Consider the following 42,370-nt stretch of genomic DNA (forward strand, 5'->3'; position numbering starts at 1 on the left):
CTCGAGGCGGCCGGACACCGCATCCTCAAGCTGAACACCGGCAACCCGGCGGCGTTCGGCTTCGAGTGCCCGCCCGAGATCCTGGAGGACATCCTCCGCAACGTCTCCACCGCCCACGGGTACGGGGACGCCAAGGGCCTGCTGGCCGCCCGCCGCGCCGTCGTCATGCACAACCAGACCCTCGGCATCGAGACCGACGTCGAGCACGTCTTCATCGGCAACGGCGTCTCCGAGCTGATCGTCATGGCGATGCAGGGGCTGCTCGACGACGGTGACGAGGTGCTCGTCCCGGCGCCGGACTACCCGCTGTGGACCGCCGCCGTGTCCCTGTCCGGCGGCACCGCCGTGCACTACCGCTGCGACGAGCAGTCCGACTGGATGCCGGACCTCGCCGACATCGAGCGCAAGGTCACCGACCGCACCAAGGCGATCGTCATCATCAACCCCAACAACCCCACGGGTGCCGTTTACGACGAGGCCGTGATCAAGGGGCTCACCGACATCGCCCGCCGGCACAACCTGCTGGTCTGCTCCGACGAGATCTACGACAAGATCCTCTACGACGGCGCCACGCACACCCCGACCGCCGCCGTCGCCCCCGACCTGCTGACCCTCACCTTCAACGGCATGTCGAAGGCGTACCGGGTGGCCGGCTACCGGGTCGGCTGGATGTCGATCTCCGGGCCGCGCGCCCACGCCGACTCCTACATCGAGGGCCTGACGATCCTGGCGAACATGCGGCTGTGCGCCAACATGCCAGGTCAGCACGGCGTGGTCGCGGCCCTCAGCGGACGGCAGACGATCAACGACCTGGTACTGCCGGGCGGGCGGCTGAAGGAGCAGGTCGACACCGCCTACGAGCTGCTGACGCAGATCCCGGGCGTGACGTGCGTACGGCCGAAGGGCGCGCTGTATCTCTTCCCGCGGCTCGACCCCAAGGTCTTCAAGATCAAGGACGACCGGCGGATGGTCCTGGACCTGCTGCGCCGCGAAAAGATCATGGTGGTGCAGGGCACCGGTTTCAACTGGCCCGAGCCGGACCACTTCCGCGTGGTGACCCTGCCGTCGGTGACCGACCTGCGGGACGCCGTGGGGCGTATCGGGCGCTTCCTGGACGGGTACGGCCAGCACTGACGCTCACCCTGAGTGTGCACGGCGTCCGCTTTTGTGAACGACTCAACTTTAGACAGAATCCAAGCTAGGATGGTTTCCCGAAGCACTCGGGAGGCCATCCATGTACGAACCGATCCGCACCAAGTCGGTCCACAGCTCGATGGCCGGCACACCCTCGGACTTCCCCCACCGCTCCCGCGAGGAGGAGCTGGAGTTCCAGCTCGCGGGGCATCTCGCGGCCCTGCTCGCCGTCACGGACGAGCTGCGGGCGCTGACGCCCTCGACCGAGCTGGACGCCGCCGGCGAGCGGCTCGCCGCGCAGGTGGCCCGGCTGCGGGGAAGCGGTGCGCCGGTGCGCGCCGTGCCCGCGGGTGCGGGCGCCGACGACGCCCGGGCCCTGCACGAGCGGGCGCACACCCTTGCCGGACGCGCGCTGGTCGTCGCCGCGTCGCGGGCCGACACGGCCGCGGCGATCCTGGCCGCCCAGCAGATGGACTTCCACGCCGCGGCACTGGAGCCGCGCGAGCTGGCGTCCCGCTGAGCCCCCTCGGGGCCCCCTGATCGGCCCCGGTCCGCGTGCACCCGCAGCGACGCGCGGACCGGGAGCCACAGCACTGCGTTCGCTCTCGCCGGATCGCCCGATCGCCGCGGGGGCCCGTTCCGTCTGGCGTGTGCGGGTCCGTCGTGGCCGGTCGTGCCGTTCCCCGCGCCCCTCACCCGGCGCTGCTGCCGACGACGTCGGCCGGGCGCCGGAAGTTCAGGTCCGGCACCTCGCCGTACGCGCCGGTGCCGTCTCGCGGCTGCGGGTCCGTCGTGGCCGGTCGCGCCGTTCCCCGCGCCCCTTCGGCGGCGTTTCCCTGACCGGCGTCGATCTGTCACCGATACAGCGAGGGCCTGCCGTCAGCGCCGTCGTCGGGGCGGACGGGGCGGTGACGGCAGGCCCGGGGCCGCGCACGCCGTTGTGCGCCGCCTCGCCGGTCTGCTCCGCGGCCGGCCGTGACGATGAGCTGGTCAGGGCGCAGTCGGTTCAACCGGCCGCGGGGTCTTCACAGGGGCTCAGCCCAGGCGCTCGACCAGAGCGCGGTACTGGTCCCACAGCTCCTTCGGGGTGTGGTCGCCGAAGGTGTTCAGGTGATCGGGGACCAGGGCGGCCTCCTCGCGCCAGACCTCCTTGTCCACGGTGAGCAGGAACTCCAGGTCCTTCTCGGCCAGTTCCAGACCGTCCGTGTCGAGGGCGTCCTTCGTAGGCAGGATGCCGATCGGCGTCTCGACGCCCTCGGCCTTGCCCTCCAGGCGCTCCACGATCCACTTCAGGACGCGGGAGTTCTCACCGAAGCCGGGCCAGACGAACTTGCCCTCGTCGTTCTTGCGGAACCAGTTGACGTAGTAGATCTTCGGCAGCTTGGCCTCGTCCTTGCCCTTGGCGACGTCGACCCAGTGGCCCATGTAGTCGCCCATGTTGTAGCCGCAGAACGGCAGCATGGCGAACGGGTCCCGGCGCAGCTCGCCGACCTTGCCCTCGGCGGCGGCGGTCTTCTCGGAGGCCACGTTGGCGCCGAGGAAGACGCCGTGGTTCCAGTCGAAGGACTCCGTCACCAGCGGTACGGCGGAGGCGCGGCGGCCGCCGAAGAGGATCGCGGAGATCGGCACGCCCTTGGGGTCCTCCCACTCGGGCGCGATGATCGGGCACTGCGAGGCCGGCACGGTGAAGCGGGCGTTGGGGTGGGCGGCGGGCTCGGCGGACTCGGGGGTCCAGTCGCGGCCCTTCCAGTCGGTGAGGTGGGCCGGGGCCTCCTCCGTCATGCCCTCCCACCACACGTCGCCGTCGTCGGTGAGCGCCACGTTGGTGAAGACGGCGTTGCCCCACAGGGTCTTCATCGCGTTGGCGTTGGTGTGCTCACCGGTGCCGGGCGCGACGCCGAAGAAGCCGGCCTCGGGGTTGATCGCGTACAGGCGGCCGTCCTCGCCGAAGCGCATCCAGGCGATGTCGTCGCCGATGGTCTCCACGGTCCAGCCGGAGACCGTGGGCTCCAGCATGGCGAGGTTGGTCTTGCCGCAGGCGCTCGGGAAGGCGGCGGCGACGTACTTCGACTCACCCTGCGGCGGGGTGAGCTTGAGGATCAGCATGTGCTCGGCGAGCCAGCCCTCGTCGCGGGCCATGACGGAGGCGATGCGCAGGGCGTAGCACTTCTTGCCGAGCAGGGCGTTGCCGCCGTAGCCGGAGCCGTAGGACCAGATCTCGCGGGACTCGGGGAAGTGCGAGATGTACTTGGTGGAGTTGCAGGGCCACGGAACGTCCTCCTGGCCCTCCTCCAGCGGGGCGCCGAGGGTGTGCACGGCCTTGACGAAGAAGCCCTCGGAGCCCAGCTCGTCCAGGACCGGCTGCCCCATGCGCGTCATCGTGCGCATGGAGACGGCGACGTAGGCGGAGTCGGTGATCTCGACGCCGATCGCGGACAGCGGGGAGCCGAGCGGGCCCATGCAGAAGGGGACGACGTACATCGTGCGGCCGCGCATGGAGCCGCGGAACAGGCCCTTCTCACCGCTGAAGATCTCCCGCATCTCGGCGGGGGCCTTCCAGTGGTTGGTGGGGCCGGCGTCCTCCTCCTTCTCCGAGCAGATGAAGGTGCGGTCCTCGACGCGCGCGACGTCGGTCGGGTCGGAGGCCGCGTAGTAGGAGTTCGGGCGCTTGATCGGGTCGAGTTTCTTGAAGGTGCCCTTCGCGACCAGTTCCTCGCAGAGCCGGTCGTACTCGGCCTCGGATCCGTCACACCAGACCACGTTGTCCGGCTGCGTCAGTTCGGCGATCTCGTTCACCCACGAGATCAGTTCCTGATGGTTGGTGGGAACGCTGGAAGCCGAGTTGTCGCGCGCCACGGTTGCTCCTAAGTGAGGGATTTTGTCCTTGTGGCCCCGTGGGGGCTGCGACCCGGACGCTTGTGTGCTGCTCATCCGGTGCCGACCGCACTCATTTGATCGTATCCGACACGAGTGCCCATATGTCCAGGGGGCCTCACAGGTGAGCGACGTGAGGAATGCCACGGTTATCCGGCGGCTTTACGTTCCCTTTGTGTGTGTCTTGGCTTAACCTGAAGGACTTTTTGCACGCCGCGACCCAGGACCCGCGCTGACGCCTGACTTACGGTCGGCTGGGTACCATGCGGGCCATGACTCCGTCCGCCTCCGACGCGCCCACGGACGCGCAGGCCGCCGGCCGCGGTCCCGCCCCGGACTCCTCCGTGCCCTCGATGGCACACCAGCTCGCGCACTCGCTCGCCCAGCCGATCAAGCCCAAGCTGCGCGGCTGGCTGCACCTCGGCATGTTCCCGGCCGCCCTGGTCTCCGGCCTGGTGCTCACCGCCCTGGCCCACTCCACCCGCGGCCGCATCGCCTGCGGGATCTACGCCCTGACGGCGTGCCTGCTGTTCGGCGTCAGCGCGCTCTACCACCGGGGCAACTGGAGCCCGCGCATGGACGGCGTCCTGCGCCGGCTGGACCACGCCAACATCTTCCTGATCATCGCGGGCACCTACACCCCGCTCACCATGCTTCTGCTGCCCGGCGCCAAGGGCCGGTGGCTGCTGTGGGGCATCTGGGCCGCGGCCGCCGCCGGCATAATCTTCCGCGTCTTCTGGGTCGGCGCGCCGCGCTGGCTCTACACCCCCTGCTACATCGCGATGGGCTGGGCCGCCGTCTTCTTCCTGCCCGACTTCATGCGCGCGGGCGGCGTCGCGGTGCTGGTCCTGGTCGTCGTCGGCGGCCTGCTCTACAGCGCCGGCGGCGTCATCTACGGCATCAAGCGGCCCAACCCCTCACCGCGCTGGTTCGGCTTCCACGAGGTGTTCCACTCCTTCACCCTGGCCGCGTTCATCACCCACTACGTGGGGATCTCGCTGGTGGCCTACCAGCACGTGTGACGTGCGGACGACGGCCCGCGGCGCGAGCATCGCTGCCGCCCGGCGGGCCGTGTCCGACAATGACGACCATGACGGCCGCACGCACTCCCACCCCCGCCGATCGCCCGCGACCGGGCCTGCGTGAGCGAAAGAAGACCAAGACCCGCCGCGCGATCCGCACCGCCGCCTACGGACTGATCCGCGAACAGGGCTACGAGGCCACGACGGTCGAGCAGATCGCCGAACGCGCCGAGGTCTCCCCGTCGACCGTCTCCCGCTACTTCCCGGCCAAGGAGGACATCGTCCTCACCGACGAGTACGACGCGATCCTGCTTCAGGAGTTGCGGGCCCGGCCGCTCGACGAGCCGCCGATGGAGTCCCTGCGGTCCGTGATCCACACGGCCGTCGGCGTGGGGCTGCGCGAGGAACCCGAGGTCACCCGGTTGCGGACGGCGCTGATGGCCGAGGTGCCGGCGGTGCGCGCGCGGATGATGGAGAACGCCTCCGCCACCGGCCGGCTGCTGTGCCGGGCCCTCGCCGAGCGCACCGGCCTCGCCCCGGACGCGCTGGAGGTGCGGGTCTTCGCGACGTCCCTGATGGGCGGCCTCATGGAGGCGTCCCTGCACTGGGCCGAGAACGGCTTCCGCACCGACCTCTCGGATCTCGTCGACCGCGCGTTCGATGTCCTGGAACACGGGCTGCCGGCCCGCCCGGCGTGACCTGCGGGGCCCGCGGCCCTAGGGCCTCTCGTTTGGATCATGCCGGGCTCGCGGGGTCTGGCCTGATCCAAACGAAAGACCCTAGCCGGCCGGACCGCGGAAGCTCGTCGCCCGCCCGGCCGGAACCGACCCGCCGAACCCATGGGCCCGCCCCCGCAAATCCGCGGGAGCCGCCCGGCCCCTCCGTGCCATCCTGACCTGGTGAACACAGCCGAGATCCACGTCGAGTTCGCCCCCGAGCTGCATCTGTTCGTCCCGCAGGTAAGGCGCCGGGGAGCCGCGGCGGCCCGCGTCGACGGCGTCTCGTCGCTCGGCCATGTGGTGGAATCCCTCGGCGTGCCGCTCACCGAGGTCGGCACGCTGGCCGTGGACGGCCGCGAGGTGCCGGTGTCGTACGTCCCCGCGCCCGGCGACCGGGTGACGGTCCGCGCCGTCGAGCGTCCCCAACAGGTCCCCGGTGCCCCGCTGCGTTTCCTGCTCGACGTGCACCTCGGCACCCTCGCCCGCCGGCTGCGCCTGCTCGGCGTGGACACGGCGTACGAGTCCACCGACATCGGCGACCCGGCGCTCTCCGCGCGCTCCGCCGCCGAGCAGCGGGTGATGCTCAGCCGCGACCGGGGGCTGCTGCGCCGTCGCGAGCTGTGGATGGGCGCGTTCGTCTACAGCACCCGGCCCGAGGACCAGCTCCGCGACGTACTCGACCGCTTCCGCCCCGAACTCAAGCCCTGGACCCGGTGCACGGCCTGCAACGGCCTGCTGCGCCGGGCGACCAAGGAGGAGGTCGCCGACCAGCTGGAGCAGGGCACCCATCGCACCTACGACGTGTTCGCGCAGTGCCGTCAGTGCCGGCGCGCCTACTGGAAGGGCGCACACCACGAGCAGCTGGAGGCCATCGTGGAGCGCGCCCTGGAAGAGTTCAGCCGCGGCTGAGGTCCGCCGCGCGGGAGCGGCGCCGGGGCAGGTACACCAGCGTCTCGGTGCCCACGAACCGCAGGACGAACGTCGTGACCAGCGCGAGCGCGGTCGCGGTCAGCGGGCCCATGCCGAGGTGCCGCACGAACAGCGCGATGAGCGGGATGCGCAGCACCAGGTCGGCGTTGGCGAGCAGCGCGAACCGGCCGAGCCGGTCCCACCAGCGGCGGTGGGCGCGCCGCTCACGGAACAGCAGGTGCTCGATGAGCAGGAAGTTCCAGGCCACGCCGAACTGGTTGGCGATGATCTCCGCAGGGACGTAGTGCACACCGAGCGCGGTGAGCGCCCACAGCCCGGCCAGGTTGGGCACGAAGCCGCTCGCCCCGATCAGCCCGAAGCCGATCATGCGGGCCAGCGGCGCGTCGGTGCGCAGTCCGGCGAGGTGGCGCAGGAAGCGCAGGCCCTCGCGGGCCGTCGACTTGGACTCCCCCGCGAAGCGCTCCTCGAAGACGAACGGCACCTCGGCGACCCGCGCGGGGCGGCTGCGCACGGCGAGTTCGAGGAGGATCTTGTAGCCGAGCGGCTTGAGGACGTCCGCGGTGACGGCGCTGCGGCGGATGGCGAAGAAGCCGCTCATGGGGTCGCTGATGCCGCGCAGCCGCCGCGGGAAGAGGCCCTTCGCGAGCCAGGTCGCGCCGCGCGAGACAGCCACCCGGTATCCGCCGGCGAGCCCGGCACGGCTGCCGCCGGCGGTGTAGCGGGAGGCGACGACGAGATCGGCGCCGGTGCGCTCGCCGGTGGCGACCAGCTCGGGCACCAGGTGCGGCGGGTGCTGGCAGTCGCCGTCCATGACGACGATCCAGTCCGCGCCGGCCGCCTTGATCCCCTCCACGACCGCGCCGCCGAGCCCGCCGACCGCCTCGTCGCGGTGCAGCACGGTCACCGGGAAGGGGCAGTCGCGGGCCGCGTCGGCGATCACCTGCGGGGTGTCGTCGGTGGAGTCGTCCACGAAGACGACCTCACAGGGCAGCCGCGCGGGCACGGACTCGGCGACGCGGTGCAGCAACTGCCGGATGTTCGCCGACTCGTTGAAGGTCGGTACGACGATGGTGACCGCGCCGGGCTCGGGCAGCTCGGCCGTGTCCACATCAGGGGCGGGCACGGTGTACTCGTGGGTCATCGGACGCCTCCCGGTCGTCGTGAGGAGGAGCGAGCCGTGGCCGCGCGTACGGCAGCTCGCCCTTGGGCAGGGCGATCTCCCGAGTCCCTGAACCCCCGGTACGCGACGGTGGTCACTTCCGTCGCGCACAGCCGCCGAGGCTAACGGCGGACCCTGACGTACGAGGGCCCCTCCGGTGCGTCACAGGTGAACGTGCGCCGACGACCCGGCGACGTACCCGCAGGCGCGTGCGTCGCCGGGCGCCGTGATGCAGATCCCGGGCGCGTGAGGGGATCCGGCGCCGTGACCGGGTTCCGGCCGTCGCTGCTCAGCCGTGCAGCGCCGCGCGCAGCCGGTCCGGGTCGGTGGTCGGGGCGTCGCAGGTGAAGTTGCGACAGACGTAAGCCGTCGGGGTGCCGTCCCTGAGCGGGCGGTCGGCCAGGAGCGGGAACTCGTCGCTGTCCGGGGTGCCGTAGGCGACGACGGCGCCGGGTGCCGTGCCGAGCAGGGCCGTGCGGTGCAGGGTGCGGGCGGCCGCGTCGTCGGCCGAGGCGCCGACCACCGCCACCTCGCGGGGGCCGTCGAGGCGGGCCTCGGCGACGGCGAGACCCCAGCCGATGAAGCGGGGCACGCGCGGGCCGAGCGCCTTCACCACGCCGAGGGCCTTCTCGGCGGCGGCGCGGTGCGCCTCGGAGCCGGTGTGGGCGGCGTAGCTCAGCAGGGCGCCGGTGGAGGCGGTCCAGCCGGAGGGCGTCGCGTTGTCCGTCGGGTCCTGCGGCCGGCGGATCAGCTGCTCGGCGTCGTCCGCGGTGTCGTACAGGGAGCCGGTTTCCGGGTCGACGAAGCGGGCCAGCACATGGTCGAGGAGGATGCCGGCGAAGTCGAGCCAGACACCCTCCCCGGTGACGGACGCGAGCGCGAGGAAGCCCTCGGCGACGTCGGCGTAGTCCTCCAGTACGCCGGTGTGGGCGCCGGCGCGTCCGTCCTTGCTGGTGCGGGCGAGCCGGGCGTGGTCGTCCAGGTGCAGCCGGACCAGGAGGTCGGCGGCGCCGAGCGCGGCGTCGACGAGGTCGGGGCGGTCGAAGTAGGCGCCGGTCTCGGCGAGCGCGGCGATCGCGAGGCCGTTCCAGGCGGCGACGATTTTGTCGTCCCGGCCGGGGGCGGGCCGCCGGGCGCGGGCGTCGAACAGCCGCTGCCTGATGCCGTCGATCCGCCCGGCGTCGAACACACCCTCGCTCTGCGGAAGCTGGAGGACCGAGGAGCCTTCCTCGAAGGTGCCCTCCTCTGTGACGCCGAAGTACTGGGCGGCGAGTTCGGCGTCGTCCTCGCCGAGCACCTCGCGCAACTGCTGCGGCGTCCATACGTAGTACGCGCCCTCGACGTGCCTGCCGGCCCCGTCGTCGCTGTCGGCGTCGAGCGCGGAGGCGAACCCGCCCTCGGCGGTGCGCAGTTCGCGGACCATGAAGTCGGCGGTCTCCAGGGCGACCCGGCGCGCGAGTTCGGACCCCGTGGCGCGCCACAGATGCGCGTACACCCGGCACAGCAGGGCGTTGTCGTAGAGCATCTTCTCGAAGTGGGGCACCGTCCAGTCCCGGTCGACGGAGTACCGCGCGAAGCCGCCGCCGAGCTGGTCGTAGATCCCGCCGCGGCCCATCCGCTCGCAGGTGTCCTGCGCCATCTGCAGGGCGCCCTCGGAGCCGGTACGCGCGTGGTGGCGCAGCAGGAACTCGATCACCATGGACGGCGGGAACTTCGGCGCCCCGCCGAACCCGCCGCGCTGCGGGTCGTACTCCCGGGTGAGCCCGAGCAGCGCCTGCGCCAGCTCCTGCTCGCCGGGCGCGTCGACGGCGTCGTAGGAGATCTCCCTCGCGGACAGATCCCGCACGATCTTCCCGGCGACCTCGGCGACCTCGTCGTGCCGTTCGGTCCAGGCCTGGTGCACGCCCTCCAGCACCTGCCGGAAGGACGGCATGCCGTGCCGGGGCGCGGGCGGGAAGTAGGTGCCGAAGTAGAACGGCTCGGCGTCGGGGGTGAGGAACACGGTCATCGGCCAGCCGCCCTGCCCGGTGGCCGCCTGCACGGCCTCCATGTAGACGGCGTCCACGTCGGGGCGTTCCTCGCGGTCGACCTTGACGTTGACGAAGTGGGCGTTCAGGTAGTCGGCGGTCGCCTTGTCCTCGAACGACTCGTGCGCCATGACGTGACACCAGTGGCAGCTGCTGTACCCGACGCTCAACAGCACCGGGACGCCCCGTTTGCGCGCCTCGTCGAAGGCCTCGGTGGACCAGGGCCACCAATCGACCGGGTTGTCGGCGTGCTGGAGGAGATACGGGGAGGTCTCATGCGCCAGTCGGTTCACCCCTCCACTCTCCCACGGGGTCCGCCACGGCGTAGAAACGCAAGGCCACCGGGCGGGCCCCGCCCGGGGCCTCGTCGCGCTCATGGCCGTACCGCTCCAGGAGGGCGTGGTACTCCCGCATGAAGGCGAGCAGTTCGTCCCTGGTCATCCAGGTGCCGTGGCGCTGCACCTGGGCCCAGCCCTCGGGGCCGCGGTACTCCTGGTGGGCCCGGCGGTACAGCCGGGTGTCCACGTCGATCTTGAGCTCGGCCAGGTGCACGGCGGCCGCGTACTCCTCGGGGGGCATGGCGGCCGGGTCGGGGGTGGTGTGGCTGAAGGGCAGGGCGCGCCACCAGCGCTCCCGGCCGCCGGACTTCTCCGGGATCTCCTCGATGAGCCGCTGCTCGGCGAGTTTGCGCAGGTGGTAGCTGGTGGTGCCGGAGCTCTCCCCCAGCTCCCGGGCCAGGACGGTGGAGTTCGCCTCGCCGTGCCTCCCGAGGTAGTCGAGGATCCGGCGGCGCAGCGGGTTGCCGAGGGACTTGTACAGGGCGGTGCGTTCGGCGCTGGTCAGCTGGGGCGTGCCGTCGGTCATGCCGTCACGGTAACCCTGACGCACCCTGATAGATCCCTGACATCTGCCGAATTTTCTTTGCAGAATTTTCTCTGCGGTCTAGGGTGTAAGGCATGCGGTGGCGCGCGGCGTGGCATCCGAGACAGATGCGCGGGCCGGTGCCGGCACCGCGGTGCAGGCGGACGAAGGGGTGGGAGACGTGCGGAAGAAGTGGACGCTGATCGCGCTCGGCACAGCCGCGGTGGTGCTCGTGCCGTGGATGGTGGTGCTCGCCCTGACCCTGCCCGCCCGCGCCGAGGTCCGGAACTGGTCGCTGGCCTGGATCGGCCTCGACGTGCTGATGGCGGCCGGCTGCGCCGCCACCGCGCTGCTCGGCCTGCGCGGCGACGCACGCATGCGGCTGACCGCCTCGGCGACCGCGTCCGTGGCCGTGCTGGACGCCTGGTTCGACATAACGACCGCACAACCCGGCAGCGCCCTCGCCCAGGCCCTGGCCTGCGCGGTGGCCGAGGCGGGACTGGCCTACGCCTGCACGGTTCTGGCGGTGACGGACCGTCACCCCTCTCGCATCGGAGCGCGTCCCGAAGGACACTCATAGACAAGGGAGTTGCCGTCGGAGGGGGACGAGGCATGCGAGACGCGCACCGTGCGGAGGCCGAGCGGTTGCTGGCCCGGGCCGTGGAGGAGGAGGTACGGCGGTCCGGTGGGCGCACGGATGGCCAGGTGCTGCTCGGGCGGGCGCGCGCCGCGCTGGACGCCATGGCGCAGACGGCGGGCGAGGAGTACGCGGCCTACACCCGCGCCCTCGATGAAGCGGATGCCGGGCGGCTCGGCTTCAGACAGCGCTACGCCCAGCAGGGCGGCACAACCCCCCTGCTGGTGGCGGTCGTTGCCGCCGTCGCCGCCGGGGTCGCCGACCTGGCCCTGGGCACCGACACCGGCACCGCCCTCGGCGCCGGAGTGACCGCCGGTGTCGCCGGCGCCGCGGCGACCGTGGTCAAGGCGGCCGGCGCGCACCTGCCCGCCGCGCACCACCGCGCCGGCGCCGTGGGCCAGCCCGGCGGCCCCGAGCAGCTGCGGCTGCAGTGGCTGACGGCGCTGGAGGTGCGCGGCATCCGCCCGTTCCTGGACCAGCAACGGGTACTGGCCGCCTCCACCGGCCCGGTCGGCAAGCCCGCGGGACCGCAACTGCGCGGCGCGGACAAGAGCGCGGCAGCCCGCGGGCGTACGGCGCTGGAGCAGTCCTTCGCCCACCTCCCGGACGCGGACGGCCCGTTCGCCGGGCGCCGGGCGGAGCTGGCGCGGATCCGGCAGTGGGTGCAGGCGGCCCGCGCCGGCACCCGGACCAAGCCGACCGTCGTCGTCCTGCACGGCGTGCCCGGCAGCGGCCGCACCACCCTCGCCGTACGCGCCGCCCACGATGTGCGCGACCAGTTCCGCGGGGCATGTGTGGTCGATCTGCGCGGGGACGGCGCTGGCGAGCAGCCGCTGCCCACCCGGGACGCGCTGCTGCACCTGCTCAACCGGCTCGGCGCGCCCCGCGAGCAACTGCTCTTCCGTGAACGCTCCTCCCCCGACCAGCAGATCAAGCGGCTCGGCGAGCTCTACCACCGGCATCTGACCGGAGTGCCGGTCACCGTGATCCTCAACGACGCCGGCGACCCCGAGCAGGTGCGCGCCCTCGTCCCCGAGCACTCCGACAGCCTCGTCCTGGTCACCGCCCGGGAACCGCTCCAGCTGCCCGCCGACCTCGACGCCCGGGTGCACCACCTGCCCGTCGAGGCGCTCGACGCGGCCGGCGCGGAGGAGCTGCTCGGCGCCACGGCCGAGGACAGCTCCGAGCCGTACGACGCCGAGTCCACCGACCGGATCCGGGAGCTGTGCGGCGCGCTGCCGCTGGCGCTGCGCATCGCCGGTTCGGCCCTCGGCCCGCGCTCACCGCGGCAGCTGGCCGGCGACCTCGGCGCGTACGGCCCGGTCGACCCCGTCGAGCGGGCGCTGTGGCTGCGCTACACCGACCAGGACGAGCAGCCGCGGCGGCTGCTGCGGCGGCTGGCGCTGGCCGGCCGGGCCTCCCTCGGCGCCGCCGCGGCCGCCGCCCTGCTGGCCACCGACCGCACGGAGGCCACCCGCCATCTGACCACGCTGGCCCGGGCGGGCCTGATCGACCATGTGCGCGGCAACCGCTACCGGCTGCACGACCTGGTGCGCTCCTTCGCGCAGGCCCGCCTGGTGGACGAGGAGGACCCCGCCGAGCGCGCGGCCGCGCAGGAGCGGCTGATCCTCAGCTACGCCGACCTCGCCGACTCGGTGCTGCGGCTGGTCGACGGCAACGTCTCCACCCGCTCCGACCGGTTCAGCCCGCACGGCTTCACCTCGCTGGACGAGGCGCTGCGCTGGCTGGACGACGAGTCCAGCTTCATCACCGCCACGCTCCGGCACGCCGAGGGCGTCGACCAGCGCGCGGTGCTGAACCTGCTGGGCGCCCTGTGCGACTACTGCCTGCTGCGCGGCGACCTGTACCGGCTCGGCGAGATCAGCGAACTGGCGCAGAGCGTCGACCAGGGCCTGCTGATCCGCTCCGTGCAGTGGCGCACCGGCATCGCGGCCCGCCAGCTCGGCGAACTGGACAAGGCGCGCACCACGCTGACGTCCGTGGTCGACCTGTATCTGGAGGCGCACCACGACGCGGGTGCCGCGCGCGCCCTGTGCTCCCTCGGCATCACCCTGCACCACCAGGGCAACCTCACCGAGGCCGCCGCCAAGCTGCGCGAGGCGCTGGACCTGCAGGCGGCGCCGGAACTGGCCACGGACCGGGCCTGGACGATGCACGCGCTCGCCGCCGTCGAACGCGACCGGGGCCGGCTCGCCGAGGCGCTGCCCCTGCTGGAGGACTCCCTGCTGCTGCACCGGGAGGGCAGCTCGGTGCACGGCGAGGCGTGGGCGCACTTCCAGCTCGGCCAGCTCGGGCTGCGCATGGGCGACGTACCGCGCGCGGAGGGCGACCTGCGCCGGGCGCTGGAGCTGTACGGCCGGACCCGCGACGCGCGCGGCGAGGCGTGGGCGATGACCCAGCTGGCCCGCGCCCGGCTCGTCGACGGCGACGCCGCCGAGGCGGTGGACGCGCTGCGCCGGGCGGCGTCACGGCACCGGGACAACGAGGACGCGCGCGGCGAGGCATGGACGCTGTACTACCTGGGTCAGGCGCTGGAGGAGACCGGCGACCTGGACCGCGCGGTGCGCGAGCTGGAGCGGGCCCGGACCATGTTCTCCCGGATGCGGGACGTGTACGGCCTGGCCTGCGCCCGGCACCACTCGGCGCGGGCCACGCGCGACCAGCGGGCGGCGCAGACCGGCAGCCTGCGCAACTCCGGGTTCGCCCGGCAGCTGCTGGTGGACGCCCGCGCCGACTTCCAGCGCATCGGCGTCGCCCACGGGGAGGCGTGGACGTGCCTGGAGCTGGCGGTGGTGGACGCGGGCAACGCGCGCACCCCGCAGGCGCTGGCGCTGTGCGACGAGGCCGCCGCCCTGTTCGCCTCCTACGGCGACCGGCGCGGCGGGGACTGGGCGCGCTTCCTGCGCTGCACCCTGCTGCCGTACGCGGCCCCCGGCGGTGTGGAGGTCGGCACGGCGGTCGCGCAGGAGGAGCTGTCCCAGCTGGCCCGCGCCGCCCATCCCACCCGGGACGGGAAACTGGACGACTACCTGGAGGCGTACCAGCTGCTGCTGGAGCGCGGCATCACCCTGGAAGCAGGCTGGCAGGCGTGGCGCCTGGGCATGACTCCGGACCGCCACGCCCGTGAGGTGATGGGGGTGGGGGTCCCTACAGAGAACTGACCGAGCCCGCCGGTGCCGGGTACGGCCCCTCCCGCCGGGCGGTACCGGGCACGGCAGGCCGGCGGCGTCGACGCGGCCGGCGGTCCGCCCGTGCCGGGGTGTTGCCTGTGCCGGTCGCGGCGGATCTGCCTCCGCCGGCTCCGGCGACTCGGCCGTACCGCCCCCGGCAGGGGCGGCTCAGCCCTGCTGCGGCTTGACTTTCCCGGAGGGCGTGCCCTTGTTCCCGGAGGGATCGGTCTCCGGCGCCTCCTGGAAGTCGACCTTGCGCATGTGCTTGCTCATGGACTTCATCAGGACCCACACCGCCAGCGCCATCGCCGCGAAGACGATGAAGCCGAGGATGCCGGGGGTGACCTTGTCCTTGTCGAAGCTGTCGGCGGCGAAGGGCAGAAGGTGCGTCACGGCCAGGCTCATGCTTGCGCTCATGTCAGGCATTGTCTCGGATGCCCGCAAAGAGGTCGTCCTCGGGGAGGGAGGTATCGACGAGCGACTTCGCCAGCTCGTACTCCTCCGTCGGCCAGACCTCCTTCTGCAGCTCCAGGGGCACCCGGAACCACCCACCGTCCGGATCGATCTGCGTACGGTGCGCGATCAGCGCCTTGTCGCGGATCTCGAAGAAGTCCGCGCACGGAACGTGCGTGGTCAGCGTGCGCTCCGGCCGGTCCGAGTCGTCCCACCGCTTGAGCCACTCGCCGTAGGGGGACTCCAGCCCCCGGTCGAGCAGCGCCTTGTGCAGCGCCTCGGTCCGCTGCCGGTTGAAGCCCTGGTTGTAGTACAGCTTCAGCGGCTGGTACGCCGGGCCGTACACGTCCTCCGGGTACTTCTCCGTGTCCGCCGCACCCTCGAACGCCACCATCGAGATCTTGTGGGTCATGATGTGGTCGGGGTGCGGGTAGCCGCCGTTCTCGTCGTAGGTGGTGATCACCTGCGGACGGAAGGAGCGGATCTGCTTCACCAGCTCCCCGGCCGCGTGGTCGACGTCCTCCAGGGCGAAGCAGCCCTCCGGCAGCGGCGGCAGCGGGTCGCCCTCCGGCAGTCCGGAGTCGACGAAGCCGAGCCACTCCTGCTTGACCCCGAGGATCTCGCGGGCCTCGTCCATCTCCTTGCGGCGGACCTCGTGGATGTTCTCCTCGATGTACTTGTCGCCCTGGAGCTTGGGGTTGAGGATGGAGCCGCGTTCCCCGCCCGTGCAGGTCACCACCAGCACGTCCACCCCCTCCGACACGTACTTGGCCATGGTGGCCGCGCCCTTGCTCGACTCGTCGTCGGGATGGGCGTGCACGGCCATCAGTCGCAGCTGGTCAGTCAAGACTCATTCCTCGGGTCGGTCGGCGCCCCGGTGTCGGGCGCAAGTTGGCTGGGGTCGTCCCGCGGGGACGTCCTTGAGGGGCGGTGCTCGGGTGCCGGGCGGGCGGCTTCTATAGTGACCGAATCGGGCGGCGAATAATTCCGGCTCTCCCCACGGGCGTCCGTTTTTGGACCTTCGTCCGCCCCGCCCGTCCCGCCGAGGGCCTGCCGAGAGGACGATCATGAGTACGGCGAGCACACAGCTGCCGCAGGAGCGCTACGGCCGCTCCTCGGACGTGCGCAGCGACCGCACCCTGAAGATCGTCGGGACGGTTCTGGGCGCCGTGCTGCTCGCGGTCGTCGGCTGGTTCGGCTACCACTATGTCGCCGGCAGCGGCATCAGCGCCCAGGTGATCACCTTCGACGCCTCCGACAACGCGGTCAAGGTGCATCTGGAGGTCCACAAGGACGCCGGCACTGACGGCTACTGCACCCTGCGCTCGCAGGCGGCGGACGGCACCGAGGTCGGCCGCGCCGACTTCCGCTTCACCGGGCCGGACACCCGAATCGACAAGGTCGTCACACTGCGCACGACCGCACGCGGGTCGACGGCCGAGCTGCTCGGCTGTCACCGAAGCTGACCCTCCCGGCACGGGAGGCACACCTGACGCCCCCGTCACCCTTGACGCGCTCACACGTCCCGCCGTCACCCGGAATACGTAGCGCCTGACCTGCGTTGACGTAAATTAGATGGCTTATGTCCTCCCCCTGCGGCCGCTGAATTGTTAGGCTCGTGGTTTCGCCCATCCATGAGGGAACATTCTTCTGGGTAGGGCGATGCTTTGTATTCCCAGTACCTACGAGGAGCACCTGTGACCCAGACCAGCGAGAACGTCACCTGGCTGACCCAGGAGGCGTACAACAAGCTCAAGGCTGAGCTTGAGTACCTTACTGGTCCCGCGCGTGCGGAGATCTCGGCGAAGATCGCGGCCGCGCGCGAGGAGGGCGACCTGCGTGAGAACGGCGGGTACCACGCGGCCAAGGAGGAGCAGGGCAAGCAGGAGCTCCGCGTGCGGCAGCTGACCCAGCTCCTCGAGAACGCCAAGGTCGGCGAGGCGCCGGCCTCCAACGGCGCGGTCGCGCCGGGCATGGTCGTGACGATCGCCTTCGACGGTGACGAGGACGACACGCTGACCTTCCTGCTCGCCTCCCGCGAGTACGCCAGCTCCGACATCGAGACCTACTCGCCGCAGTCCCCGCTCGGCACGGGCGTCCTCGGCCACAAGGTCGGCGACGACGCGGAGTACGAGCTGCCCAACGGCAAGAAGGCCTCGGTCCGCATCCTGAAGGCCGAGCCGTACAACGGCTGACCGGCCCCACCGGCTGTACCGAGAGCCCCCGGCGTCCACGCGACACCGGGGGCTCCGCCGTACCGGGGCTTGTTCGCCGTACGGGGTCAGGCCGTGGCCGAGCGGTACTTGCGCACCGCGAGTGTGCGGAAGATGACGATGATCAGGACCGAGTAGATCAGCGACGCCCACACCGGGTGCTGCATGGGCCAGGCGCCGGACTGCGACTGTCCGGGGTTGGCGAACAGCACACGGCAGGCTTGCACGGTGGCGCTGAACGGGTTCCACTCCGCTATGTGCCGCAGCCATGGCGTCATGTGACTGGTGTCCACGAACGCGTTCGAGATGAACGTGACCGGGAAGAGCCAGATCAGCCCGCCGGAGGTGGCCGCCTCGGGGGTGCGCACGGACAGCCCGATCAGCGCGCCGATCCAGGTGAAGGCGTAACCGAGCAGGAGCAGCAGCAGGAACGCGGCGAGGACCTTGGCCGCGTTGGTGTCGCCGTCCGACCCGACGCGCCAGCCGACAAGCAGCGCGACCACCGCGAGCACGACCAGCGTCAGGGCCGTCTGCACCAGGTCGGCGAGCGTACGTCCGGTGAGCACCGCGCCGCGCGCCATGGGCAGGGAACGGAAGCGGTCGATGAGCCCCTTGTGCATGTCGTCGGCGATACCGGCGCCGGAGCTGGCGGTGGCGAAGGTGACGGTCTGCGCGAAGATGCCGGCCATCAGGAAGTTCTTGTAGTCGGTGGCGCTGGTGCTGCCGCCGATCTGCATGGAACCGCCGAAGACGTAGGTGAACAGCACCACGAACATGATCGGCTGGATCAGTCCGTAGACCAGCATCTCGGGGATCCGGGACATCCGGATCAGGTTCCGCTTGGCGAGGACCAGCGAGTCGCGGACGGACTGGCTGACCGGGTTGCCCGACGGAGCCACCCGGGCGGTGTCGGTGAGGGCACTCACTTCACGGCCTCCTTCTCCGTCTTGTCTTCCTCGTTCTCGGCGGCGTGACCGGTCAGGGACAGGAAGACGTCGTCGAGCGTGGGCCGGCGCAGGCCGATGTCGTCGATCTCGATGCCGCGGGCGTCGAGCTCACGGATCACCTCGGCGAGCAGCTTGGCGCCGCCGGCGACGGGCACGGTCAGCTTGCGGGTGTGCTCCTCGACCGCGGTGTCGCCCTTGCCGAAGCCGCGCAGCACCTCGGCGGCGACGGGTATGTGCTCCCGCTCGTGCACCACGACCTCCACGCGCTCGCCGCCGGTGCGCGCCTTGAGCTGGTCGGAGGTGCCGCGGGCGATGACCCGGCCGTGGTCGACGACCGCGATGTCGTGGGCGAGGTGGTCGGCCTCCTCCAGGTACTGCGTGGTCAGCAACAGGGTCGTACCGCCGGAGACGAGCTGTTTGATGACCTCCCACAGCATCTGACGGTTGCGCGGATCGAGGCCGGTGGTCGGCTCGTCCATGAACATCACCGGCGGGGAGACGACGAGTGCGGCGGCCAGGTCGAGGCGGCGGCGCATGCCGCCCGAGTACGTCTTGGTGGGGCGGTCGGCGGCGTCCGTCAGGTCGAACTGCTCCAGCAGCTCCACGGCCCGGGCCTTCGCCGCCCTGGCCTTCATCTGGTACAGCTGGCCGACCATCTGGAGGTTCTCGCGGCCGGTCAGATACTCGTCGACCGCGGCGAACTGGCCGGACAGGCCGATGGAGCGCCGCACGTCGTTGGGGTGCTTGAGCACGTCGACGCCTGCGACGACGGCCCGGCCGCGGTCGGGGCGCAGCAGGGTGGTCAGGCAGCGGACCGCGGTGGTCTTGCCCGCGCCGTTCGGCCCGAGCAGGCCGAGGACGGTGCCCTCCGGGACGTCGAGGTCGACGCCGTCCAGAGCCTTTACGTCACCGAAGGTCTTGACCAGCCCTTCGGCGTAGATGGCGCCTGGCATATGGGTCTCCACGTCATTGGGGATTCTTGGGAAAGCCTAGATTCGGGTGGTTTGTTCCGCCTGGTACCACCTGACACCGTCGGGCAGCTCCGGGGTGGATGAGGCCGGCGGCCGCCTGTCGCGTGAGCCACACCATAACGCGATGTATCGCGTCTCTCAATGGATTTCCCCGAACGAGTGACACCGTGGGTTTCTACCTGCGCTTTTCCGGGACGAGGCCCGGAACGCCCTCAGCCGATGACCGTGTAGCCCGCCCCGCTCAGGGCCTGGCCGACCTCGGCGCAGTGCACCGGGCCCTTGGTCTCCAGGTGCAGCTCGACCTCCGCCTCCGTGAGCCCGAGCCGGGGATCGGTGCGTACATGGCTCACGTCGAGGACGTTGGCGTCGACCGCCGACAACACCCCGAGCAGCGCCGCGAGCGCACCGGGCCGGTCCGTCAGACGTACCCGAACGGCCAGGTAGCGGCCCTGCGCGGACAGGCCGTGGCGCAGGATGCGCTGCATCAGCAGCGGGTCGACGTTGCCGCCGGACAGCACCGCCACCACCGGGCCCTCGAAGGCGTGCGGCTCGCTCAGCAGCGCCGCGACCGGGCTGGCGCCGGCCGGCTCGACCACCAGCTTGGCTCGTTCCAGGCACAGCAGCAGCGCGGTGGACAGTTCGTCCTCGCTGACCGTGCGGACCTCGTCGACCAGTTCCTCGACGATCCCGAACGGCACGTCACCGGGCCGCCCGACCCGGATGCCGTCGGCCATCGTCGCCGGGTGCTCGACCGCGACCGGCCGCCCCGCCGCCAGTGACGGCACATACGCGGCGGCGCCGTCCGCCTGCACCCCGACGACCCGCACGTCCGGCCGCAGCGACTTCACCGCGACCGCGATCCCGGCCGCAAGCCCGCCGCCACCGATCCCGACGACGATGGTGCGGACCTCCGGGCACTGCTCCAGGATCTCCAGGCCGACCGTGCCCTGACCGGCGATGATGTCGGGGTGGTCGAAGGGGTGGATGAACACCGCGCCGGTCCGGTCCGCGTACTCCTGAGCGGCGGCCAGCGTCTCGTCGACCACGTGGCCGTGCAGGCGCACCTCGGCGCCGTAGTCCTCGGTGGCGCTGATCTTGGGCAGCGGGGCGCCCTTCGGCATGAACACCGTCGAGCGCACCCCGAGCAGCGACGACGCGAGCGCCACGCCCTGCGCGTGGTTGCCCGCGCTCGCGGCGACCACCCCGGCGGCCCGCTCCTCCGGCAGCAGCCCGGCGATCCGTACATAGGCGCCGCGCAGCTTGAAGGATCCGGTCCGCTGCAGGTTCTCGCACTTGAGGTGCACCGGCGCGCCCACCAGCTGCGACAGGTGGCGGCTGCCCTCCATCGCGGTCACGCGCGCGACCCCGGTGAGCATCTTCCGGGCCCCGCGGACATCGTCGAGGGTGACCGGCGGCAGGGTGGTGGTCGTGCGGTGGTTCATCTCTCAAGTCTTGCAGTTCACGCGTGCGTGCCGCGGCTGTGACCAACCTCCGAGACCCGGATCGCGCAGCGTCGGTACGCCTCGGGGCCGGGCCGCGTACCCTGTCCCCCAACCCAGCAGCCCTCCATGAAGCGAGCCCCCGGCCATGCCCACAACACCAGAAATGTCGATGGACATGACGACCGTCGGTGACCCCGGTCTCCTCGACACCCTCCAGCACGAGGTGGCGGTGTTCGCCCGCCGCGCCGAACAGACCCGGCTCGGCGGGGTCGGGCAGGTGCGCAACTCCATGGACCGCGCGGCGTATCTGCTGCTCAACCGGCTCGACAAGGAAGGCCCGATGGGCGTCAAGGCGCTCGCGGCGAGCATGGGGATCGACTCCTCCACGGTCACCCGCCAGGTCGCGCCGCTCGTCGACACCGGCCTCGTCAAGCGGACCTCGCACCCGGAGGACGGCCGGGCGGTCGTCCTCCAGCTCTCCCCGCGCGGGCAGGCCCGGCTCGAGGAGGTGCGCTCCTCCCGGCGTCAGCTGATGGCCGAGCTGACCCACGACTGGGCCCCGGAGGAGCGGGAGACGTTCTGCGCGCTCCTGACGCGCTTCAACGGTGCCCTCTCCGCCCGCACGGCGGCCCAGGGCATGCCCCAGACCGAGACCGCGCCGGCCTCCTGACGGCCGGGCGGCCACGCCGGCGTCCCGCCGGCCGGGCCGCACGAGGTCTGGCACGCGCACGTCCACGCGCGTGCGCGCTCCGCGTCACCACGCGCGCGTGCACCGCGACGAACACGTGCGCGGCTCTTGACCGAAAGGGCGCGCCTGGCCTCATATGAGACCGGGTCCCCGCGCCGGTACGGCCCCGGGGCCCGGCTTCTTTTCGGACGCCCTCAGGGGGAGGCGCGGTGCGGGAACGGCATGCGTCGCAGGGTGCCCGGCGGGCCCAGGAGTTCGAGGCGTTCGTGGCGGGGGCGGCCGGGCGGCTGCTGCACGCCGCCACCCTGCTGACCGCCGAACCACCGGACGACAATCCGCGCGCCCGGCGCCTGCTCACCCTGGCGCTCGCGCACACGTACGCCTGCTGGGACCGGCTCCGCGGCGAGGACCCCTACGACCGTGCCCGCCAGTATCTGGCCACCCGCTTCGCCCACGGCGCCTGGCACCACTACGGCGGCCTCCTCGACCGCACCCCGGTCCGCACCGGGGCCGCGCTGGGCCGCCTCTCCCCGCAGGAGCGGCTGGTCCTGGTGCTGCGGCTGTTCGAGGGCGTCGGTGAGGAGCAGATCGCGGCGCTGCTCGGTTTCCCCGTGGACCGGGTGCGTGCCCTGTCCCACCGCGCCATGACGGCCCTGCTGCACCCGCCGCGGAGCCCGGCCCCGGCTCCCGTCGCGGCGAAGGTGGCGCCGTCATGACCGGGAGGCGGACGTGAACAGGCCGGAGCGGGAGGCGGAGGTCCGGCGGATCATGGAGCAGACGTCGGTGCGGGTGCCGCCGGAGCTGTACGGGGAGGCGGTGCGCCGCGGGACGCGCATGCTGCACCGCCGTACGACGGCTCGCCGGCTGATGTGGCTGCTGCTGGCCCTGGCCGCCGTGGCGTTCACCGTCTGGGCGCTGACGGTACAGCCGTGGGCGGAGCCGCCGTCCGACACCACCCCGCCCCTGACCGACTGGTGAACGGCCCGGCCGATCCGCTCGACCGGCCGGGCACGCCCACGGCTTCCCGGCGGTCTAGCCGAGCGCCTGCTGCAGGTCCTCCAGCAGATCGTCGGCGTTCTCGATGCCGACGGACAGGCGCACCAGGTCGCCCGGCACCTCGAGCGCGGAGCCGGCCGCGGAGGCGTGGGTCATCCGGCCGGGGTGCTCGATGAGCGACTCGACGCCGCCGAGGGACTCGCCGAGCGTGAACACCTTCGCGCGGTTGCACACCTCGACGGCCGCCTCCTCGCCGCCCTCGACACGGAAGGAGATCATGCCGCCGAACGCCTTCATCTGCTTGGCGGCGACCTCGTGCCCGGGGTGGTCCTCCAGGCCCGGGTAGAGCACCTTCGTCACGCGCGCGTGTCGGGTGAGCATCTCGGCGACCTTCGACGCGTTGGAGCTGTGCCGGTCCATGCGCACCGCGAGCGTCTTGGTGCCGCGCAGCACCAGCCAGGAGTCGAACGGCCCGGCGACCGCGCCCATGGCGTTCTGGTGGTAGGCGAGTTCCTCGCCGAGCCCCTGGTCGCTCACGATCAGCGCGCCGCCGACCACGTCCGAGTGCCCGCCCATGTACTTGGTGAGCGAGTGGACGACGACGTCCGCGCCGAGCGACAGCGGCTGCTGCAGGTAGGGCGTGGCGAAGGTGTTGTCGACGACGAGTTTCGCGCCGGCGTCCCGGGCGACCTGGGCGACGGCGGCGATGTCGGTGATGCCGAGCAGCGGGTTGGACGGCGTCTCGACCCAGACGACCTTGGTCTTCGGGGTGATCGCGGCGCGCACCGCGGCCGGGTCGCTGGTGTCGGCGACCGACCACTCGATGCCCCAGCGGGAGACGACCTTGGCGAAGAGGCGGAACGTGCCGCCGTAGGCGTCGTTGGGGATGACGACGTGGTCGCCGGGGCTGAGCAGCGTACGCAGCAGGCAGTCCTCGGCCGCCAGTCCGGACGCGAACGCGAGGCCGCGGCGGCCGCCCTCCAGGGCGGCGAGGTTCTCCTCGAGGGCGGTGCGGGTGGGGTTGGCGCTGCGGCTGTACTCGTAACCGCCGCGCAGGCCTCCGACGCCGTCCTGCTTGTAGGTCGAGACCTGGTAGATCGGCGGGACGACCGCGCCGGTGAGGGGATCCGCGGTGTTGCCCGCGTGGATCGCGAGGGTCTCGAAGTGCTGACTGATGTGCCTGTCGCTCATGGGCACCGAGCGTAGTGCGCGCGGTGGCCGAATGACGCCCCGGCGGCGGCCGCGGTGCCCGCCCGGGGAGTTTTCCACAGGCCCGTCGTACGGGTTGGCCAATTGTCGGCGTGGTCTGGTTCGCTGGAGCCATGGAGATTCTCTGGGCCCTGATGGCCGCGGCCATGCTGTCCGTCGTGCTGCTGCCGGTGCTGAGGCGTCGGCGGAGCATGATCGAGCAGGTCCCGCCCGGCCACCCGGACGCGGCGGACCCCGCGGACTACGGCTTCGTGCGTGAGGAGGAGCTGGACATCCGCATGCCCGGCGCCGACCAGGACCTGCTGGACGTGCTGGACGTGGTGCAGCACACGCAGGAGTACAAGGCGGCGGCGCAGCTGCTGGCGGGCACGGAGACGCAGGGTGAGCTGCGCTGGCAGCGGGTGCAGGCGTTCGCGGGCGCTGCCGCGCTGGAGCTGCAGCGGCGGCCGGGCGGGGTCGGGGAGGTCCCGGGCGGCCAGTGGCTGCGGGTGTGGCGGGCCGAGCAGCCCAAGGACGGGGGCGGCGCTGCGGTGCACGCGGAGTTCCTGGTGCAGCAGGCGTGGCGGACGTCGACGCCGGGCACCGACGACTTCCGGATCATCATGGAGGAGGCGAAGGTGGCGTGCGGGGAGGCGGCGCTGCTGGCGCCGGGCGACCCGATCCCGTACATCGTCGAGCTGTCCGTGGCGCGCGGACTGGCGTATCCGCGCGAGGAGTTCGAGCAGCTGTGGCTGAAGATCCTGGACCGCGCGCCGAACCACATGGGCGCGCACCTGGCCGCCCTGCACTACTGGTGCGAGAAGTGGCACGGCTCGCGTGAGCTGGCCTACCAGTTCGCGGAGGCGGCGGCCGCGCGGGCGCCGCAGGGCTCCCTGCTGGCGGCGATGCCGCTGTTCGCGGTGTTCGAGCACCTGCCGGAGGTGAACCTGGTCCGCAGCTTCTACCAGAGCGAGGTCGTCACCAGGGCGATCCACGGCGCGCTGCACGCGGTGCACGCGGCCCGTCACAACGATCCGATGCTGGCGCACGTGCGTCATCTGCTGGTGTTCTTCCTGGTACGGGCCGAGCGCTGGGCGGAGGCCATGAACCAGCTGGTGCACGTCGACGGCCATGTCGGTGCGCTGCCGTGGACGCTGTCATCCGACCCGGCCGCCGAGTTCGCGGTATACCGGGCGCTCGCGGTGGCCGGCTACGAGGCCAACGGCGGCAGCCCGGCGACGCTGCCGCACTGAGCGGACGGCCACGGGGCCGCCGCGCAGACCCGGGGCAGGGCACGCCGCCTGCCGCACCGGGCGCGGGGGCCAAACCTCACCCGAACGTCAGCCCCCGTCTCCTCCCTGCCCCTCGCGGTCAGCCCTGCGCGCGGGTGGGCAGCCGCCATCCCGGGCGCGGGAAGTGGCAGGTGTAACCGTCCGGGTAACGCTGCAGGTAGTCCTGGTGCTCCGGCTCGGCCTCCCAGAACGGGCCGACCGGCTCCACCTCGGTGACGACCTTGCCGGGCCACAGGCCGGAGGCGTCCACATCCGCGATCGTGTCCTCGGCGATCCGCTTCTGCTCGTCGTCCACGTAGTAGATCGCCGAGCGGTAGCTGAGGCCGATGTCATTGCCCTGGCGGTTCTTCGTGCTCGGGTCGTGGATCTGGAAGAAGAACTCCAGGAGGGCGCGGTAGTCGGTCTTCTCCGGGTCGTAGAGGATCTCGATGGCCTCCGCGTGCGTGCCATGGTTGCGGTACGTCGCGTTCGGCACGTCACCCCCGGTGTATCCGACCCGGGTCGCCGTCACGCCCGGCAGCCGCCGGATCAGTTCCTGCATGCCCCAGAAACATCCGCCCGCCAGCACGGCCCTCTGCGTCTGCTCAGCCATTGCGACCCTCCAAAACTCGTCGTGTTGCCCATCCGCTCAACGCATGAGGGCTCCACGCGATTCCATGCCGGGGCCCCGGCGCGCACAGCACCCCGGGCCCCCGGACGGAAGACGTCAGATCGTCGCCGTGTCGATCACGAACCGGTACCGCACATCGCTGTTCAGCACCCGCTCGTACGCCTCGTTGATCTGGTCGGCGCGGATCGGCTCGATCTCGGCGCCGAAGCCGTGCTCGGCGCAGAAGTCCAGCATCTCCTGGGTCTCCGCGATACCGCCGATCATGGAACCGGCGAGCGTCTTGCGGCCGCCGATCACCGAGAAGAGGTTGAGCGAGATCGGCTCCTCCGGCGCGCCGACGTTCACCAGGGCGCCGTCGATCTTGAGCAGGGACAGATAGGCGTTGAAGTCCAGCGGCGCCGACACCGTCGACACGATCAGGTCGAAGGTGCCCGCCAGCTCCTCGAACGTCTTCGGGTCGCTGGTCGCGTAGTAGTGGTCGGCGCCCAGCCGCAGCCCGTCGTCCTTCTTGCGCAGGGACTGCGACAGCACGGTCACCTCGGCGCCCAGCGCATGCGCGATCTTCACGCCCATGTGACCGAGGCCGCCCATGCCCAGGATCGCGACCTTCTTGCCGGGGCCGGCGCCCCAGTGCTTGAGCGGGGAGTACAGGGTGATGCCCGCGCACAGCAGCGGCGCGGCGACGTCGAGGGACAGCCCGTCGGGGATACGGACGACGTAGTTCTCGTCGACGACGATCTTCTGGGCGTAGCCGCCGTAGGTGGGCTCGCCGTCCTTGCCGATCGCGTTGTACGTGCCGATCATGCCGCCGCCGGTGCAGTACTGCTCCTGGCCGGCCTTGCAGTTCTCGCACTCGCGGCAGGAGTCGACCATGCAGCCGACGCCCACGCGGTCGCCGACCTTGTACTTCGTCACACCGGAGCCGACCTCCGCGACGACGCCGGCGATCTCGTGGCCGGGGACCATCGGGAAGATGGCCTCGCCCCAGCCCTCGCGGGCCTGGTGGATGTCGGAGTGGCAGATACCGGCGTACTTGATGTCGATCAGGACGTCGTGCTCACCGACCGCGCGGCGCTCGATGGTGGTGCGCTCCAGCGGCGCCTTGGGGGCGGGTGCGGCGTACGCGGCAACAGGGGTGGTCATGCCGGGGTTCTCCTTGCCAAGAAACGTCCGCGCCCGGCCTGCCTTCCGGCCGGGCACGCAGACCAGCCTGCCCGGTCCGCAAGCATCCACCCAGGTCACGGCTTTGCGTACGCACGCTGTGCCTACCACTGGCGGGGTCAGGCTCGTATGCGTACGACCCGGAATACTTGGGGGCATGGACGTACACCCCGAACCGGCGCCCGAGGCCTTCGGTGAGCCGGAGAGCGGCGCCGGCGCCCCGCTCGACCGCCGCGCCGAGCTGAGCGAGTTCCTGCGCACTCGCCGGGCCCGGCTGAAGCCGTCCGACGTGGGCCTGGCGGACTACGGCCGGCACCGCAGGGTGCCGGGGCTGCGGCGCGAGGAGCTGGCGCAGCTGGCCGGGGTGTCGGTGGCGTACTACACGCGTCTGGAGCAGGGCAACGGGCGGAACGTGTCGGCGGAGGTGCTGGACTCCATCGCCCGTGCGCTGCGGCTCTCGGACGCCGAGCACGCGCACCTCACGCACCTGGCCAAGCCCAAGCGGCACAAGAAGAAGCCGGCGGCGCGCCCGCAGCAGGTGCGCTCGGCGCTGCGGCAGCTGCTGGAGGTGATGGACGGCGTCCCGGCGTACGTCGTGGGGCGGCGCGCGGAGATCCTGGCCTGGAACCCCATGGCCGCGGCCCTGTTCGGGGACTGGGCGGAACTGCCGGCGGCGGAGCGGAACTGGGCGCGGCTGACGTTCCTGCGTCCGGAGTACCGGGAACTGTTCGTGGACTGGGAGCAGAAGGCGATCGACATCGTGTGCGCCCTGCGCATGGACGCCGGCTGTTACCCGGACGATCCGCGGCTGTCGGCGCTGGTGGGCGAGTTGTCCGTGAAGAGCGAGGACTTCCGCCGGCTGTGGGCGACGCACGACGTGAAGGACAAGACCCACGGCGTCAAGCATCTGCACCACCCGCTGGTGGGCGATCTGGCCCTGCAGTTCGAGTCGTTCCGGCTGACCGACGGCAGCGAGCAGTCCCTGATCACGTACCACGCCGAGCCGGGCTCCCCGTCGGCGGAATCACTGCGGCTGCTGGCCAGCTGGGGCACGGACGCGACCCGCGCGGGCACGGAGTCGACGACGCAGCACGGCTGACGCCGGCCAACCCTCCCGTCAGTCGGCCACGCCCAGGTCCTCCCGCATGACCCGCCGCATCGCCCTCAGCCGGGGCTCGGCCTCCTTCAGGTCGAGCAGGGCCTGTTCGGCGCTCTCCCCGTCCCGCGCCAGGCCCCTGTCCAGTCTCTTGACGACCGCGTCGGTCCCGGCGAGGACCGTGTTCACGGCCCGTGACGCCTCCAGGATCCGCTCGGGCACCAGCATCTGCGCCTCGGCGTACCGGTCGCGGTAGTCCCGGCGGGCCTCCTCCAGACGCTCGCGCTCCTGGTCGTCGTAGACACCGTCGCGGAGGCGGTGCAGGGCGTCCTTGAGGAGGGTGTGGAACTGCCGTGAGGCCCGGTTCATCGCCGTGTACGCCGTCCTGCGCTCCTCGAAGCGCCGGCGCTGCTCCTCGGCGGCGCTCTCCGCGGCGCGCTGCCGGGCGGTGATCCGCTGGGTGAGCACGGGCGCGAAGAGGGTCCCGAGGACTCCGACGACTGCGGTGATCATGGCGGTCACGGCGGCGGTCATACGGGGACCCTAACGGCCGCGGTCCGGCTCCGGGCAGATCACCGCCCGCCGGAGGAACTCCCTCCGGCGGGCGGCGTGTTCGGCAACCGGCGTTCAGCGCACCCGGATCACTTGCCTAGGTACGCGTTTCACTTGCCGTAGTACGCGTTGAGGACCGTGATCGTCGCCGTGTCGCCCTTCTTGTCGCTGACGGCGGCGCGGAAGGAGACGGACTTGCCCGCCGCCGGGTTCCTCAGGGTGACCTTGCCCTTCTTCACCTGGACCTTCTTCCAGGTCTTGCCGCCGTCGTAGGACGCCCACACGGTCAGGGACTTCAGGTTGCGGCCGGCGGCCGCGCCCTCCACCACGACCGGGAAGGTGGCCGTGCGTCCCGCGGCGACCTTGCCGTCCAGCGTCGTCGCCGCGTTGAAGCGGACCGTGGAGACGGGCAGCCTGGCCTGCTGGTCCGGCGCCGGCTTCGCGGAGCGGAAGGTCCAGCTCGCGTCGATCCGCGTGGACACGCCCGCGACCTTGGCGCTGCGGCTCACCGACGTGGACAGCCGGTACGCCGCGTCGCCCGCCGGGACCGTGAACTCGCCGTCACCGGTGAGCGGGTCCTGGCTGGAGCCGACCTTCTTGCCGTTGCGGTACAGCGTGGTCGTCGCCTTGGTGACGGCCGACGACCCGGCGTGCGCGCTGCCGTCGGCGAACAGCGGCAGCATGCCGTAGAGGGTGTCGCCCTCGCGGAAGACGCCGTAATCGGCGTCGACGTGCGGGGCGAAGACCGCGGTGTTGAAGGTCCTCGCGTACGCCTTGCCCGCGGCGAGGGTCTGCGGGTTGCCGAGGCTGTAGGCGGCGTCCACGACCGGGAGGCCGTCGGCGTCCTTGCCCGCGTACTGCTCGAAGTCGAACGTCCACTGGATCTTGTCGGCCGTCGACAGGTACAGCGTCCGGGTGCCCGGCAGCTTCTGCGGCACCGGCGCCCCGACGGCGACGCCGTCGGCCAGGAAGCCGAGCGCGGTCAGACCGCCGGTCTTGCCGGGGGCGGATGCACCGAGTCCGGCCCGTACGGTGGTGAGTTCGCGGGCCGTGAAGTGGCGGACCTTGCCGCCCTGGACGCGCTTGACCTTCGCGCTGGTGGCCACGTCGTACTCGGCCGTGGCGCCCTTGGCCCACTGGCCGCTCCAGGTCTGCGTGAGACCGGTGACGTCCGGGCCGAGCGCGGCCATCCGCACGCCGGCGAAGGATGTCTGGCTGAACCCGGCGAGGACACCGGCGGCGTCGTAGGCGTAGTCGATCGTCGCGGACAGCGGCTTGGCCGTACGGTCGGGGACGGTGATGTCCGCCTGCTTGGCGGCGCGGGCGTCGAGCGTGACCGTCAGGTTCTTCGTGACGTCCAGCTTGGGCTGGACCAGCCAGTCGATGCCGCCCTTGAACTCGCTGAAGTCCTTGGCGATCCAGGCGTCCAGCAGGTAGGTGCCCTTGGGCACGCGCAGCGTGGTGGTGCCGGAGGCGACGACCGGGGACTGGTAGTGCCGGCCCTGGGCCAGGCCGGTGTAGCCGAACAGGTCGGTGAGGTAGCCGGCGGTCGGCTTGCCGTCCCGGCCGATGTGCCTGACCGTGACGTCGTACGACTCGATCTCGCGCTGTACGGCCGCTGCGGTCCGCACGTTCTGACCGCCGCCGCTCGCGGTCACGTACGCCGAGTAGGCACCGTCGAGGGTGCCGCCCAGCTTGGTGTCGACGGTGAGAGGCACCGACACCTTGCCGCCGGCGGGGACGGTGACGCTGCCCGCGCCGAGCCGGAAGAAGCCGGCCGGTGCCGCCTTGCCCTTGGGGTCGGTGGCGGACGCGGTCAGCTTCAGCGTGACGTCGCTCTTGCCGAGGTTGCGGTACGTCAGCTGCTTGGTGACCGGCTTGTCGTCGGTGTGCGGCCAGGACTGGGTGCCGAAGCTCACCGACACCGGGTCGGCGACGACGGCCTGCTTGATGGCCCGGTCCACGGCGATACGGCCGCTGCCCTGCTGGAACGGCGTGTACGCGCCACCCTTGGCGGAACCGGTCAGCGCGCCCTTGAGCTCGGCGTACCCCCAGTCGGGGTGCTCCTGCTTCAGCAGCGCGGCGGCGCCCGCGACGTGCGGGGTCGCCATCGACGTACCCGAGATGGTCAGGTAGCCGGCCGGGTTCTCGCCGACCTCCCGGTCGATGACGCTGCCCTTGGCCGCGGCGGCGGTGATGTCGACGCCCGGCGCGGTCACGTCCGGCTTGATGGCGCCGTCGCCGACGCGCGGACCGGTGGAGGAGAAGTCGGCGAGCTTGTCCTTGCCGTCGACGGCGCCGACGGTGAGCGCGGCGTCCGCGCTGCCCGGCGAACCGACGGACTCCGGGCCCTCGTTGCCCGCGGCGATCGCGAACAGGATGCCCTTGTCGGCGGACAGCTTGTCGACCTCGGCCTCGAGCGGGTCGATGTCGGGCGTGTCGTAGCCGCCGAGGCTGAGGTTGACGACGTCGGCGCCCTGCTGGGCTGCCCACTCCATGCCGGCGAGGATGCCGGAGTCGTCACCAGAGCCGTTGTCGTCGAGGACCTTGCCGTTGAGGATGCGCGCGCCGGGTGCGACGCCCTTGAACGTGCCCTTGGACTTGGCGCCGGTGCCGGCGGCGATGGACGCGACATGCGTGCCGTGGCCGAAGTGGTCGGTGGCGTCCTTGGCGGCGGAGAAGTTCTTCGCCGCGACGACCTGGCTCTTGAGATCGGGGTGGGAGGCGTCGACGCCCGTGTCCAGGACGGCGATCTTCACACCCTTGCCGGTGTATCCGGCGGCCCACGCCGCCGGTGCGCCGATTTGCGGCACCGACGTGTCGAGGCTGGCCGTGCGGACGCCGTCGAGCCAGACGTGCGCGATACCGGAGGCGGTGCGGTCGCCGTTGGTGACCGCGTCCCACAGTGCGGGCGCACCGGTCTGCGGGGTCTGCACGGCGTCGGCGTCGAGGGACGTCAGGGTGCGGCGCAGGGTGCCGGCCTGGCGTACCTCCGCGCGGGCGGTGGCGGCGGCGCCCCGGTAGCCGACGATGACCTTCAGCCCGTTCTTCTGGGCTTTCAGGGTGGCCGACCTGGTCAGCTCGGTGATGTCGAACAGCCGTTGGTCGACCACGCCGGTGGCGACCATGCGGGCGGCGTCGGCGGGCAGCACGACGGTGTGCCCGTGGACGGTGCGGATCTGGACGGGTACGTTCTCGCGGCCCTCGGCCCGCTCCAGGCCGACGACGCGGCCCTTGGCGTCGACGGCGACGCGGTCACCGGTGATGAGGGTGATGCGGTGCTTGGCCTTGAGGGACGGCTGGACCTGGGCAGCGCCGGTCGCGCGCTGCTCGGGCCGGGCGGCCGCCGCCGGGCTGGTCATACCCGCGGCGAGCGCCACAGCGGCCGCGGCGGCGACACCGGCCGCGCCCGCTCTTTTCACTTGTGTGCGCAAAACTCCCCCTTGCTGGAACCGGGCGATTTCCCCTGTCACCCGGCCGGGGGCAGTCTCGTGCGTCTGCACGTCAACCCCCCGGGGGACGCAGTATGCCGAGGGGTGATCAGTGCCTCAATGGGGCCCTACGTCATGAGTTGACGTTTTCCGTCACGGTGATCCGCCCCTTGCGGAGGGTCGCGACACGGGGTGCTTTCCGTGCGAGGGCGGAGTCGTGAGTGACCATCACGAAGGTCAGTCCGTGCTCCTTCCACATGCGCTCCAGCACGTCCGTCACCTCGTCGCGCATGCTCTCGTCGAGGTCGCCGGTGGGCTCGTCCGCGAGCAGCACCTTCGGCCGCTTGACCAGCGCCCGGGCGATCGCCACGCGCTGCTGCCGGCCGCCGGACATCTCGCCCGGCAGATGCCCGAGCCGCTCCCCGAGCCCCACGGAGGCGAGCGCCTCGGCGGCCCGCTCACGCCGTTCCCTCGCCTTCACCCCGAGGGGTACGAGGGCGGTCTCGACGTTCTCCTGCGCGGTCAGCGTGGAGATGAGGTTGAAGGACTGGAAGACGAAACCGATGGTCTCGCTGCGCACCCGGGTGAGGCGGGCCTCCGGCAACTTGGCCAGATCGACACCGTCGAGGACGACGTCGCCGGAGGTCGGCAAGTCCAGTCCGCCGAGCGTCTGCAGCAGCGTGGACTTGCCGCCGCCGCGAAGCGCCCGGTTGCGCGAGGACGAGGTCTGAAGTCCCGACTCCCAGGCAGCGCGGCGGACCTGAGGTCCACGCTCAACGGCCATCGCGTGCGTCAGGTGAGCCGGCGTGCGTAGCGCAGCCCTGGCCGTCCGCCGATGACCGTTTCCCCCACCGTCGTGAAGCCCGTCCCGGTCAGGACCGCCATGGACGCCGCGTTGTCCAGGGTGGTCCGGGCCGTCAGGGTCGACAGGCCGTACGCGTCGGTCGCCAGGCGGCACACCTGGCGTACCGCCGCCTTCGCCACCCCGCGGCCCGTGAAGCGTTCGCCGACGCGGTAGCCGAGTTCGGCGGTGCCCGCGTCCGCGTCCAGCAGGTTGATGCGGCCGGCGAGGGTTCCCTCGGCGTCGAGGATCACGTGGAAGTGGCAGATGCCCGCCTCCTGTTCGGCCAGGAGCGCCGCGTGGCGGGCCGGGAAGTAGGTGAAGTACGCGTCGCCGCGGTCGGGGATCGTGCGGGCGAAGTAGGCGCGGTTGGCGCGTTCGAAGGACAGCAGCGCGTCCGCGTGGTCGGGGCGGAGGCGTTCCAGGCGGATCATGCGCGGCAGCGTACGGGAGCACAAAGGCGGCCGTCCCCCAGGTTTCTCCGGGGGACGGCCGCCTATGTGGCGCGTCGGGCGGGGCTCAGAGCGCCGAGCCGGCCTTCCACTCGGACCAGCTCATGTTCCAGCCGTTGAGGCCGTTGTCCGGGGCGACCGTCTTGTCGCCGGTGTTCTGGACGACGACGACGTCACCGACGAGCGAGTGGGTGTAGAACCACGCGGCCGGGGTCGACGGGTCGTTCGCGCCCTTCGTGTCGGACAGGCCGACGCAGCCGTGGCTGGTGTTGACCGAGCCGAAGATGGACTTCGCGCCCCAGTAGTTGCCGTGGATGAAGGTGCCGGAGTTCGACAGGCGCATGGCGTGCGGCACGTCCTTGATGTCGTACTCGCCCTTGCCGTCGTCGTCGGTGAAGCCGACCGTCGCGCCGTTCATCCGGGTCTCCTTGAACTTCTCGGAGATCACCATCTGACCCTCGTACGTCTTGTGATCGGGCGCGCCGGAGGAGATCGGGATGGTCTTGATGACCTTGCCGTCCTGCGTGACCTTCATCTGCTTGGTCTTCGCGTCGACGTAGGAGACCTGGTTGCGGCCGATGTGGAAGGAGATCGTCTTCTGCTGCACGCCCATGACTCCGGGCGCGCCCTCGACGCCGTCCAGGGCGAGCTTGAGGGTGACGGTGGAGCCGCCCTGCCAGTACTGCTCGGGGCGGCAGTCCATGCGGTTGGCGTTGAACCAGTGGCAGGCGACGTCCTGGCCGCTGCTGGAGGTGACCTTGACGCCCTTCTGGACGGCCGCCTTGTTGGTGATCGCCTTGTTGAAGTTGATCGACACCGGCATGCCGACGCCGACCGTGGCGCCGTCCTCCGGCGTGAAGTTGGCTATGAAGCTGTTGGCCGGGGAGACGGTGGTGAAGGAGGCGTTCTCGTGCGCGACCCGGCCGTCCTTGTCGGTGGCCTCCGCCGCCACCTTGTAGGTCGTCGACCGCTGCAGCTGGACGCTCGGCTTCCAGCTCGTCTTGTCCGCGGACAGCTCGCCGGCGACCTGCTTGCCGTCGGTGGACGTCATCGTCACGCGCGTGAGCGTGCCCTTGCTCACCGCGACGGTCGCGGAGTTGTTGATGGAGGCGTTGTCCGAGCCGTCCTTCGGTGTGATCGTGATCTGCGCCTCGGACGACTTCTGGGCTGCCGCCTCGTCGACCTTGGCCGAGGCGTCGGTGCCGCCGTGATCGGCGGACGTCTTGTCGCCGCCGGAACAGCCGGTGAGCACCAGCACCCCGCCGAGCAGTGCGGACGCGGCCATCAGGCCGTTGCGCCGCTTACCCTCCGTCATCACACGCTTCTCCATCGTTGCCGAATCCCGAAAACCGAGTGTCCCCGTAAGAACGTTCAACGCTACGACCGGTTCGCCCCGTTCCACATTCCTCGGATGTGTGGGACACACCACGTCAGCCGGGCAGGCCGGCGGTGCGGACATCGGTCATACGCCCCCTGGGACGAAGAAACCCCGGACGGCGGTTGCCGCCCGGGGTCATGGCACTCCCCTGTGCGGCCTCAGCCGGTGTGCTCCTCGTCGTCCTCGTCCTCGTCGCCATCATCCTCGTCCAGGTCCCAGTCAGGCGAGTCCGGGTCGTAGTCGATCCGCTCACTGGACCAGGACGCCTGCTGCAGCTCCACCCCCGGCACCTCGCTGACCAGGTCGAACGGGTCGACGAGATAGGCCAGTGCCTCGGCGGTGTCTTCCGTCACAGCCCCCTCGGCCTGCGTGCGCTCCGACTCCGGCATCTCCGGGTCCCGGGCCAGGCGCCGCAGCGCCGCGGCGGTCACGGCCTGCTCGTCGTCGACCTCCAGCACGAGTTCCACGCGAAGCCGCACAAAACGTGATGTCTCTTCAGTGGTCATGCCGGGAGCGTAAGGCTCCTCGCTCCCACAACTTTCCCGCGACCCGCGCCTTTCATTAGCATCGCCCCAAGCATTGGCCCGCGCGGCCAATTCGCCGGCCAATTCGCCAGCGCCACAAGGGGATCGATAGTCCGTGTCATCCGCCCGCCGCTCGTTGCTGACCGCCACCGCCGCGGCGACCCTTCTGGGCGCCCTGTGGTTCGTCCCGTCCGCCAACGCGTCGTCCGAGACTCCGGCGAGAGAACAGGACACGACGACGACACAGGCCCGGGCGGCGACCAGTGCAACGGACGCCTCCGCCGTGGACGGCTCGGGGCTCTCCGGCCCCCAACTCGCCGACACCGGCAGCCCCGACACCACGCCGTACGTCGTCGGCGGCAGCGTCTTCCTCTCCCTCGGCGCCGGCTTCGTCGTGTACTCGGTACGCCGGGAACGCCTCGGCTTCTGAGCCGCGGCGGACGTCCGGCCGCCGCCGGACGCACCGGGGCCCTGCCGCACCGGGAGTGCGACAGGGCCCCGTCGGCGAAGGCTCGCTACTGCAGCGCTCCGGTGACGGACTCCACCGCCGCGACCAGCCGCCCGTCGCGCACGAACGCGTCCGCCGCGGCCAGGTCGGGTGCCAGGAACCGGTCCGGGCCCGGCCCCTCCACCCCGGCGGCCCGTACGGCGTCGATGACGGCCTGCGAGGCGGGCGCGGGTGTCAGACCCTCCCGCAGCTCGATCGCCCGCGTCGCCGCGTACAGCTCGACGGCGATCACGCGCGTGAGGTTGCCGACGGCGGTGCGCAGCTTGCGCGCGGCCGACCAGCCCATGGACACGTGGTCCTCCTGCATGGCGGAGGAGGGGATGGAGTCGGCGGAGGCCGGTACGGCGAGCCGCTTCATCTCGCTGACCAGGGCGGCCTGCGTGTACTGCGCGATCATCAGCCCGGAGTCCACGCCGGCGTCGTCGGCGAGGAACGGCGGCAGCCCATGGCTGCGGTTCTTGTCGAGCAGCCGGTCGGTGCGCCGCTCGGCGATGGAGGCGAGGTCGGCGGCGGCGATGGCGAGGAAGTCCAGCACGTAGGCGACCGGGGCGCCGTGGAAGTTGCCGTTGGACTCGACCCGGCCGTCGGGCAGCACCACGGGGTTGTCGACGGCGGAGGCCAGTTCCCGCTCGGCGACCAGGCGCGCGTGCGCGAGGGTGTCCCGGCCGGCACCCGCGACCTGCGGGGCGCAGCGCACCGAGTAGGCGTCCTGCACGCGGGGCGCGTCGTCCTGGTGGTGTCCGGTCAGGCCGGAACCCTTGAGGACGGCGAGCATGTTGGCGGCGCTGGCGCCCTGCCCCGGATGCGGCCGGATGGCGTGCAGCTCGGGTGCGAGCACCTTCTCGGTGCCGAGCAGGGCCTCCAGCGACAGGGCCGCGGTGACGTCGGCGGACTTGTACAGCCGGTCCAGGTCGGCGAGCGCCATGACCAGCATGCCGAGCATGCCGTCGGTGCCGTTGAGGAGCGCCAGGCCCTCCTTCTCGCGCAGCTCGACGGGGGCGATGCCGTGCGCGGCGAGCAGCTCGCCGGCGGGCGCCACGACGCCGTCCGGGCCCTCGGCGTCACCCTCGCCCATCAGCGTCAGGGCGCAGTGGGACAGCGGGGCGAGGTCGCCGGAGCAGCCGAGGGAGCCGTACTCGTGAACGACGGGGGTGATCCCGGCGTTGAGGATGTCCGCCATGGTCTGCGCGACCTCGGGGCGGACACCGGTGTGGCCCGAGCAGACGGTCTTCAGCCGCAGGAACATCAGGGCCCGGACGACCTCCCGCTCGACCCGCGGTCCCATGCCGGCGGCGTGGGAGCGGACGATGTTGCGCTGGAGCTGGGTGCGCAGCTCGTGGCTGATGTGGCGGGAGGCCAGGGCGCCGAATCCGGTGGAGACGCCGTAGACGGGGTCGGGCTTGGCCGCCAGCGCGTCCACGATCCCGCGGGCCGCGGCGAGGGCGGCCACCGCCTCATCGGAGAGCTCGATGCGGGCGCCGTCACGGGCCACCGCGAGAACGTCGGACGCGGTGACCCCGGACGTCCCCACCACCACAGTGTGCATACTCATATTCAGGAGCGTACGCACTGAAGATGAAGATGTCACCAGTGGGTCGGGGTTCCGCCCCTTACCGAGGGCACTTCCCACGGGCGATCCGAGGGCACTTCCTACAGGCGGCCCCGGAAGGCGCGGCGCTCGCCGGCCGCTTCCGTCGTGGGCTGGTCCGCCAGTCGGATCACCGGGTCGTCGGGGCCCTGCTGGCCGGCCACCACCGGACGGGTGGAGCGTTCGGCCTTGGCACGGTACTGGGCGGCGTCCGCGAGACGGAACAGGCGACGGGCCGAGTGCAGCGGGCCGATCGGCTTCTCGGTGGAGGCGACGCCGCAGGCCACGCCCTCCCCCAGTTCCAGCTCGGCGGCTCTTCGGCACAGCTCGTCGGCGACCTTCACCACGTCCTGGGCGGGCGGGCCGACGGCCAGCAGGCAGAACTCGTCCCCGCCGAGCCGGGCGGCCAGCGCCCCCGGCAGCATGGCCCCGCACAGTGAGAGCACCGAGCCGAACCGTTCCAGCAGGCGGTCGCCCACCGCGTGGCCGAGGGTGTCGTTGACGTGCTTGAGCCCGTTGACGTCGCACACCACCAGGCTGACCACCGCGCCCTCCCTGCGGTGCCGCTCGATCGCCTCGTCCAGGCGGGCGTCCACGGCACGGCGGTTCGCCAGACCGGTCAGCGCGTCCGTGAAGGCCAGCCGGCGCGCCTCCTGCAGCCGCTCCGTCTGCGCCAGGCCTGCGGCGGCCACAGAGGCCAGCACGGTCGCGAAGTCCGCGTCGCCCCGGTCGAAGACGGCTGAGCCCGCCCTGCGCGCGACGTAGAGCTCGCCCCAGGCGCGGCCGTGCATGACGATCGGCGCGACCACACAGCTCCCGCGGCCCCGGCGGCGCAGGGCTGCAACCCGCTGGTGGCAGTAGCCGGCGTGGCCCGCGGTCGGCCCCTCGGCGGTCTCCACCCAGGCGTTGGGCTCGCCGCCCGACGCCCAGCGCTCGTGCAGGAACTCGGTGATCTCCGGGAACTGGTGGACGGGGTACGTCTCGTCCACCGGGAACTCCTCTTCCTCCGGAGCCCGGTCCCCGACGTTCACCAGGACCCGCAGCCGACCGAGGTCCCGCTCCCACACCGACAGCGCGGCGAAACTCCCGGCCAGCGCGCGGCAGCCCCCGAGCGCTGCCGCGCGCCACGACTCCCGCGGGCTGTGTGCCGCGGCCATCCCCTGTGCCAGGGCCACCACGGCGGTCAGGCGCCTGTCCTCACCCATTGCTCCAGGCTAGGGAGGTTTCGGCTGAATCGGTGCGTTAATGGGGCGAACAGGTGTGTGTGGTGCGGGTTGGCTGTGTGTGACCGTACATGGGGGCTGCGCCCCCGGACCCTCCGGTGTGGGGGCGTCTCGGTTCGGGGTGCGGGGCGCCTGTGGCTGGTCGCGCAGTTCCCCGCGCCCCTGACGATGCTGCAGTCACCCTCGGCACACAGGCTCCCGCCCTCACTCTCCCGGCCATTGTGGCTTGCGCTTTTCGTTGAAGGCCGCCACGCCCTCCGCCCGGTCGCCGGAGAACGCGACGGAGCGCCAGGCCGCGTCCTCGACCTCCAGGCCGGCCCGCAGATCCAGTCCGTGCCCCAGGCGCAGGGCCCGCTTGGCCGCGCGCAGCCCCACCGGGGAGTTCCCGGCGATGCGCGCGGCCAGCGTCAGCGCCTCCGCGCGGTCCTGCCCGGCGTCGACCAGCTGGTCCACGAGCCCCAGCTCGGCCGCCTCCGCGGCCTCCACCCGACGGGCCGTGAAGATCAGCTCGGCGGCCTTGGCCGCGCCCACCCGCCGCGGCAGCAGCTGGGTGCCGCCGCCGCCCGGAATGACGCCGACCGACACCTCCGGCAGCCCCACCACGGCCGTGCGGTCGGCCACGATCAGGTCACAGGACAGCGCCAGCTCGAAGCCGCCGCCGAGCGCGAACCCGTGCAGGGCCGCGATCGTCGGCACCGGCAGTTCCAGCACCCCGGTGTACGCACCGCGCGCCACCGGACGCTGCCGTACCAGATCGGCGTCGGAGAAGGAGTTGCGCTCCTTCAGGTCGGCGCCCACGCAGAACGCCCGCTCGTGCGTCGACGTCACCACCACCACGCGTACGTCCCGGTCGGCGCCCAGGGCCTCACAGGCGGCGGCGATCGAGCGGGCCATCTCGGTGGAGACCGCGTTCATGGCCTTGGGCCGGTCGAGGGCGAGCTCCGCGACATGCCGGGCACCCTCGTCACCGTGCCGCCGCACCAGCACGAACTCCCCGAACCGCTCCTCGCTCATGACACCCTCCCGGTTAACGCGGGTTAACAGAAGACAACGGCCCGATCATCGCAGGCCGGGCCGGTCCGGGAAAGGGCCGGACCCGGGTCGCACGAACCACCGAGGCCCACCGATTACCCGTTCGAGTGACATCCCGCCCAAATCCGTGTCCTCCGTCCGAGGGAGCGCATACCGTGCGTCCGCCACGGCGCATCGGGGGCGCAACCGCAGAAGGGGGAACGCCGCGATGACGGAGATACCGACAGAGACACCGACGGAGACTGAGGAACAGCAGGCGCACGACACCGTCGGCGGCCGGCACCGCCGCCCCCGCCACCGCCGGGTGCTGCTCGCGGTCGGTGGTCTCGCCCTGGCCGCCGGTGCGCTGAGTCTCGTACGGCTGGCCCCCGAGTCCGGCGTCCCCGGCCTCGGTACCGCGCAGACCGGCCCCCGCGCCGACCACGACACGGGCCGCCGTACCGTCACCGAGCGGTCGGCCGACACCGCAGCCACCGTCTCGGCCACCCCGCGGCCCGGCCCCTCCGCCGCGGACGTCATGGGCGGGGCGAGCGCCGCACCGATCGCCACGGCCTCGGCCACCACAGCCGCCGGGCGCGGCCCGTCGGCCGTGGCCGTCCCGTCGTACTCCGTCCCGGTCACGCAGCCGTCCGCCACCGGGGTGCCCGGCTCCGGGCGGACGTCCGCGCCGCCCGCCGACCCGCCGGCGTCCACGCCGGCACCGGCCCCGCCACCCCGCTCGCCCGCGCCGAGCCCGTCCCACTCCACCGCGCCGACTCCGCCGCCGGCCCATCCCGACGAGCCCGGCCCGGGGCTGTGCCTGCCGATCATCGCCGTGTGCCTGGGGTCGGGGCTCCTCGGGTGAGCTGCTACGCCCTGCCGTCGTCGCGCCGGCCGAGCAGCCAGGGTGCGACCACACCGAGTCCGCGCACCGGGCGCTGGTACATCGGCTGCAGCGCGAAGCGGTACGTCGGCGGGTCCTCGCCCTCCTTCTCGGCGGCCGCCGCCCGCTCGGCCGCCTCCGCCTCCGAGGCGGGCGCCTCCCCGGTGCGGATCAGCTCCTCCGCGAAGGCGCTGTCGACGAGGACGGCGTCCCGCGGCGCTATCGAGGTCAGCCGGGACGCCAGGTTGACGGTCGTACCGAAGACATCGCCCATACGGGTGGTCACCGTGCCGAACGCCATGCCGACCCGCAGCTCCGGCATCGTCTCGTCGTTCGCCATCGTCTCGATCAGCCGCTGCCCGATCTCGGCCGCCGTGCCCGCGTCGTCCGCCGCGAACAGCACCTCGTCGCCGAGGGTCTTGATCAGCCGACCGCCGCGCGCGGCCACCAGGTCGGCGGCCGTCGTCTCGAACGCCTCGACCAGCTCGCCGAGCTCCTCTTCCTCCATACGGCGGGTCAGCCGCGTGAACCCGACCAGGTCCGCGAAGCCCACCGCGAGGCGGCGGTCCACCATCTCCTCGTCGTCCGCCGCCTGGACGACCCGGCCGGTCGCGGCGGCGAGCTGGCGGCGCCAGACGTAGACGAGGAACTCCTCCAGCTCCGGCAGCAACAGCTCGACCAGCGGATACGTGACCTCGGTGCGGGTCATGCCGGGCTCGGGCGGCTCGGTCAGACCCTCCAGGAAGGAGTCGATCTGCCATTCCGCCAACCGGGCGGTGGTCTGGCCCGTCGATCGGGCCACCTGCACCGCCATCGCCTCGCTGAGCAGGCCCGCCTCGACCAGGCCGGCCAGCCGGCGCAGGGCCAGCACGTCGGCCTCCGTGAGCGCCTTCGCCTGGCCGATGTCGGCGAAGCCCATGGCCCGCCAGAAGCGGGACGCCAGCTCCATGGAGACACCGGCGCTGCGGGCCGCCTGAAACGGGGTGTAGCGCCGCTCGGCGCCGAGGATCAGCTGTTCCAGGCGCAGCGCGAGGGGGTCCTCGCCGGAGTCGGTGGCATCGGGCCCGGAGCCCGAGTCGTCGACGGTCACGCCTGCTGCCCTTCCGATCTGCCGAGGTCAGGTATCGACCGGCCTCCAACTTTACGGCAGGTGTGCGCCAGCTCACTCACTCCTTGAGGGCCGGGGGTGAGGTGAGGGCGTTGCGTGTCACCCGGCGTCGATGTGGCCGACCGCAGGGGGCATGTCTGCTTCGACTCAGCCCAACCCACACTCACGCCGGGCGCAAGTGGACGATGTCGCCCGCTCCGACCGGCTCCTGCACCCCGTTCTCCGTTGCCAGCACCAGGCGGCCGTCACCGTCGACCGCCACCGCCTCGCCCACCAGGGACCGATCCCCCGGCAGCTCCGCGCGGACCGTCCGCCCCAGCGTCGCGCAGCCCGCCGCGTACGTCTCCTGCAGGCCGCACGCCGACGGGTCGCCCTCCGCGTCGCGCCAGCGGCCGTACCAGTCCTCCAGTGCCCGCAGGACCCCCCGCAGCAGCGGGTCACGGTCCGTGCTCACCGCTCCGGCCAGCGCCAGCGACCCCGCCTGCGGTACGGGGAGTTCCTCCGCCTTGAGCGTGACGTTGATGCCCACGCCGACGACCACGCCGCCCTCCCCGGCCCGCTCGGCGAGGATGCCGCCGGCCTTGCGTTCCTCGCCGCCGACGGTGACGAGGAGGTCGTTCGGCCACTTCAGGGCCGTGTCGACGCCTGCCGCCCGGGACAGGCCGGTGGCCACCGCGACCCCGGTCAGCAGCGGGATCCAGCCCCAGCGGGCGACCGGGACGTCGATCGGCCGCAGCAGGACCGAGAAGAACAGGCCCGAGCGCGCAGGAGCCGTCCACTGCCGGTCCAGGCGGCCGCGGGCGGCCGTCTGCTCCTCGGCGACGAGGATCGCGCCCTCGGCCGCCTTGCCCGCCTCCGCGCGGGCGACCAGGTCGGAGTTGGTGGAGCCGGTGCGCTGCACGACCTCCAGGTCCGACCACAGGCTTCCCTCGCGCACCAGCGCGCGCCTCAGCGCCGCGGCGCTGAGGGGCGGGCGGTCGAGGTCGGACCAGCGGCTGTCGTCTGATGCATCTCGCGGCGTCATGCAAGCCACCCTAGGTGTGGGAAACGCCGCACTGCCGACCGTGGGGGGCAGCACTACGCTACGGATGAGTAACCGTCCCCCCTTTTGAGCAGGCAGGGAGCCGCGATCCCGATGTCCGAGCCGGAAGAGATCGACCTTCACACGACCGCGGGCAAGCTCGCGGATCTGCAGCGCCGTATCGAGGAAGCGACGCACGCCGGCTCGGAACGCGCCGTCGAAAAGCAGCACGCCAAGGG

Annotated in this window: 39 protein-coding genes (1 of these 39 cut by a window edge); 16 read left to right on the forward strand and 23 right to left on the reverse strand. The window is 71.9% G+C overall.

Translation table 11 applies throughout. The features are described 5' to 3' along the window. A protein-coding gene (locus ACF1GV_RS23190) for a pyridoxal phosphate-dependent aminotransferase (RefSeq protein WP_391683919.1) crosses the window boundary here: on the forward strand, positions 1–1,134 show its 3' portion. It extends 78 nt beyond the left edge of the window; only the last 1,134 of its 1,212 coding nucleotides appear in the window; the start codon falls outside the window, past its left edge; the stop codon is at positions 1,132–1,134. A gap of 100 nt (positions 1,135–1,234) precedes the next feature. Further along, complete coding sequence (locus ACF1GV_RS23195) at positions 1,235–1,654, forward strand: hypothetical protein (RefSeq protein ID WP_391683921.1); 420 nt, start codon at positions 1,235–1,237, stop codon at positions 1,652–1,654. Between the two features lie 515 nt (positions 1,655–2,169). On the opposite strand, the gene ACF1GV_RS23200 is transcribed toward ACF1GV_RS23195, so the two are convergent. Then, positions 2,170–3,990 (reverse strand): phosphoenolpyruvate carboxykinase (GTP), encoded by a 1,821-nt coding sequence (locus tag ACF1GV_RS23200; protein ID WP_391683924.1) that lies wholly within the window; start codon positions 3,988–3,990, stop codon positions 2,170–2,172. A 290-nt stretch (positions 3,991–4,280) separates the two neighbouring features. Here ACF1GV_RS23200 and ACF1GV_RS23205 point away from each other — a divergent pair, with 290 nt between their 5' ends. The 3 genes from ACF1GV_RS23205 (at position 4,281) to ACF1GV_RS23215 (ending at position 6,658) form a co-directional block, all read left to right on the forward strand. Further along, complete coding sequence (locus ACF1GV_RS23205; protein WP_391683927.1) at positions 4,281–5,030, forward strand: hemolysin III family protein; 750 nt, start codon at positions 4,281–4,283, stop codon at positions 5,028–5,030. 59 nt (positions 5,031–5,089) lie between these two features. Further along, entirely contained in the window at positions 5,090–5,728 is a 639-nt protein-coding gene (locus tag ACF1GV_RS23210; RefSeq protein ID WP_391683929.1) for a TetR/AcrR family transcriptional regulator, read from the forward strand. A gap of 201 nt (positions 5,729–5,929) precedes the next feature. Further along, positions 5,930–6,658, forward strand: coding sequence for a Mut7-C RNAse domain-containing protein (locus tag ACF1GV_RS23215; RefSeq protein WP_391683932.1), 729 nt, complete (start codon positions 5,930–5,932; stop codon positions 6,656–6,658). Here the strand turns inward: ACF1GV_RS23215 and ACF1GV_RS23220 are convergent. The 3 genes from ACF1GV_RS23220 to ACF1GV_RS23230 form a co-directional block, all read right to left on the reverse strand. After that, positions 6,645–7,820, reverse strand: coding sequence for a glycosyltransferase (locus ACF1GV_RS23220; RefSeq protein ID WP_391683934.1), 1,176 nt, complete (start codon positions 7,818–7,820; stop codon positions 6,645–6,647). The genes ACF1GV_RS23215 and ACF1GV_RS23220 overlap by 14 nt on opposite strands. A gap of 307 nt (positions 7,821–8,127) precedes the next feature. Beyond that, positions 8,128–10,158 carry a thioredoxin domain-containing protein gene (locus ACF1GV_RS23225; RefSeq protein WP_391683937.1) on the reverse strand — a complete coding sequence of 677 codons (2,031 nt, stop codon included), beginning with the start codon at positions 10,156–10,158 and terminating at the stop codon, positions 8,128–8,130. Next, positions 10,139–10,729, reverse strand: a complete 591-nt coding sequence (locus ACF1GV_RS23230) for an ArsR/SmtB family transcription factor (protein ID WP_391683941.1) — start codon at positions 10,727–10,729, stop codon at positions 10,139–10,141. Before ACF1GV_RS23230 ends, ACF1GV_RS23225 begins: the two co-directional genes overlap by 20 nt. 109 nt (positions 10,730–10,838) lie before the next feature. On the opposite strand from ACF1GV_RS23230, the gene ACF1GV_RS23235 reads away from it, so the two are divergent. Beyond that, positions 10,839–11,306 (forward strand): hypothetical protein, encoded by a 468-nt coding sequence (locus ACF1GV_RS23235; RefSeq protein WP_391683943.1) that lies wholly within the window; start codon positions 10,839–10,841, stop codon positions 11,304–11,306. A 32-nt stretch (positions 11,307–11,338) separates the two neighbouring features. Continuing rightward, a complete protein-coding gene (locus ACF1GV_RS23240) occupies positions 11,339–14,545 on the forward strand; it encodes a tetratricopeptide repeat protein (RefSeq protein WP_391683947.1) in 3,207 nt (1,068 codons plus the stop codon). Positions 14,546–14,722: 177 nt separating this feature from the next. Here the strand turns inward: ACF1GV_RS23240 and ACF1GV_RS23245 are convergent, their stop codons facing one another. Both ACF1GV_RS23245 and mca read right to left on the reverse strand, forming a co-directional pair. Continuing rightward, complete coding sequence (locus tag ACF1GV_RS23245) at positions 14,723–14,980, reverse strand: hypothetical protein (RefSeq protein ID WP_391683949.1); 258 nt, start codon at positions 14,978–14,980, stop codon at positions 14,723–14,725. Further along, positions 14,973–15,833 carry a mycothiol conjugate amidase Mca gene (mca, locus tag ACF1GV_RS23250; protein ID WP_391684060.1) on the reverse strand — a complete coding sequence of 287 codons (861 nt, stop codon included), beginning with the start codon at positions 15,831–15,833 and terminating at the stop codon, positions 14,973–14,975. Before mca ends, ACF1GV_RS23245 begins: the two co-directional genes overlap by 8 nt. 241 nt (positions 15,834–16,074) lie before the next feature. Here mca and ACF1GV_RS23255 point away from each other — a divergent pair, with 241 nt between their 5' ends. Next, a complete protein-coding gene (locus ACF1GV_RS23255; protein WP_391683952.1) occupies positions 16,075–16,473 on the forward strand; it encodes a DUF4307 domain-containing protein in 399 nt (132 codons plus the stop codon). A gap of 231 nt (positions 16,474–16,704) precedes the next feature. Then, entirely contained in the window at positions 16,705–17,202 is a 498-nt protein-coding gene (gene greA / locus ACF1GV_RS23260) for a transcription elongation factor GreA (RefSeq protein ID WP_363267491.1), read from the forward strand. A gap of 86 nt (positions 17,203–17,288) precedes the next feature. On the opposite strand, the gene ACF1GV_RS23265 is transcribed toward greA, so the two are convergent. From ACF1GV_RS23265 to ilvA, 3 genes are all read right to left on the reverse strand, one after another. Next, entirely contained in the window at positions 17,289–18,146 is an 858-nt protein-coding gene (locus tag ACF1GV_RS23265; protein ID WP_391683954.1) for an ABC transporter permease, read from the reverse strand. Beyond that, entirely contained in the window at positions 18,143–19,120 is a 978-nt protein-coding gene (locus tag ACF1GV_RS23270; RefSeq protein ID WP_391683957.1) for an ATP-binding cassette domain-containing protein, read from the reverse strand. Before ACF1GV_RS23270 ends, ACF1GV_RS23265 begins: the two co-directional genes overlap by 4 nt. A gap of 230 nt (positions 19,121–19,350) precedes the next feature. Continuing rightward, positions 19,351–20,580, reverse strand: a complete 1,230-nt coding sequence (gene ilvA / locus ACF1GV_RS23275; RefSeq protein ID WP_391683959.1) for a threonine ammonia-lyase — start codon at positions 20,578–20,580, stop codon at positions 19,351–19,353. A gap of 163 nt (positions 20,581–20,743) precedes the next feature. On the opposite strand from ilvA, the gene ACF1GV_RS23280 reads away from it, so the two are divergent. The 3 genes from ACF1GV_RS23280 (at position 20,744) to ACF1GV_RS23290 (ending at position 22,246) form a co-directional block, all read left to right on the forward strand. After that, positions 20,744–21,250, forward strand: coding sequence for a MarR family winged helix-turn-helix transcriptional regulator (locus ACF1GV_RS23280; RefSeq protein WP_391683961.1), 507 nt, complete (start codon positions 20,744–20,746; stop codon positions 21,248–21,250). A 227-nt stretch (positions 21,251–21,477) separates the two neighbouring features. Next, positions 21,478–21,984 carry a sigma factor-like helix-turn-helix DNA-binding protein gene (locus ACF1GV_RS23285; protein ID WP_391683963.1) on the forward strand — a complete coding sequence of 169 codons (507 nt, stop codon included), beginning with the start codon at positions 21,478–21,480 and terminating at the stop codon, positions 21,982–21,984. A gap of 13 nt (positions 21,985–21,997) precedes the next feature. Beyond that, positions 21,998–22,246: a hypothetical protein gene (locus tag ACF1GV_RS23290; protein ID WP_363267501.1), complete on the forward strand. Its 249-nt coding sequence runs from the start codon at positions 21,998–22,000 to the stop codon at positions 22,244–22,246. A gap of 54 nt (positions 22,247–22,300) precedes the next feature. On the opposite strand, the gene ACF1GV_RS23295 is transcribed toward ACF1GV_RS23290, so the two are convergent. Further along, the gene (locus ACF1GV_RS23295) at positions 22,301–23,455 is read right to left on the reverse strand and encodes a cystathionine gamma-synthase (RefSeq protein ID WP_363267502.1); all 1,155 of its coding nucleotides are present in this window, start codon (positions 23,453–23,455) and stop codon (positions 22,301–22,303) included. A 131-nt stretch (positions 23,456–23,586) separates the two neighbouring features. On the opposite strand from ACF1GV_RS23295, the gene ACF1GV_RS23300 reads away from it, so the two are divergent. Next, positions 23,587–24,705, forward strand: a complete 1,119-nt coding sequence (locus ACF1GV_RS23300) for a hypothetical protein (RefSeq protein WP_391683966.1) — start codon at positions 23,587–23,589, stop codon at positions 24,703–24,705. A 118-nt stretch (positions 24,706–24,823) separates the two neighbouring features. On the opposite strand, the gene msrA is transcribed toward ACF1GV_RS23300, so the two are convergent. Continuing rightward, positions 24,824–25,336, reverse strand: a complete 513-nt coding sequence (gene msrA, locus ACF1GV_RS23305; RefSeq protein ID WP_391683969.1) for a peptide-methionine (S)-S-oxide reductase MsrA — start codon at positions 25,334–25,336, stop codon at positions 24,824–24,826. 114 nt (positions 25,337–25,450) lie between these two features. Next, a complete protein-coding gene (locus ACF1GV_RS23310; protein ID WP_391683971.1) occupies positions 25,451–26,497 on the reverse strand; it encodes an NAD(P)-dependent alcohol dehydrogenase in 1,047 nt (348 codons plus the stop codon). A gap of 175 nt (positions 26,498–26,672) precedes the next feature. Between ACF1GV_RS23310 and ACF1GV_RS23315 the strand changes: the two genes are divergently transcribed. After that, positions 26,673–27,614, forward strand: coding sequence for a helix-turn-helix domain-containing protein (locus ACF1GV_RS23315; protein WP_391683974.1), 942 nt, complete (start codon positions 26,673–26,675; stop codon positions 27,612–27,614). Positions 27,615–27,632: 18 nt separating this feature from the next. Here ACF1GV_RS23315 and ACF1GV_RS23320 read toward each other — a convergent pair whose 3' ends face one another. From ACF1GV_RS23320 to ACF1GV_RS23345, 6 genes are all read right to left on the reverse strand, one after another. After that, complete coding sequence (locus tag ACF1GV_RS23320) at positions 27,633–28,145, reverse strand: hypothetical protein (RefSeq protein WP_391683976.1); 513 nt, start codon at positions 28,143–28,145, stop codon at positions 27,633–27,635. Positions 28,146–28,273: 128 nt separating this feature from the next. Continuing rightward, positions 28,274–31,597, reverse strand: coding sequence for a S8 family serine peptidase (locus tag ACF1GV_RS23325; protein WP_391683979.1), 3,324 nt, complete (start codon positions 31,595–31,597; stop codon positions 28,274–28,276). A gap of 130 nt (positions 31,598–31,727) precedes the next feature. Next, on the reverse strand, positions 31,728–32,378 hold the full coding sequence (locus ACF1GV_RS23330; RefSeq protein WP_391683982.1) for an ABC transporter ATP-binding protein: 651 nt from the start codon (positions 32,376–32,378) through the stop codon (positions 31,728–31,730). Between the two features lie 8 nt (positions 32,379–32,386). Next, entirely contained in the window at positions 32,387–32,869 is a 483-nt protein-coding gene (locus ACF1GV_RS23335) for a GNAT family N-acetyltransferase (protein ID WP_391683984.1), read from the reverse strand. An 85-nt stretch (positions 32,870–32,954) separates the two neighbouring features. Next, positions 32,955–34,202: an Ig-like domain-containing protein gene (locus ACF1GV_RS23340; RefSeq protein ID WP_391683987.1), complete on the reverse strand. Its 1,248-nt coding sequence runs from the start codon at positions 34,200–34,202 to the stop codon at positions 32,955–32,957. 221 nt (positions 34,203–34,423) lie between these two features. Beyond that, on the reverse strand, positions 34,424–34,771 hold the full coding sequence (locus ACF1GV_RS23345; RefSeq protein ID WP_391683989.1) for a hypothetical protein: 348 nt from the start codon (positions 34,769–34,771) through the stop codon (positions 34,424–34,426). A 133-nt stretch (positions 34,772–34,904) separates the two neighbouring features. On the opposite strand from ACF1GV_RS23345, the gene ACF1GV_RS23350 reads away from it, so the two are divergent. Then, positions 34,905–35,219, forward strand: coding sequence for an LAETG motif-containing sortase-dependent surface protein (locus ACF1GV_RS23350; protein WP_391683992.1), 315 nt, complete (start codon positions 34,905–34,907; stop codon positions 35,217–35,219). An 85-nt stretch (positions 35,220–35,304) separates the two neighbouring features. Here ACF1GV_RS23350 and hutH read toward each other — a convergent pair whose 3' ends face one another. From hutH to ACF1GV_RS23365, 3 genes are all read right to left on the reverse strand, one after another. Then, positions 35,305–36,843 carry a histidine ammonia-lyase gene (hutH, locus tag ACF1GV_RS23355; protein ID WP_391684063.1) on the reverse strand — a complete coding sequence of 513 codons (1,539 nt, stop codon included), beginning with the start codon at positions 36,841–36,843 and terminating at the stop codon, positions 35,305–35,307. Positions 36,844–36,947: 104 nt separating this feature from the next. Next, positions 36,948–38,090, reverse strand: coding sequence for a diguanylate cyclase domain-containing protein (locus tag ACF1GV_RS23360; protein WP_391683995.1), 1,143 nt, complete (start codon positions 38,088–38,090; stop codon positions 36,948–36,950). A gap of 222 nt (positions 38,091–38,312) precedes the next feature. Then, positions 38,313–39,122 (reverse strand): enoyl-CoA hydratase/isomerase family protein, encoded by an 810-nt coding sequence (locus tag ACF1GV_RS23365; protein WP_391683998.1) that lies wholly within the window; start codon positions 39,120–39,122, stop codon positions 38,313–38,315. 226 nt (positions 39,123–39,348) lie between these two features. Between ACF1GV_RS23365 and ACF1GV_RS23370 the strand changes: the two genes are divergently transcribed. Beyond that, positions 39,349–39,984 (forward strand): hypothetical protein, encoded by a 636-nt coding sequence (locus tag ACF1GV_RS23370; protein ID WP_391684000.1) that lies wholly within the window; start codon positions 39,349–39,351, stop codon positions 39,982–39,984. A 4-nt stretch (positions 39,985–39,988) separates the two neighbouring features. Here the strand turns inward: ACF1GV_RS23370 and ACF1GV_RS23375 are convergent, their stop codons facing one another. Both ACF1GV_RS23375 and ACF1GV_RS23380 read right to left on the reverse strand, forming a co-directional pair. Beyond that, positions 39,989–41,092: an adenylate/guanylate cyclase domain-containing protein gene (locus ACF1GV_RS23375; RefSeq protein WP_363267515.1), complete on the reverse strand. Its 1,104-nt coding sequence runs from the start codon at positions 41,090–41,092 to the stop codon at positions 39,989–39,991. A gap of 181 nt (positions 41,093–41,273) precedes the next feature. Further along, positions 41,274–42,134 (reverse strand): biotin--[acetyl-CoA-carboxylase] ligase, encoded by an 861-nt coding sequence (locus tag ACF1GV_RS23380; protein WP_363267516.1) that lies wholly within the window; start codon positions 42,132–42,134, stop codon positions 41,274–41,276. Between the last annotated feature and the right edge of the window lie 236 nt (positions 42,135–42,370).

It is taken from the genome of Streptomyces sp. NPDC014006, from assembly GCF_043088925.1.
In the GTDB taxonomy this organism is placed as follows: Bacteria; Actinomycetota; Actinomycetes; order Streptomycetales; family Streptomycetaceae; genus Streptomyces.

Excerpts from the sequence above, each read along its gene's own strand:
- ACF1GV_RS23195 (WP_391683921.1), top strand. The coding sequence starts at position 1,235 with ATGTACGAACCGATCCGCACCAAGTCGGTCCACAGCTCGATGGCCGGC.
- ACF1GV_RS23205 (WP_391683927.1), top strand. The coding sequence starts at position 4,281 with ATGACTCCGTCCGCCTCCGACGCGCCCACGGACGCGCAGGCCGCCGGC.
- ACF1GV_RS23210 (WP_391683929.1), top strand. The coding sequence starts at position 5,090 with ATGACGACCATGACGGCCGCACGCACTCCCACCCCCGCCGATCGCCCG.
- ACF1GV_RS23220 (WP_391683934.1), bottom strand. The coding sequence starts at position 7,820 with ATGACCCACGAGTACACCGTGCCCGCCCCTGATGTGGACACGGCCGAG.
- ACF1GV_RS23230 (WP_391683941.1), bottom strand. The coding sequence starts at position 10,729 with ATGACCGACGGCACGCCCCAGCTGACCAGCGCCGAACGCACCGCCCTG.
- ACF1GV_RS23240 (WP_391683947.1), top strand. The coding sequence starts at position 11,339 with ATGCGAGACGCGCACCGTGCGGAGGCCGAGCGGTTGCTGGCCCGGGCC.
- ACF1GV_RS23245 (WP_391683949.1), bottom strand. The coding sequence starts at position 14,980 with ATGCCTGACATGAGCGCAAGCATGAGCCTGGCCGTGACGCACCTTCTG.
- mca (WP_391684060.1), bottom strand. The coding sequence starts at position 15,833 with ATGGCCGTGCACGCCCATCCCGACGACGAGTCGAGCAAGGGCGCGGCC.
- ACF1GV_RS23255 (WP_391683952.1), top strand. The coding sequence starts at position 16,075 with ATGAGTACGGCGAGCACACAGCTGCCGCAGGAGCGCTACGGCCGCTCC.
- ACF1GV_RS23270 (WP_391683957.1), bottom strand. The coding sequence starts at position 19,120 with ATGCCAGGCGCCATCTACGCCGAAGGGCTGGTCAAGACCTTCGGTGAC.
- ilvA (WP_391683959.1), bottom strand. The coding sequence starts at position 20,580 with ATGAACCACCGCACGACCACCACCCTGCCGCCGGTCACCCTCGACGAT.
- ACF1GV_RS23280 (WP_391683961.1), top strand. The coding sequence starts at position 20,744 with ATGTCGATGGACATGACGACCGTCGGTGACCCCGGTCTCCTCGACACC.
- ACF1GV_RS23295 (WP_363267502.1), bottom strand. The coding sequence starts at position 23,455 with ATGAGCGACAGGCACATCAGTCAGCACTTCGAGACCCTCGCGATCCAC.
- ACF1GV_RS23300 (WP_391683966.1), top strand. The coding sequence starts at position 23,587 with ATGGAGATTCTCTGGGCCCTGATGGCCGCGGCCATGCTGTCCGTCGTG.
- msrA (WP_391683969.1), bottom strand. The coding sequence starts at position 25,336 with ATGGCTGAGCAGACGCAGAGGGCCGTGCTGGCGGGCGGATGTTTCTGG.
- ACF1GV_RS23310 (WP_391683971.1), bottom strand. The coding sequence starts at position 26,497 with ATGACCACCCCTGTTGCCGCGTACGCCGCACCCGCCCCCAAGGCGCCG.
- ACF1GV_RS23315 (WP_391683974.1), top strand. The coding sequence starts at position 26,673 with ATGGACGTACACCCCGAACCGGCGCCCGAGGCCTTCGGTGAGCCGGAG.
- ACF1GV_RS23320 (WP_391683976.1), bottom strand. The coding sequence starts at position 28,145 with ATGACCGCCGCCGTGACCGCCATGATCACCGCAGTCGTCGGAGTCCTC.
- ACF1GV_RS23330 (WP_391683982.1), bottom strand. The coding sequence starts at position 32,378 with ATGGCCGTTGAGCGTGGACCTCAGGTCCGCCGCGCTGCCTGGGAGTCG.
- ACF1GV_RS23335 (WP_391683984.1), bottom strand. The coding sequence starts at position 32,869 with ATGATCCGCCTGGAACGCCTCCGCCCCGACCACGCGGACGCGCTGCTG.
- ACF1GV_RS23340 (WP_391683987.1), bottom strand. The coding sequence starts at position 34,202 with ATGACGGAGGGTAAGCGGCGCAACGGCCTGATGGCCGCGTCCGCACTG.
- ACF1GV_RS23345 (WP_391683989.1), bottom strand. The coding sequence starts at position 34,771 with ATGACCACTGAAGAGACATCACGTTTTGTGCGGCTTCGCGTGGAACTC.
- hutH (WP_391684063.1), bottom strand. The coding sequence starts at position 36,843 with ATGCACACTGTGGTGGTGGGGACGTCCGGGGTCACCGCGTCCGACGTT.
- ACF1GV_RS23360 (WP_391683995.1), bottom strand. The coding sequence starts at position 38,090 with ATGGGTGAGGACAGGCGCCTGACCGCCGTGGTGGCCCTGGCACAGGGG.
- ACF1GV_RS23365 (WP_391683998.1), bottom strand. The coding sequence starts at position 39,122 with ATGAGCGAGGAGCGGTTCGGGGAGTTCGTGCTGGTGCGGCGGCACGGT.
- ACF1GV_RS23370 (WP_391684000.1), top strand. The coding sequence starts at position 39,349 with ATGACGGAGATACCGACAGAGACACCGACGGAGACTGAGGAACAGCAG.
- ACF1GV_RS23380 (WP_363267516.1), bottom strand. The coding sequence starts at position 42,134 with ATGACGCCGCGAGATGCATCAGACGACAGCCGCTGGTCCGACCTCGAC.